Genomic DNA, 55,371 nt, shown 5'->3' on the forward strand with positions numbered 1-55,371 from the left:
AATTTTAGTTAGTGTGATTTCGTTAATTTCACGTGGGGATTCCCTTTCAAGTAATCGCCCGTAGTGTCCTTTTGCCCGGCAGGGATAGGCGGCACACGTCTTTCGTACATCGCGTATTGCATGGTGTCGGCAGAAACATCTACAGAGGTTTCAAACTCGCCTACTTCCACATCGGCAATCAGTACGGAGTTGGAAGTGCCACGCTCCTTTGATTTTGCGGCAGCTTGTCCGTCCGAAACAACCTCTACCAATACATCATCCTTTACAAGCCCGGCAATGGCTTTGGAGAGAGTGACAATGTAATTGTTTCCGTTTCGCTCAATCTTTTCGATTGTGGGAACATCGGCAATGGCTGTAGCGGCTGTGCCGTCTTTCAGCACCAAATCACCAACGGCAAAGCAAGGCTCGTAGAACTCATCTACGTACAGGCTTACTTTCTTGGTGTTTTCCGCATCCACTTCCACCACTTTTGCAGTCTTGATGACTTGCACCGTCCTTTTCACCTCATCCTTGATAGCAAGCGTTCCGGCAGGCACGGTATCGCCAACAGCGAAATGTTGGTTTTCCACGTCCAGATTGAAGCCGCCTTGCACGATAGAGGGCGAACCCGTGAAAATGGGTCGCATCCCGGTAAATGAAGCAGTCTTTCTTTTCATTTCATCTTTTATTTTACGGTTATTGATTCCAGCAAGCTATCAGCAGCTTCATCAATTTGCTTTTCACTTGCCGCCTTAGAACCCCCTGAGTGTTCATCATCAAGCCCATTTGTAATAAGCTCCTGTTTGTAAGCGGAAACGGCATCCTCAATATCTTCATCATCGGAGATTGATTTTGCCAAACGGTCACGGAGATAAGCCGGGATTTTGTGCTTTTCCATAGCCTTAACTACTTCCTTTGCACGGGCTTCCTTGCTTTCTTTGGCTTCGTAGTTAGCAATCTTTTCCTCCATTTCCTTTAACCTCTTTTCAGTCGCTTCGTCCAAAGCCACCTTGCCCTTACGTTTAGATTCTTCTTCCTTACGCTTTCTTTCTTCCTCTTCCTCATCCTCGGTTTGGGTTGGTTTCTTTTTGTTTGCCCATCGGGTTGCTTCACCTTGACTTTCCTTAGCCACTTCCGCAATCAGATTTGCCGTACTTTCTATTGCCTCATCATCGGTAGAATCATCCTCAATGCTGCCACCCATTTTTTCGGTTATCGCTTTAAGGTACTTCTCCGAAAGACCAGTGTCTTTACACAAGCCTTTGACTTTCTCAAAGAGTTTCTTATTCATTGTTGCTTTTGTTATTTAGTAAGTTGAACTTCTACAGAGCAAAGATATGAAATAAAATCATATATGCGTTCCATAAACACACATATTTTACTCGGTAAATTACTTGCCTATTAGCATCTTACGCTTAAAAACAAGACGTAAAAGCGATTTTTCATTTGCTATATTCAATATAACAAATATGTGTTTGATTAACACAACAGGAATAATAATTTTCACTCAGCAAAAATATATCCTCAGAAAAGCACAAAATATATCCTGTTTTGCAGTAAATATATCCATTCGAGCATTCCCACTCATCTTAAATAAAGGAAATCACCACTAAAAGACTATCAAAACCAACTATCACATAGGTATTTTGAAAATATATCCAAAAATATATCCAAACACTTTGTTATATTAAATATATAGCCTATATTTGCAACGTAATTGAATTGATTACGAATAAAGAATATGTAACACCTAACAAATTTCAGATTATGGCAATTAAGCGTATTGATGAAAAGAAAACATTAGAGTATGCGGTAGCTTTTCACTTCCACACTTCGGGAAGCATAAACTTTATGATGGGCAATATCATGTACCAGCATATCAAAACCATTTATGACGAAAGGGCAGACGGCAGAGGGCAAAACACATTAGAGGTAGTTTACAACTACAAAAAAATGAAATATGAAGTGCTGTGCCTCACAGACAGCAAATTAGCTCAAAAAGAAATATCAATACTATAATACATATTGCCATGACACAAAAAGAATTTGAAGAAAGAACCGGGTTGAAGCTAACAGCGGACAACTATACAGAGGTTGAAACTTGCTACATGAATACAGACCTTGATAAAGATGCGTTTTGCAAGTTGTGGATGAAAAACCCGGCAGCTCTGAAAGAAATAGAGCAAAAAACGGTGTTAGTCCGTGAACTTTACGAAGAACGCAAATGTCTTGAAAACTTTCTTATAGAACAAGCCGAAAAGTGGAGTGCATTAGATTTAAGAGAAAAAGCAATAACCATGATTGGCGAGCGTGAATACCTCAGAAGAAAATTAGCAAAAGGATACAACCTTTGGGAATTAGACAAAGAACTATTAGACGAAATTTTAAGAAAGTAATAACCAGTAGGGTAGCAATCCCCTACACAATACAAATAAGATTATGAAACTTTTAGAGATACATAAAAAGGGTATTAATGCCCACAATAAAGAAGTAAGCTATTACGGCTTAGATTACACGACTAAGAAAGTGTTATTTGAAGTCGAAGAACTCAATGAGGCTATTGAGCAAGCCGTTTCTTTTGGCTATCAAAAATGGGCTGAAATAACAATGATGTTCTAAGTTTAACCCGGTAGTCTTTGGGCTACCACAATGCAACACCGAATGAAAAGATATTATTTGCAAGGCAAAGAGATTAGCGAAAAACAAGCTAAAGCCATTGAAGCCCAAAATCAGAAGTACATAAGCAGCAATGATTTTACGCTTTGGGCAAAGTGCCAATTTGTAACAGTAGTAACCAAGTAAATTTCAGAATTATGAATGAATACACTTACATCATTTTCGACCATAACGGCAGACGTTTGGGAAAGATTGAGTTTGGAGTGCGCAACAGCGTACCATCCGCAAAAGAAATAAAAGAAGCCATTAAAGATGGCTTTCCCAACGGGACGACTTATAAATTACTCGTTCCAATAAGCGTGTGTATCAACCAATAAAATTTTAGTATATGGGAATATTGAAAGATGCAATTTTAGCAGCAATACAGCAGGAACACCCGGATGCTCATTGGGTGGGAAACGAAAAGCCCCACATGATAGAATCTACAGCGCAAGCAAAATACAATGACGTTAGACGTGTTGAACGCAATTATACTAAAGGCGTTCACAAGGCAAGAAAGGAGGCTCACAATGGCAATAGTAACAGCACAAGACATTTATAGATGTGATTCATGCAAGGCAGCATCAGACGAATTTGGAAGAAGATGTAAGCATGGTATGCTCTTCCCTCTAATGCTTATAATGGGAAACTTTACTGAGTGTATGAACTATGAGTTTGATACCGAAAAGGTAAAACTTCAACTAAAACGAAAGGAGGCAAAATAAGATGGCAACACTTATAAAGACAGACGGAAGTAAATTGGAAATCCAACCTCAAAACGGGCTGGACTTCCAACTGGATGAACTGCAAAAGTTCGTAGATGGTTACATTGATATTATAAACCTACACAATGGGGATATTCTCGTAATCAATGATAATGGGAAAGACGTTTTAGATTCCAACGAAACAGCCACGGAAATAGCGCATAAACACAATGCTATTTTTGGTTGGGATTATATTTGTGGCGATGTCGTTATGTGTAAAGATGAGGAGGTGCAATAATGGAAATTCATAAATTCCCTTATAACTGGAAGCTGGCAGAAGCCAATTTCACTAAAGACAAAGGCAAAGTGTTTTCTTGTTTTGCGTGTGGTGGCGGTTCAACTATGGGCTACAAGTTGGCAGGGTTTGATGTGATAGGTTGCAATGAAATAGACCCTAAAGTGAATCAGGTGTATGTAACCAACCATGCACCACAGTTCAATTTTTTAGGGGATATAAGAGAATTGAGAGAGAGCTACCGCCCGAACTTTATAACTTGGATATTTTGGACGGTTCACCCCCATGTTCCACTTTCTCCTTATCTGGCAACCGTGAAAAGGATTGGGGCAAAGAAAAGGTGTTCAGAGAGGGGCAAACGGCACAAGTTCTTGATACACTTTTCTTCGACTTCATTGCTTTGGCAAAAGCACTTCAACCAAAGGTTGTGATAGCGGAAAATGTGAAAGGCTTGCTTATGGGTAATGCCATAGATTATGCAAGACGCATTTACAAGGACTTTGAAGATGCTGGGTATTATTGCCAACACTTCTTACTTGATGCTTCTAAAATGGGAGTACCACAAATGCGAAATCGGGTGTTCTTTGTATGTATTAGGCATGATTTGGGCGTGAATTTCTTGAAAGTGTCTGACCTCTTCAATGTTGAGCCACATATTAGCATGGACTTCAACGAGCCGGGGATTTGCTACGGAGAATTTGCGGATTACATGGGCAAGCCATACGGCAAGCGCATGAAAGAAATGTTTGATAATAGAACACATGGGGATATTGATATGTCAAATGCTTATCGGAAGCTGACAGGCAAAAGAGGATTTTTCAATCAATGTTATTTGTATGAGGATAAAATTTGCAACACGCTTACGGCTCATGCAGACAGCACGATTCCTTTTAATAAGCCTGTGTATTTATCAAAATCTGAGGTGTGCAACGCTTCTACTTTCCCGCAAGACTATGATTTTTGCGGTTTTTCACCGCACTACATTTGCGGTATGAGTGTACCGCCTGTTATGATGGCGCAAGTGTCTACACGAGTTTACGAACAATGGCTATCAAATTTATAATTGGAATGAAAACACTAACAGTTGGAGAACTTATACAAAAACTTAAAAAAATGCCTAAAGCAGCCAATGTTTGGATGCTAACAGATAGAAAAGAATCAAATTGGGATGAAGATAATGCGACTTTTAGGCGTGTTCATGGAATAACTTACGTTGAAAAAGAAATCGTATATCCAAACGATGGTTTTACAGATAAAACAGAAATTAATGTTTTACTTGAAATAGAAGAGGATGAGATATGAGAAAGTTACGTGCAATATGGCAGCTTATCAAAGCTGATAAATGGGCTTTATTCACTTATGAAAATGCCCCGGAAGACCCAGTATGGGCAACTTTCCCATTTTTTCGGTGGAACATATCGGAGAAATGCGACTACTTTTTCAGACTGATTAAAGAACGTCTGTATAGTATTGATAATTACAACAGTGCTTTAACTAATGAGCGTAAAATATATGAGGATAACGAACAATGATTGAAAAATGGTACGAGGTATCTTGTGATATATGCGGTTGTAAACTTATTCAATATGCAATGTTTCAGCCAACGCCTACCGAATTACGGAGAAACGGTATAAAAGTTAAAATCTATAATGGCAAGATTCACACTTATTGTGATGAATGTTATGAGAAGATAAGAAAAGGAGGTAAACGATGAACACTACATTAAGAAATGCTTTCAAGAAAGCGGAAGATAAACACCGTGAATCAATTATAGCACTACAAGCTATTGATAAACATCTTGCTTTTTCAGGATTTAGAGGGAACGAGCCTAAAATATCAATGGCGGCAGGGGATGATATTTTACTTGTGTGGCAATGTAAAGAAATGGATAAAGAAACAATCATCGAAATCATGGAATCAAGAGGGTATATAACACCCGATGATTTTGTAGGAGTGTTCGACTAAAGTATAAAGCAATGAGGTACGCACTTAGGAAGCAAGCTAAAATAGCCTCTGTGTATAGTGAGGCTTATTTGAAAGAACACATCATAAGCAGCCTTGATTCTTATTTTGGCAAATGCGATGATGAGCGTATAACGGATGATATTTCACAAGAGGGATATGTAACCAGTACTGGAGAAGATTATCCACTTTTGAAAATAAACGACCTTGCGGATGATAACGCTATGTTGGAGTTCGCCGTTATAGGTTTGGAATGTGATATATTAAAATTGTCTTTTTTAGGACGAATAAAAGGATAAACACAATGAATAAAGAACTGATTAAAAAGGAAGCAGATGAATTTGCTAATAAAGAATACGAGATAAGCGATATTGATAGAGATGCTTTACATAAAGGGTTTTATCATGGTGCGGAATGGCGCATAAATTCGGTATGGCACAATGCGGATAAGAAACCAAAAGACGGAAAGTATCTAACAATAATAAAGGTGAAAGGAGAGCTTATAATTGAAATAGCCCCGTGGAGAAATGGAAAATATCAAGGGACACACCATATTGGAGTGTATTTTGGTCATGCTACGATTGTCAAATATGCCAATATTTACGATTTACTACCATCAGAACAAATCGAATAAGAAAGCATTAACCATACTAAGTACAATAAACTTGGTAAACATTTGTTTTATTAAATATAATATGGTAATTTTGCGTTTATAGAACACATATAGCAATGAAACAGCAAAGAAAGGTCATTCATGTAGAATTGAAAGAGCCATACAAGGGCAAACGTCACTACTATTTTGGCAGCATTACCGCTATATATGAGCTGTTGCCCACCGAAGTAGTAGGATGCTCGAAAGAAACCCTTTGGAATGTTCTAAGGAATGACGAACACAAGGGTAGAAAAGCCATTATACGATATGGCACACTCCATACAAAACAATCAAATAGAGGCATAAGAAAGGAGGCTAACAATGGATGAATGTATTACGAAAGAAATGACAAAATCCCTTTTGAAAGCATTTGAGGGTATAAACGAATCTTTAGAAGATTTTCAAAAGGCTTGTGCATCTACAATAGAATCTACAGAAAAGCATATTGTATCGGCTCTTTTTTTAAGAGAATCTGCAATGCTCATTAAACTGGCAGAATCTTCATTTGTTACACGATGGTACTACAAACATAAGTACCGTGAAGCTAAATATCATAGAATTAAAGCAGAGCGTTTTTTTAATCAAAATTTCAAGTAATATGTTAGGAGCAATTATAGGCGATATTGTAGGCTCACGCTTTGAGTTTAACAATACAGATAACTACAACTTTGAATTATTCACAAAGGATAGCACGTTTACAGACGATACCATTTGTACTATAGCGGTAGCGGATGCAATCAATACGGGCGCAAATTACAAAGATAAGTTTCTCCAATGGTGTAGAGCATACCCCAATCCGAAAGGGGCATACGGCGGCAGCTTTGCCCGCTGGATAGCCTCAGACACCCCACAACCATATAACAGCTTCGGCAATGGCTCTGCAATGCGTGTTTCCCCGGTTGCATGGGCTTATGACAACTTGGATAAGGTTTTGATGGAGGCAGAGAAAACGGCTATAGTAACCCATAATCACCCGGAGGGAATTAAAGGAGCTGTAGCAGTCGCACACGCTATTTATTATCTGAGGACAACCCACAATCAGAAAGCATTTGAGAATATAATGCAATCGTACTATCCGCAATTCATGGTAAACGATTATTATGCCGGAGTATTTGATGAAACGTGTCAAGGCACTGTGCCGCTTTGTTTGAAAATTATTCGTGTAAGCACCTCTTTTGAGGATGCAATCAGACGGGCTATTTCATGGGGTGGAGATAGCGACACGATAGGGGCAATAGTCGGCTCAATGGCAGAAGCCCTTTGGGGTGTCCCCAAAGAAATTTCAGACAAGGCATTTGACTTGTTGCCTACTGATATGCTCAATGTAGTTGGTGATTTTTTCGGAAACTTAAATAGAAAACAATATGTATAAAAACGATTTACAATCATTTTGCCGCTTCTACAAAGGCGAAACGGTATGCCCGTTCAAAGATGGCGATAAGCAAATGTTTTGGCTTTGTGAAAAATGGTGGACTGAGCAAACTATACCTGCCACCGATGCTGGATGTGAACTCATTACCCCAATTCTAAAGGAATACACTGATGCCGGATTATCCAGTTTTGAATTGTACGATGGTGTGCCCATCACATTGAAAGCGGTGCTTTTCAATAGGTACTGCAAATATGCTGAAAGGGTGGATATAGAGGATTTTAGAAAGCTGTATCGGACTACATACATAAAAGATTAAAGTAAAGGCGCACCGTAATTGATGCGCCTTTCTTTTGTTGTCAATACTTGCAATAGAATCCCATTGGAGTAGAAACCATTTCCTTTATCACTTTCGGGCTTTGTTCCAAAACTTCCATATCTATATACCATTTGCCATTTGTGTATTCGGCTTTAGTGATTCTGAATTTAGTGCCACGCTGTAGGATAATTTCATTTTCCCCCGTTGTTGTAGGCTTAGAAGTTCCGTTCCACTTCTTACCCGGACAATAGTCCCCATTGTCATGGCTTGAACCAAATGCAGAAAAAGGCTCTGCGTAGGTCATTTGTGTACCTTTCGGACAATAGATATTCAGACAAACGGGCTTACTTCCAAAGTTCGTATTCCGGCAATTACCACACGACATAAAGGAATCATCCGTACCAACCTTGCCAACAAGCTTAGACGGGTCAGATATATAAGCATCCAAATCAGACAGCCCAAACCGATAGTTTACAAAAGCACTGATTTCGTCACGCTTTACCCAAACATCATCTTTAAGTGTGCTTCGGGCTATATATTGGGTCATATCGGCAATATGCTTTTCAGCTTCGGACAATCTACTACCATAGTAGTGATAATATCCCTTGATAGCACGCAAAGGCTCTGTTATGTAACTACTACCAGCCGTATATTGATACATAGCCGCCTTTTCATTGGTGCTTGCAAGTTTCCACATATCCACGGCATTATCAAAGAAATAATCGTTTGCATCTGAACTATGAATAAACCATTTCGCCTCATCCTTTCTTTCCTGCGTAAAATCGGAATCCTTAAACTTAACCTCCTTTACTTTTGATTTACGCTTGGCAGCGGCTTTTTCAATGCTTTCTTTCCTTGCATTAAGTTCCGCAATGGTTTGTTGTGCCATTGCTTTATCATTGCCATTGATTGCATTTTCAAGCTGTGCAATGAGCGATTGGTAAGGCTTGGACTTGGTAGAGAACTTAGATAGGTCGGCATAGCTATCCTTAATGGCATTCCAATCTATCTTATCTTGAACAATGCCAAGCTGTTTAATATAGGCTTGTTGTGACACCTGCCACGTTGGGTACTTCTGTTGTACATTATGATAGTTACCACCTAAAAAGTCGTATACTTCAAAATTCAGTTTCTTTAATTGTTGTTCCAAAGAAAGGCTATCCCATTGTGCCAGCTTATCAGCAACCGCCTTGTTTACGGCTTTTGCATCGGCTAAAGAGAACTTTTTAGCCACCTCCATAGGGCTATCTATGTAACCCAGTGAATAAATCTCCTTACCTATGGCTTTCAGTTTATGGGCTTCCAACATGATAGCGGACAAATCAGGGTGTTTTAGAGCCTCAGCTAAAGCCGTAGTATCAACGTCTGAAATACCACCCATAACACGGAGCATATTATTACCATAGTGATAGGTCGCTTTCCTCACATTCCACCGTTGCCGGATGGCATTTGCTTCCGCTTCCGTCCGGGCTTCGTGCCGGGCTTTTGCTATCTCTTTTGCTGTCGGTGGATAGATAACCTTTTCATTGTCCCGTAGGAAGTAGGGCAAAGTCCCTTTCTCCGTTGCATCCTTGATGCGTTGCTCATTATCTTGCATCCACCCGGTAAATTGGGATGGCAGCTCTTTTACCTTTTCCTCACATTCCACCGTTGCCGGATTATCCCCGTCCAAAATCTTATCCAGCATTTCGTCCAATTCTTCTTGCTTTGCCAGTACGGGCACTTGATAGCAACGGCAATTCGGGTGCCACCCTTTCCAACGGAATGTTTTAGGGTACACACCTTTCAAATCATCGCAAATGTCAGATACGGGATGATTGTTGGATAGCTTGATTTCAATGCCTACCACAAAGTCGAGTTGCGCCCAACGCTCAAAATCGGCTGTACGATACGCAATGTTGGTTTCAGTCCGTGCAAGCCTTTGGGCGTTACGTGCGGATGAACGGTACACGCCACGCCCGGGATGAAAATGTTTCGGGTTATCATCCACCCATTTGTAGGAGTTGGCTTCTTTGTCCCAAACCCTGCGTTTCCACTTTCTACCATAGATAGGTTGCCCGTTCTCATCTTCCCCTACCTTGATACGGAAACGCCTGTAAAACTTATCGGGGTCTTGTAGATACTTCTTTATCTGAGCCGCCAAACGATTAGCCGGAACACCCTCACCAATCGCCAAATCTAAAGTATTTTCCAGCTCATCACGGAACATACCCGTATATCGCCAAACCTTTTGAGAGAGATTCAAACCACCGTCACCACTCTTACGGGCAAAGAAAGCATCCATAGCCTCTTTGTTGCGCTTGAAGAAACGTGCAAAGTGATTATCTTTTATTGATTGTTCACCGAACACACTTTTAACCAAAGCATCGTTATTCTCGTTAGATGCAAGCCATTCCTTTTCTACACCGCCCCGGATAACTTGGTAAACACGGCTGTACATATCCCTAAGAATGGGCGTAACTTCCTCACTATACCCATAGTCGGCAAAAGAGAAAGGCTTCCCATCCTCCAACTCCGTACCCTTTACCAAGTTAATTATTCGCTCAAATGCTTGTTGGTAGATGATACGGACATTGGCAGCGTAACCCTCCGTTCTATTGAAAAGCTCCGCTTGCATCTTCTTATAGTCTATGTACTTCTTCTTTGCCATGCCACTACTTTAGTTTGAAGTTGGTGCAATAGTCCTTATCTAAAAACTTGCTGTATTTATGGAAAGGGCATTTGCATAAGAACGGTTCGCCTTTCCAGTTCAATTCGTGGAAGTCGAAAGCGTGTTTGCAGTCCCTACAATGGTAGTTCTGCGTTGATGCTTGTTTTTTCTTTGCCATAGTCGCTATCATCTAAGAAACTGTATAACAAATCTTTTTTAGTATTGAAGCAATTACATTCATTATGCTTACAAATTGGGTCTTTATCACCAAAACTTCTATACTCACTTCTTTGCACCTCTACATATATAATTTTGGTATAATACTCCCCCGAAAGGGAACAAGTACCTACAGGTACATCACCTATTACCTCCACTTCAATATTGCTAATTTGGATTTTCTCCGGCTTATTATTGCGCATAATCCAAACCTTATCGCCAACATTGTATTTTGTCTTTATTTCCATTATTCAGCCCCTCCGAAAACGTCCATTTTGTTTAACTCCATTTGTTGCTCCATCCGTTCCGCTTCTTCTTGTTTTAGCCGCTCTATTTCTTGTTTCGCATCTTTTACAAGGTAGGACAATTCTACATAGGTTTCACGGCTCAATGCCCCATCATTGTATTGCTTAGATAAGTCGGCAAGCAATTCGCTCACATCTTCCCCGAAAGGCTCTTGGAACTCATGCCTTAACAGCAAGGCATCATATTCAGCCTTATGCCGATAGTCAAGCACATTACCTAAAATAGCTATCATAAGGTTAGCGTGGCGTTTCATATAATCATCGTGCTTTTCCTTGTGGCGTTCAGCCTTAATAACGGCAAGCAACATCACTTTGCGTATAGCCTTTGCCGAAAGGTTGCCTAATGATTTCATATTGTCAAAATCAATGTTGGGCGTGAAAGACTTTGAAAGAATGTGTTTATCCAATCTTTCAAACTCATTCTTTTTGCTTTCGCTCGCCTCATTCCATGTAAGGTAGCGTACATCACCGCCATTTTTGAGAATAAACAGTTTGGCTTCTTCTTCCGACTTTGGCAAGCTATTGAGGATTTCAGAAGTAGCCACCATTGCCGGGTTAGAAAAGCGGTCATTAGTATCTGCATCGGTGCTTTCCATTATTTCAGAGCGTTCAATCATGGGTTGCACCTCCTTATGTTCGGGCGTTTGCTCAAATATCAGCACGGGAATTTTCCCTATTGGATTATCCTTTATCTCAACCTCCCAACCCATTTTGCCACGTTTGGCACGATATACAGTCTCTTTAGTGTATATATCCACATGGTAAACGGTATTGTTGCCTGCCTCTGTCAGATAGTAACCCCATGCAAAAGCGGTAATCCGTTTGTATTGGTCACGAATGGTATAAATATCATCGTTGTTTTCCCGGCTCAACACATTCAGCAAAAGGGATGGTTTATTATCACTATCCCGGTACACATGGTAAAGAATGGCAGAAATGCCCTCCGCACCAGCCAAACGTTTAGCCTCTCTAACTTTGGCATTGAAATGTATTTCATTCAGCCAATCTTTGTAGTTCTGAAAAGCATAATCCGTACCCGTTGAAAGCTGTTGCCATTTTACGGGTCTGCCATAGAGAAACACCAAAGAAATTTCATTGATGAATTGAGGGTAAGGAATAGGGATTTTCCACCGTTTACTCCAACGTAGAAAGTTGCCTTTCTTATCGTAAACGGCTCTATCCTTACGCTCCATCACTTTGTGAGTGTCAATCTTATACTCACGTAAATTATTGGCGGCTTCTTCCGCATGGGCTTTCATCATGGAAAGAGCACGGGTCACATCCTTAGCCGTCAAAAGGTCGGCAAAGTTTTGTTGGTAGCCAATAGCCGCCTTTACCTCGTTAGAAATAATGTTTAATAATCCCATTTTGCTTTATTGTTTTTAAGCGGTTATACCTAATCTGCGTTCTATATCATCGGGTATATCATACTCGTTATAGTCAAACCATGCTCGCATCAGAAACATATCCCTCCAGTCCGGGGAACAACCAATATCCATCTTGATTTCTTCTTTGGGTTTCAATTTTAGTTTCCCGTCCGAATCAGCTTTCCATGTTTGCAGTTGTTCCAGTTCCCTTATGATTTCTTCCTTATCGGCAGTGCTTATCAAATCCTCATCTATCCCCACTTCCGTAGCGTTTATGTGGTCTGCCAGCTTGTAGCCGCATTGAGTCTGTAGGTTTTGGTAGTTTTCACCATTGAAAGGGGTAGAGTTGTTCACGAATCCCTGAATGTCGCAATTATCCACCACTCCACCGCCTACACCGTCCTCATCAACGATACATTTATGGTTGGGTATTCTATACTTCTTTTGCTTGTTGATTATCCACGTCTGAATGTCGGTAGTCTTAGACACGGGAAAACATTGTAGCTCTATGATATGCCAACCGTCCCAAACGGCAAGACGGGCATAGTCAGCTCCGAAGCGTGCAATATCGCCTGTAATATAGTTTGTACCTGTCTTGATTGAAATCTTATTCCCGAATATCTCACAGATTGCATCATGTGAACAAAGGGCGTTGGGGTTATCGTCATATTCCCAATTACCTTTCAAAAGACGTTCACGCTTTACTTTATCCTTTGTGGTTTTCAAGCCCTCTATATAATCGGGGTCTATGAATGGATTTTCTTGTACAAGGCAAGCAAGGTAGTACATATATTCGGGCAATTCCCCTTTCTTATCCGGCTTGTAGAATGTATCATACATCCAATTCTTTTTAGGGTTGCACGTAATGAATAACTTTCGCCTCAACCCCAGTTCATTGTTAAGGTGTCGCCCGATACGTGTTTTCAATGTATCATAAGCTCCAAAATTCACCTCGCCACCCTCTTCAATCCAGCCGCCTGTATATTCGATTGAGCCGTAACGCTCATACAGAGGGTCGCCCGGCTTATATTGCAAGTCCAGCAAGTCAATGCGTGAACCGTTGAAAAATTCGATATAATTGTATTGCCCGTTATACTTGTACAAGGTATCATCAACCCCATATTGATTGCAAACCTTGTAAAATGTGATAAGTGTAGATTGTGTGATACGCTTTAACTCGGCACGTCCGATAAACCACTTTGAACCGGGATAACAGAGGCACATAAACAGAAGCCACACCGCACCCGTCCATGATTTTGCACCCCCGGCAGCACCTCCGTACAAAAGTTCAACGTGTTCATTGTCGGTAAGTATCTTCAAAGCGTGTTCTTGCTTCTCATGCTTCAAACCATCCTTTACGGTGATGAAGTCGAAACAACCACGCTTGAAAAGCTCAATCTTCACTGCAAGTGCCATCGGCACGTCTGTAACCTTACTTCGTGCCATTGCCTGCCTTTATTTTTTCCAGCAAGGAATTGTATTGTAGCAACTCATCCGTAGTAAGAGCCGACAAATCCATGCTGTTGTTGGTTACTTGTGCGTTTACTTCGCTCTCTATCTGTTGGGTGGGTTTACCGAAAACCCTATCAAACAGACTATCTACCGTATAAGTCCTACCATAGCGAATATCTGCGTTAATGGCAGACACCACATTTAGCACCCACACGGGCGTTTTCTTGTTGGGCGTTCCGTCTTTGTTCTTAACCAACCCCTCCAAAGTTTCGGGCGTACTTTCCATCAAGAAACGGATAACCTTATAGTAGTCCTCTTTGCTCATTTCCGGAGCTACCTTTTTGCCCGTAATATCTTTGATGTATTTATACACGGACGGCTTCCTACCCGAATTTTGGGGTTGGTTATCAGATGAAAATCTATTCCCTATTTTATTTCCTTTCTCAAAAAGTGCCATCCGTTGATTTATCGTTGGTTTATGTGTTCTGCAAACACATTTATGAAGTAAAGAAAATCGGATAGCGTGATACCGTCCGATTCCCTTTACCCGGTTAATTATTCTATGATACTCTCTTGTGCCTTGTACTTATCCCAAAACCAAAGGATGGTATCACCGCCCTTTTCGTCTATCATTTCATCGTAGGCATCCAATTCCTCCAAAAGGGCGTTCGCCTTGTCAATTACCGAAGTGAGATGCTTTTGCTGATAATCATCAGCATTCCAAACCTCGATTTCACCATTTAATTGCTGCTTGATTACCTTAATCTCATCAGCGGTTAATTCTATCTTCTCCATGTTGCATTGAATTAATTTAAGCAAAAATACCTCTATAGTTTGTATTTCTTGCAGATTTCCTTTACTTTCTTGGTATATTTATCACTTTTACCATGTATCGCTTTAGTAACGGTTTCAGCCCAGAACTCCGACACATTGGTTTCCGCATACTTTCCATACCCGGATTTCTTATTGTCTTTCTTCCAAGACTTAAATAATTTATTCACTTCCTTTCCAGCCGCTTTTTGGTTTGCCCCTGTCATATTTGCATTCCATGTAGCGTGTGCCAACTCATGTGTTACGGTATGGGCTACCGCTTTGTTGGTTTTCGTACTCCACCCACTCGCATAGCCTCTCTTGTGTGAAGCTTCCACAGCTTTTTTCGTTTGCATGAAATGCTTTTTATTAAGGTAAACACCCTCCGACTTCCCATTAGCCGTAACGTGTACGCCATAAGTGCCAGCCGATAGTTCTGCCAACTTTACATTCTTTTGCCTTACACCAAGTACGGAATGATAGCGTGAAATAGCTTCTTTGGTTGCCTTATACAGAGCCGGGTCTTTCATGTTTACCAAAGGCTCAGGCTTACCAACAGAGCCTTTATATGTTGCATCACCCGGTTGCAGTCCTCCACGTGTTCCACTTGAATTTCGTCCCATAATACTTTACTTCTTTTTTGCGTTAATAAAATCTGTGACGTACAACAGCCCATGTTCACGGCAGAACTTCTGAATTTCCGTACCCCCACCATAAACGATAAGGTTTGGTTTTTCAAGCCCGCTTATTTCTTGGGCTACTTGCAAATCAGATTTAAGGCTTTCCATCCAACCGTCCAGCCCACGGGTAAAGAAAGCATTATATCCTTTGGGAATACCCATTTTGTTGTACTCAATAAACTTGTGAGAAACATTCAAGTCAGCATAAACCTTGATTCCGCATTCTTGGAAGTAACGAGAAAGCCAACGTTTCTTGTAGATAAGCTGAATGCCCCACGCTACAGGCGTTTGGTCGTGGCAACTACAATTCGGCTCTACCACCGCCTTGCATCCGCTTGTGAGTAAATTTATCGGGTCTTTGAAAAGAGCCTCAAAGCGATAATCGTCCACATAGAAATGATATGTCGCCACATCTTTACGCAAACGGCTGTTAGCACCCCACGGAGATAAAGGCAATTCTACCTTTCCAGCTTGCATATCCAATAAGAGATTGGGAATTTCAAAGACGTTATCGCTTTCATAAAGAACGTCCTTAAACATGGAACGGTAGAAAGATTCCTTTTCGGCTTCTTCCTCGCTTTGTTCCTCATCGTCCATTTCTTCCTCTGCGCTTTGGTCGGCTTCCGTTTCCTCTGCCTCTTTAGCCGCTTTCTTCTTACCCTTTCCGGGCTTCTCATCATCGGATGGAAAATCAAGCCCAATAAAGCCGAAATCTACATCTTTCCAAAACTCATCCATTTGTAAGGCATTGTAAGCCCAATCGCCATTGTTGATATTATCCCTCAGAATAATATCCTTTTCCTCATCCGGGGTCAGTTCCGAATAAAGAATAACGGGCACATCGGCAAGTTTCAGCTTTCTTGCAGCCTTCAAGCGTTGGTTTCCTGCCAATACCACCAGTTTACCGTCACGCTCCATAACCGCCAAAGGTCGGTGTTTCCAAAAGCCGTTTATCTTTATGGAATCCACCAGCCTTTCAAAGTCATTCTTCGTAATGGTACGTGGATTTTCAGGCAACAAAACCAGCTCCGAAACTTTCTTGTATGTAATCTCACTACATTTCATTCTCAACCTCCGTTTCGTCTTTGGTTTCGTCATTCTCCGAAGAATGGGAATCCGGCATTAATTGTTCCTCATCATCTTCTACACAGAAGCCCTTTCTAAAAAGTTCACAGAGCTTCACAAAGCGGTAACGCCTGCGGTACTTCACATATACCAGCTTTGCACCTACGGAATCTTTGCCAATGGCATAGAAAGAACCCCGGTAATCAACGGGCAATGCCACCGCACCATAGATACTAACCGAATCATCGGACACGCTCGTAATGGTTGCGTGCCTATCGTATTTGCCATTGATATAAACGTGTATCTTTTCCCCTTGCTTCAAATGCTCTTTTGGGGCAAACCTCCAAAAGTTCCTACCTATATACTCAGACATGAGCAACAAGGCTAAAAAAAACAGCGTTAATCCGATAAGAATATACATACCCATAGCTTATTTGTTTACTTGGTGAATCATATTGCAAATATACTAAATATGCGTTTATCAAACACATATTTGACCGTAAAAAGAATACTAAAAGCCATAAACCAACATTGCGCCATCACGTCCATGCTCATTTGTCTGTTTTTGCCATCCAGTCAAAGCCCTAAACCGTTCTTGTGTCAGCTTGGTTACATTGCGTTTCGGGGCAACCATTTCATACTCCACGCCCAACTCTTTTAGATAATCATCCCATATAGAGGCATCCCGTTTCACAGAGCCTACACCTTGCAACTTCTTACGTTCCATTTCACGGCTCATACGTTCCGTTCCGAACCACGTTCTTTGCCGGGGGTCTTCCACCCTTACAATCACTTTGTCACCTATACCAGCCTTATACTCATCATACAAGGAACGTACACGCTCCATCGCTTTATGTATAGGCAAAGAGCATACTTGAAGTAGGGAACGCTGCTTGCTATCCCAAACAGCGAACCCAGTATTTACACCCGTATCAATCCCTACATAAATCATTATTCAGCCTCCATTTCTCCGTTGGGAATCTGATACAGAATAACGCCCTTAATCTCGTTTGCTTCGGCTCTATCTCCGAAAATCTGAGCCATCATAAGGTTATTAGGCAGATATTTGTACCTCACCTCTTTAATGAGCGGCAAACCTATCGGGGCTTCACTTATCACGTGCAACGTCCATAGCCCATCATCTTTAGATATGGTTACAAAGGCATTCTTATAGAGGAAAGAACCAACTTTATACACTCCGTAATCATCCACATCGGTAAAATCCGCTTTTGCAGTTTCTTCCAGCTTCTTTATGAAGTCGGGGCGCATACGCTTCTTTTTCTTCTTGAAGTATTCAGGGTAAACCACCATACCTTTGTTCTCTGCGTTGGCTTTCGCCAATTTTGCTTGCAATTCCTCTTTGCTCATAGGTCAAATAAATTTTTATAATACTCAAAATTCTTGTTTTCTATCTTTATATCTTCCGGGTAATGAGTGGCGCATCCGTACCATTCATTGTAGCATTTAGGACAAAACCAGCAATTTAGCACGGCTACATAATAGCCAGTATTAGAAGTACCGTTACATCTATCGCAAATACCAATACCGCCAATTTTAGCCAACTCGTTTCGGCTCAATTCAATCACCTTAAACCTTTTGGGGTTATCTACTATTTTAGCCATATCAGTATATTGTTTCTTGGTAACTTGAAGTAGGAACTTTCCCGGATAGGATAGCGTTGCCACACGTGATAAGCCCGTTATCTTCATCATAAGAGGGGACAAACACAATAACATCGAATCCGTTGCCTTTCAAATCTTCCTCCACGGCTTTATATGGGGTAAACAGCTCATAGCCTCCGCTTGTGTGCAAATCGTTCTCATCACAGCTATTTGTTCGGTGCAATGGGGTAATCTTACACATAAATTTATCGGGGTTGAAAAGCTCTCTCAAACGCTTGCCGTCTATATGCGTATCATCAGCCAAAGCAAAGTTTAAGGCATATTTCCTGCCAACAGGCATAGGCAGCGACTTTCCAATTTCTGATATTTCACCAAGTGAAAGCGAACTACCCGAAAACAGATAATTTCTTTCTTCATCATTCGTTGTATTGATGGAGAATTGAAGTCCGGCATCACCTTTATAAAACTCGTTCTTTATGTAACACCACTTATGTAAGAACTCAACCAGCTTCTTATTTTTCTTTGGCAGCATTGTACTTATAACCGGGTGTACCAAAGAATCGCCTATAAACGGCTCTATGTCTTTCTTTATACTGATTGCATGAAGCAACACATTTGCGTTCCATGTAGGCTCTCCCATACGTGCATAATGTATGTTTAGACGTTTCGTGTGCTTCACTTCCGGGTGTTGCTTGATAGCCGTTAGCACTTCTCCTTTCAAATCATTAAAAGTGGCATTTCTCCCAATACCCACTTTTGGAACATCGCAGAACTTGCAGCCCATAGAGCAACCGTACTGTGTGGAAATGGTAATCACCCATTTTTCAGTAAGAGGCATCGGCTCGCCATTGGGTACACCGTTCAAATCACGGGTAATCCCCAAAAAGTCCGCTTTGATATTAGCGTTCTTACCATAATCTCCAACCGTAAGGAACTCCAACATTCCCTTTTCACCTATAGCGGTATATATTTCGCCCGTAGGCACTACTATCTTCTTTTTAATTTCCATATCTTCAAATCATTAAAATGCAAATACTACTTTTTCACCATTCATAGCCCTTTTTCGCAGGGTGGGGTATCGCTCATAAACTTTGTTAGCCATATCCTCAATATCGAATTTGAAAGCCGGGCAATACCTATATCTGAAAGCCGCATAAAAGCGGTCATTCAGCATTATGTCAATCATCAGCGTTTTCATGCCATCTATTTACCACAACAAGGTAATTTAGTGTTAAACACGTCTTTCAGCCATTGTTTGTACGGGAGAATTGGCTTACCGTATAAAGTCATATTGGCTTTGTAGCTCTCATACATTTGTTTGCGGAAATCCGCAGGTATTTGTTCCTTTTCTTTCCTCAGTTTCATTTTATACCCTCTTTCTTGTATTCTCTCATCGCTTGGCTAAGGCTTTCCGTCTTATCCAGTAGCTTTGCCAGCTTATCCACGTCCACGATAACCTCACCATCCAAATAAGCCCAAACCTTTCTCAGAGCTTCCGCAATGGCTTTTGCTTCTTTAGAATCTTTCAGAGAATTAAGAACCTCCTTATTGGTAGCTGTAGCCCTACCGTTTTCTTTGGCGTTATCCACAGCCGACTTTGCAGCATTTACCTGTTCTTTCTCACTGCCATAATTGGCGGCAATCTCCTTAGCTGCCTTAACCGACAATTCCCCTTTCATAATCCTTTCTTGAATGTACGGGGGCAAATCCAACAAGGAAAGGCATTTGCTTATGAAAGCCGGGCTTTTCTTGAACTTATCCGCTATCTCAACTTGGCTATATCCAAATTCTTCTTTGAAACGTCTGAACATGATAGCGCACTCGTATTCGGTAAATTTCTTACCCTCGTTACGCATCATCTGTTGAATGTACAATTCTTCAGTAGAAGCGTCCTTTCGGGCTTTCATGGCACGAACATAAGGAATATCCGCACCCTCGGATATAGCCAACATGGTAGCCCTATACCTGCGTTCACCATCCACCAATTTGTATTTCTCGTTGCCATCATCATCCTTAAAGGCTATAACCGTCAGAGGATTTAAAACACCCTTTGCCTTTATTTGCTCTTTCAGTTCGTCAAGGTCAAAATCACGTCTTACATTGAAACCGTCCACAACCACGATATTACGGGGGTCAATCAAAAACAGGTCTGTATTTTTTGTTTTATTCGTTTCCATACTACTATCATTTATTGGGCTTATAATGTTTACAATACTTCTTTCTTGCTGTTATGCGCCTACCTAATTTGTAGCAATACATTTGGGTTGTATGAGGATAACACCAATAGTATTTACATTCGCTACAGTGTCTTATTTCATTCATACTTGCAATTGAATTTGCCACAATTACATTTGAAATGAGGAAGTACACCTTTGGGGTCTGTATATTTAGTACCACCCTTAACTATTGTATGAGCCATACAGCAATAAGCACTATAACCGTCCCTTATTTTTTTCAACTTCATAAAAGAGCAATTATTACAAATCTTTTCCATGTCTTAGTATCTAAAAGAGGTAAAATGAATAACAACACCTTCAAAAACATTCTCTTTGTTGTTCCCGAAAAACCATTCTACAAAGTCCTCCACGCTCAAACCATCATTCTTTGCTACTTCATGGATTGAAACTTTCTTGTTGTCTACCCATACTTTGGGTATGGTATCATCGCTTCCATAGGTCATAGTAATATGCTGTAAACCTATCTTCTCATACCGGGCAAATTCCCGTTGCTCTGAGTTGTACGGTCTGCCCGTCCATTCACGCACTGAAAGATATTTTTTACCGGATGCAATATCTTTATATCTCTTATCCCACACGCCATTTTTATTGTAGCGTATAGTATGTATCTTCTTATGCTCTTTTAGTTTGCCCTCAAACTCTGTAGGCTTTCCAGCCAAAGAATGTGTAACCGGGAATACACGGCATAAGGTCACAACCACTTTTTTCTTTTCTGATTTTTGGTGTTGCATAGCTTTATTATTTACTTGGTGTATTACTCGCTGAATAATAAGCAAGCGTTATCACATCCCACATTTCGCTCACAATGGCAAACGAAAATGTCTTATCCGGGTGGGTACTACTTGGCATATCCAGCATTTCTTTTTGTATCGCCTCGTTCCAATAATGGCAATCGGGCGTGTAGTTAGATTGAAAGCTATTAATGCTTGCAATAAGTTCGTTGTAATACGCTTCACCGAAAGCATTAATGAGCTTTGTTTTGTTTCTGAGCGCAAATCTCATTTTCGATAGCTTTTTTGGCTGTAGTGCAGCCGTTCAAACATTTCTTCCATTCTATCAGCAATACGCTCTCCGTACCTGTCGCCAAATTCCTCATCTGCCAAATTGGAAGTGGCTATAGTGAATAGCTGCCTGTCATATCGGGCATAGATTAGTTCAGTAACCGGGGAAAACTCGTTGCCCCAACTTTTCACGCTTGCTGGTTCAGTGCCCACATCATCAATAAACAAAAGTTCTTGATTCTTTAGCTTGTTGAAATAAGTCGGGTCATCGGCTATTGACTTGGCAAGGTTCAGAGCTGATATGCGGTACACACCCTTTCTTTCGGAAGATAAATCACTATTGTATAAGATACCTATAATGTTGCATATCGCCTTTGCAAGCGTGGTTTTACCACTCCCTACCGTACCATACAGAAGCAAGCCGAACTTTCCGTTTCCGCAAAGGAACTTAGCTGCTTTGCCTATCTTTTCCAACGTGGCTTCATCCGAAACATACTTCATGTTTCTGCGCTCAACTTCTGACTGATAACACATCCTTAGCATTTCCGCTATGTCCTTTTCGGGAAACTTCTCAATCTTAAAGCGTGTCCCTAAAAGTCCTCTTTGCGCTTGGTTTGCCAATATCTGTTGCAATCGTTGTACCAGTTTGTTGTCCATATCTATTCATATTTTCGTAATACTTATCTTTTACCCAGCCCCTAATAGTCAGGTAATCGGATTTATACTTCTTACCCTTAGAACCTTTGTAATTGTTGAGAATATCAATCATCGCTTTAGCGGCTTCTTCGCCATATTCGGTACATAATTTTGCGTATTCATCACGTGTCAAAGTAACGTAATCAGCATAATTGTACTTCTTGGCTTTTGCAATCTTCCGCTGTTGTTCATCAGTCAGTGGCGGTGGATTCTCCGGCAAATCATCGGGAAATAGGTCTGCTTGCGCCCCGTGTTGCGTTTCAGCCGTTGGGGAAGGTGTATGTGGCATTTCTATCGGTGGCGTTTCCACAAGCGCATCAACTTTGGCTAATATCCGTTTACCCATAGTTACACCACCTTTTTTCCCAGCCTCAGACCGTTTTACCCGTATTGATTCCATCTTGACCATATCAGCGTTGTACAAAGCCCCATCATTCCTTACAGACAATAATTCAGCGTTAATCAATGATTCTATCAGCTCCTTTGTTCCACTTCCGTAAAGGGCTTCTAATTCATCAACCGTGTACGCACCGCCAATAGGTTTCAGCATAACCCCACGCTCTATACTCACCCACATACAGCAAAGCATATCCAGCCACAAGCCCTTACAAGCAAATGACAACCTCATAGCCGCATTGTTGGATAACCAAGCGGTGGCATCGAAAGGCATAGGCGGTATAATTTTTTTATTAGCCATATTATGAGCTGTTATAAGTGGGGGATTGCTCCCCCACGATATAGTATTTAGATTTCAAGAATAGCAATATCTGGGGCAATGGCACGAATACCGTCCAACACCTCATCAATACACTTATCTCTGTAGTCCTCTGCCAGTTCGTTAGCACCGGGCGAAACAAGTTGCAACAACACATCACCATTAGAAAGATAGTGGTCGAACTCAACTTCAATAGGTGTTTTTGCAGTTCCCTTGAAAATGGAGATGTTAATCGTGAAACTCTTGGGCAAATTACTTTCTACTTGTGAACGGTACACCTCAGCCATAGAGCCGGATGGGTCACGCTGTTTCTGAATTTCAGTCTTGGCGTTAGCCGTAAAGTTCTTTAACACCGAAACGAGCTTCATACAATCCTCTTTTTGCATAAATACGCCACGATTCAAACGCAGGAACTGCCCCAGTTTAGCAGGAATCCAGCCACATTCTCCGTTATTGATACCAAACTTTGAAAAGACTTCCGATAATTCCACCGTACCTACAAAGGTGTTTTTAGTGTAATAATCATCCTCATTCACGGTAAGCGTGATACTCATTTTCTCACGGTTTACCTTAACATTCGCACGCTTTTGGTCGATGGTGTCAATACGCTTTTCCAACCAATCTAACGGAGTTCTGATAACACCTGATACAGAAATACTTTCCGGTTGCTTAATGGGCAATTCGTCCAATGCTTTAGGAGCATTACCAATTCTGTACACTACTTCGATAGGTTTTTCACCCTTGTACTCACCGATGTTTACGGTTAATCCTTTTTCTTGATTTTCCATTTTACTAAAATTTAATGTGTTAATAATCAATCATTCGTGCCCGTTCTATCCGTTCTAATGGCACGGAATACGTTACGTTGTCTTTCTTCTTGCGTCATGGCACGTTGCTCCAGCAAATAACCCTCCGGGGTGTAGAATCCAACCATGCCCTCATCTTCATCTACAAACTTGAAGCAATCACCTTTTACATAATCGCCTCCGGCTTTCAACTCATCACGAACCTTTCCAATTCTCTCATCCAAAGGCTTAATTTTGGACTTGTATTCAGCTCTGATTCCAGCCAACTCATCTTCCAAATCAGCTTTTTGAATTGCTACGTTTGCAAGTTCAGCACGTCTTTCGTTAATCTGTTGCGTGTCAAATTTGCGTGTGTAGCTACGTTCTACAATTTGGTCGCAGCTATCACGTAGAATCTGTTCCCTTTGTTCCACCGGGGTATCGGCTAACATGATGTCTTTCATTTCACTTTATTTTTTAGTTGATAATATGTTTGATAAACACACTTTTATTTCAAACGATTTCCTACGGTAAAGTTGAATTTCAAATATTCAGCCCAAAGTTCAATGAATTGCTGCCCAAAATACTTAGCCTTTTCTTCCGTTTCTTGGCACAAGCGGAACCCAAGGGACGCATTCGCACACGAGGAACGAAAATTCGCATGCAGAAAACCGAAACCCGCAGACGCACCATGACTCGCAGTAGCAGACAAAAGGGCACCTCTTTGTTCGGGATTCATATCCTCAACCTCTTTCTTAGTCCATAAGGCAAACCACGGATACCAATACACTTTGCTTCCCTCTCCATCTGGCTTTGGTTGGAAATTTCTACCCCACAAAGCCCGGCTAATAGTTTCCAACTTCATAAGGGCTATGATATGATTGGGCAAATTATTAGGGTCTTCAAAAATAGGCTCACCAAGTGCCTTACAAGCATCCTCATACGTGCGAATTGTCTTGTAATCGTCCAGTGTAGGTTTTACCATTTCTTCCTTGCAGAACAAAGCCGCCAATATTTTCTTTGCTTCTCCACTTTCCGCTTCACGAAATGCAGCCGCTACTTCTTTCTCTGTAATTTCAAATGTTCTCATCTTTCAATGTTTTTAATTTGTTGATAATCTTTTTTGTTAATCTTATTGCGTTATCCACTCTCGTACTTTGTCCGGGTGGAATATTTGCTATCAAAATGGGCACTAAGCGTATCAGCTCAGATACCACGCTGTTAGGTATTCTTTTCATGGCTTCTCCAATATTTATCCGGGTCGGGAATATCCACATTCAGAAACTCTTTGGCGTACTCCCTCAGTTTTTCGCAATAGGTGGAGAATGTCACCGTGTCCATAGCGGCTGTAGAACACGGGAACTCTATAATCTCCCCCGTGTGCTTATTTACCACTTTGTCAGCCGTCATTTGAGCCTTAAAAAACTCATGCACTTGTTCTACTGAAACGAACTCCCAACCAGCTTCCAAAAGAGCGTCTAAAAGGATAGGGTAAATACACCCGAACAACCACCCGTTTTGGTCTAAAGAACGTGGCTTTCTGACTTTCTTAACCTCTATCCTATAGATACCATCCAAAGCGTTACGCATCCATTCGTATAGAGGCTTCAAATCAAATAACCCGTTTCTCTTTTCTACTTGGAGTTTAGCCATATCCTTATATTCTGTCTAAATCAATCGTTAAACCCAGCTTTGCCGCATAAACCACTTTCCCCGTATGCCTTTCCACTTCCGATATGAAATAAGGCTCATCGCTATTATTCTCGGAAAGGTGTAAAAGCACGATTTCCGAAACATGGGATAAGTCGTTTGCTTCCAAAAACCCCTTGCACGTAGTAAGCTCCATGTGTGAGGTAAGCAGACGTTCACGCTGTGAGGGCAACGTGCGCCCGGTTGTAATCGCCTCGATGAGCTTCTTATCAGAGTAATTGCACTCTATCAGCACATGGTTAAGCCCCTTGAACTGATATTCGCACATACAGCTATCGGTAAGAAATACCATCTTTCCCATATCGGGGTGGTCTATCAGATAGCCGACACATGGCACATCATGGCAAGCAGGAAAAGGAAGTACCTTAAAATTACCCATCTTATAGCCTTTGCCCTCTTTAACCACCAAAGAACGGGAATCCCAAACGCCCTTTGCAGTCCATACCTCCCGTAATGCCAACGTGTGAAATCCACTATCCACCATTGCCTTAATATATTTGGCGTGGTCGTTGTGGGCGTGCGTTACCACACACCCTACAACCTTTCTCAGATTGAAATCCAACGCTTTCTTGACTTCTTGGAAACGGATTCCAGCCTCTATAATCAGAGCTTCATTACCGTTATCCAAAATGTAACAGTTGCCACTACTACTTGAACCAAGAACTATCAGTTTCATACGCTATCAATATCCGGGGTCAATAGTTTCCGCTTGTTGCTCGCTTGACACGCTTTCAAAGCTCACATCTTCCGCATCAATCAACTGTTTGTTTGCGTAATTGTCGGTCAATATTTCACGCTGTGAAGTTTCGTCACCCTCGTAGTCATTGGTGATGGCATTTTGCATTTCTACGGACAAATAGCCGTATTTACTCAGTAAATTACGGATAACGGTTTTTTGTGCCATTCCGTGAAAGTTACCCATCCAACCAACCTTGTTGCTATCGGGAGAAACGGGCAAATTAGCCAAATTCAGCAACTTTTCAACCGTTACATCCTTATCGCTTGTGATGGCTTTACTGTATCGCTTTGCATGGTTTGCCATTTGCTCCACTGTCATGTACAAAGTCTTGCTAAAGCCGTTCATAAGTTCAAAGTAACAGAAATAGCCTATCACCTTATCGCTTTTCCTTTCACCGTCAAAGGCTATTTCCCCGGTCAGTTTGTTTACCTTGCGCAACTCACCATCATACACCACATCCGCATTGATGGTACGGTATTGTCCCGTGCGCATGGCAAGCTGAATATAACCCTTATAGCCCATTTGAAAAGTCGGCTCATACACTTTAATCCAGTTGCCCTTTTCATCCTTTTTGGAGTTTTTGAACGGGATAATGAAAGCATAGCCCAAAGCCTTGTTTATTGGCAAATGTAACGTGGCAGCTTTGAGTGCTTCCATTACCACCTGTTTAGGATTACAGAGTTGCAGATTGCTATCTCCGTTGTATAGGTCAATTACAGAGGCTACGAATGTTGCCGAATTTTTACCAAGCGCATTTTTGAATTGTTCTTGTACGCTTTCGGCATTCATCATGCTTTTAAGAATATCTACAGGCTTTCTTTGAGTAGCTACCTGCCCACCATTTGCAGCCTGTTGTATGGTTGTAGTCGCTTGCTGTGTCATAATCGCAATTATTTAATGGTTAGTTCTTTGTCCGTAGTTACCACCAGCCGGATAATCTGACTGAGTGATGGGATTATTTGATTCACGCTTTCCGCATTATCAACGAAAATCGGTGCAGATACCCCCTTTGCCGTGCAAATGGCATTGATTATATCTATTCCGGCATTGATTTGTCCGGCATTGTTCACGTCAAGGAAAGGTGTACCGTTCACGGTGCATACACACGTCAGTTTTTCGCCTCCGTTCAGTTGTTCGTTCACAAAGGAGAATGATACATATCTGAACATTCCGTTAATGCGTTTCAACAGCTCCGCATCCTTATCCTTTTGGAATTGGAGTGCCGTAAACTCCCATTTTTCAAGGTCTGCCAACTTTTGATTGTTGGCAATGCGCTTTTCTTCCAAAGAAGCGATTTCCTTTTCAGCCCTGCCGATTTGTTCACGGTTTGCCAAACGCTTGTATAAGCCTTGCACGGCTTCATTCAAAGTTCTTTTCTCCGATTGCAGTTCCGACACGTCCACAATCTTTGCATCCACTTTGAGCTGATTTTCAAGTTCGACAATCTCGTTCTTGATGTCAATGCAAGTTCGGTCGGATGCTATCATTGCTTCCACGTTTTGCGCCTCGGGGATAGAAGCCTTTGCTTGTTGAATATCGGCATTGATACGCTCTATCTTTTGTTCCAGCTCCTCGATTTCGGCATTGGTACGGTCTTTAAGCCCTTGCATTTCTTCAAGCCGTTGCTTTTTAGCCATGCCAGCCTCTTTATTCGCTTTCAGACGTGCCGCCTTATTAGCGTTAAAGTTGGCTTGCATTTCACGCTGCTTGGCTTCTATATCCTCAATTTCCAAAGGACGTTTGCAAGTGGGGCAAATAAATTCACCCTCATTATAGGTAAGTTCCTCCTTGCTGATAAATGAAAATTCACCACGCAATGCGGACAATTTGGTATTAAGCTTTTCTATCTCAATATCCATATCCGCAACCGATTGCCTTTTTCTGTCTAAAGAGGCTTTTTCAGTACGCAACGAATATTCCAATTCGTTCAGCTTCAAAGATGCCTCATTGCACCCTTTGTTAGCTTCTGTAGCGATTTCATTCATTCTACTATTGAGTTGTAGGCGTTTTTCACCTATTTGCTTTTGGATAAAAGCCTTACGTTGATATTCCTGCTCATTCAGCTTTGATTTGTCGGCAATTTGTTCCTCTATCTGCTGAATACGGGCATTTTTATCCTCAATCTCACTATCAATGGCTACCCAATCCTCTTCCTCCGGCATAAGTTTACGAGCCGTTTCTATCTGAGAGGGAATAACTGACAATTCATCTTTGCAAGCCTTTTTCTTGGCGGCTACCTCTTTGGCGTATTGGGCGATGCTCCTGCCGGACAACTGAGCCAGCAACTCCAAATATTCGGGCTTGGTCTGCGCTACGTCTTGGTCGGTAAGCGTTCCTACCATATCCAAAAGGATTTCTTTTTGCGCTTCCGGCTTCATTGATGTAAAGTAGAAAGGGTTGGTTATCATTCGGAAAACATCTTCCGGGATGATGGCAGCTACTTCACTATCATACTCCTTTTTGGTAGCCAACTTAACACCGTTCAAATAGAACTCTGTTGCATGATTCTTTAGGCTTTCTTCCGTAGTTCCACGTGGCTTGACCCAGTTTTCCACATAGCAGCGTTGCAGTGTTACCGTCTTGCCATCCACTGATAGTACACCAGTAACGGAGTGTTCAAGGTGCAAAATAGGCTTGCCGTCCGAATCCAACGTTTTAATGTTGAAATTACTATCCGACCGTCCCGTACTGTCTTTTCCAAAAAGAAGCCAAAGGAATGAATCGAACACAGTTGTTTTGCCCGTACCATTTTCTCCAGCAACCAGCGTTTCCGCATCGGAAAAACCGATATTTAGGCTTCTGATTCCCTTAAAATTCACAAGGGATAATGATTTTAATTTGATTGTTCGCATATCACTTATTAATTATAGAGTTGATTTTCTCTGATTTATCCACTGCCATAAGTTCGGCACGTGAATACAATACTTTGGAATGTATAGAGCTACCGCCACGGATAGTAGAAACTCTGCCGTCTTTTTGCCAGCGTTTCACCCGGCACTCTTGAAACAATCTGTATGCTTCACGTTGTGAAATGAGGTCTTTTGCCGGGATAGTCTGTTTTACATAGTTGGCAGCACCCAAAGAAGCCATTTCCATACAGAGATTCTTTAACTCGTATAGTTCCATCTGAATTGCCATAAGTCAGTCCTTTTTGTAGCGGTTCTTAAAATATTCTCTAACACTTACTATCCCATACTCATTGTCGGTATAGAAAACCCATGCCAGCCAAAAACAAGCCATAGCGGTAAAGAAGTGAAATGAGGCATTACAGAACAATGCCCCAGCAAGGGCAATAATGCCAAGAAGTAGCGTAACGCCACATTGGATAAGGTTTGCTAAAGTTTCTCCTTTCATCGGTGTTGCATTTGTTATTTGAAAAGATTGTTAGTCATAGCATACCGCATAAATTCAGCCATTGAATGTACTCCAACCTTTCGGAAACTGTTTTTTCTATGGTTGTTCACGGTATTTAAAGAGATAAACAGCTTTTCGGCTATTTCTGAATCGTTTTTCCCATCATAGAGCATTCGCATAACTTCTATTTGCCTATCGGACAACTTAGAGTTGAATTTAGGAGCGCAAATAACTTTATCATGTTTGCATTCTCCACGTAATGGACAACCTACAAACTCAAAATTAAAGTTCCAATTCTCATCTACATCAATCATGTTGTCATACAGACCGAAGTTGCATTTAATGAATCTACGCACCGCTATGAAATCCCGATACCTCTTGTTGTTTGAATTTTTAGAGTATATATCCATAAGCGCATCGTATGCTTCGGGATAAAACTCCCTCAGTATAGCCAAGAAAGCTTGGATAAAGTCGGTATCAGTTTCTTTCAACTGCCTTTCGGCTTCTCCGATAGGGCGCATAGTAACTTCACCCTCCGGGGTTGTGTAGAACTCTATAGCTTTCATTCTGTAACAGGAAATAAAATATCGGCTGGAACGCCCAGTTTATCACTAATCATCTTTTGTTTGAGGGCATCCGGCTTTTGTACGCCATGAATCCACATTCGTACCGTCTTGGTACTACACATACACAGAGCCGCTATTTCCTCCACAAACTCAGTTTTTGGAGCTTTTACAGCACTCCTTTCAGGCAATCCTTTGTAAATCTGAATAAAAGACTGATAGTCTTTTTGGGTTACTTTTTTCATTTTCTCTAATTTATATGTTCTACAAACACGCTTTTTGGCTATATTTGTAATGTCATTTATTTAATTACGCAACAAATATAGGCTATATATCCGAATATAACAAAACTTTTGGATATATTTTCTATTAAAAATATTCTATTTATATGCAACGATTTGATTTAAAGAGGTTTAGGCTTGATAGAAAACTTACTCAAAAGGAGTTGGCAGAGATATTAATGTGTAAACAAAACTATATTTCAAATATAGAAAACGGAATAAAACCTATTTCAAAAGAGAAATTGGATATATTGCAGTCTGAATTCGGTGATATTTCAAAATATTATTCGGATATATCACCAAAACAAAATACGGTATTAAAAGAAGTCACTCCCGAAGATTTCATGTTTGCTGGTGCTGACGCTTTTTCAAGACAAGTCGTAAAGATGATGAATGACAAGCTGATTGCACCTTATGGAATGTTAGTAGAAAAAGATAAGGAAATAGAACGGTTGAATAGATTGATAGGCAGATTGCAAAACGAAATAGAGGAACTTAAAAAGGGAAGTGCCCAAACGGAGAATCCTGCCGAATGTGCCAATGCCGTATAGTGTTTGGTTTAAAGCAAAGGAAGTATTGATATGGAAAAGTATTATAGAATGGTTATAGACCTCTACAAAGAAGTCCTTTTAATTAACCGGGTAAACCCTGATAGGGTATTAGATGCGCAAAGGGAAATATCCAACGCTATTACTACGGCTATAATAACCAATGAGCCTACAGGTGAATTGGAGTTGCTAAAATCCGATATAGAGAACTTGAAGAGCCATATATCGCAATGAATACCGTCATAAGCAAGCAAATAATGGAAAGGTTCTATAGTGCGCTGGATGCCATTATAGCCATGAAGAAAATAAGAGGAGTAAATACATACTGTAGGCTCAACAACATAGATAGAAGAAATTTTATTGCGCAAAGAAAAGACTTGGAGCGTGGATGGTTTCAATTATCTTGGTTGTATCCTATGGTTAAGGAGTATGGAGTAAGTGCCAAATGGCTGCTTACTGGATTTGGAAGAATGTTTGAAGAACAAAAATAGCCCCATGCAAACATTATTAGTCTGCATGGGGCTATTTCTTACAAATATTCCATATCACAAATTAGCAAGCCATTTCTTGCCAGATTTTGTTCTTAGCCAAATCATAAATGCACCCGTCACAACTATTCCAACGGTAAAGATAGCTCCTAACATTTCCATATCTATTATTTTAAAATTGTATTTCCTACTTTAGCAAGCATTATAGTCCAAACACTCCCTGCTGTCAAAACATACCAGTTTATACCAGCTTCCACATTGGCATATATCGGAGTTATTCCACCAAGAACCAAACCCGCAAATGTGAGTTGCGCCAAGTTAAAAAAGAATCCAGCAAGTTTTTCACGCCTCACTTTATCTTTCTCCTTGACTTCTTTCTTAGCTTCTTGTTGTACGCTCCAATTACCCATATAAACTACTATTTTCTACAAAGGTACAAAATCCCCGCTTATTTGGAAACAAAAACCTATATATTTTTGATACGTCATTATAAATATAACACTGCAAGACTATTTTTATAACAAATAATACACTATATTTGCTGCTGAATTAAAATATCACTAAATAGCATTGGCTATTGTTGTAGGGATTAAGAAAACGACCAAATTTCAGAAACAGCCCTCAGACAATTTGCTAATGCCTGCGCTTTGCGTGGGCATTACTCTTGTATGGGCTGTTAGGTGCTTGGTCGTACCTCTTAATCCTCGGAGTAATCCCACGCTTTCGTGTGTATTACAGTAGCTTGCTAAGTACAACCGTTAAATACACACTTATGAAAACTTTGCTAATGCTTTGCCTGATAGCTTTGATAACAGGAAATTCCTTTGCTCAAAACACGTATAGTGAAATTGGGGCTAAAACTGAATACATAACAGAGGTTAAGGGTTCAAAAGATTATTTGTTTTTAAATGCCCAACAGTGGGCGAGTACTAACACCACAGAGTGGGATTCGTCTATTGACACAAGCGATAAAGAAAGCGGGACAACCATTCTAAAAGTATCTTCATACCTATCTAAAAAAAATGGAGTAAACAGCTACTCTAAAATCAGAGTTAACATGAATGTGAAAATTGATTGTCGGGAAAACAAATACCGCATTATATTCTCAAACTTCACATCAAGTGTACAGCCTGATAGAAATGTCGAAACTGAATATCTTCCCACAAGTTCTTTAGAAAGTATGATTGAAGAGTTAGAGATGATTACCAAATTATCTGAATATGATTTTAAAAAAGAAACTTCATGGGGTTATGATAACATCATAAGCGTACGAGAAAAATACATTAGCCAAAATAAAGAGTACAAAGAAAAGATACTGACATTTGACAGTAATTCAAAAAAGGGGAAAAAAGAAATTAAATACCGGGAGAAGTGGATAAAAGAAAATGAGATTATTATTTCTTATTTAGATTACATCCTAAAAGGATTTGGTGATAAAGTCACTGAAATAAATAGTTCCATCAACAAGGTAATGAATGTAAGTGATGATTTTTGATACATAGAGGCGGTGCAATCAGCATCGCCTTTTTTTGTTCTTCCCCCACACCCCTATTTCATATATTTACTCTTAATTAACTATATAATATTATATATTAGTATATATTATCCCTTATAACTTGCATAAAATTTTGCCTAAGCAAAAATAGGCTTGTAAATCACTGAACTATAACAGCTTACAAATTTTGCTTAGGCAAACGCAAAAAGGCTATATTTTTGCTTAGGCAAAATAACGCTTATAACACACTGTATTTCAATCATTTGCAAATTTTGCTTAGGCAAAACACTATTTTTAGGCTTAAAAACAACTATTTATTTGATTATCAGAATATTATAATTTTTGCTTAGGCAAAATCATTTTGCTTAGGCAATTTGCTTAGGCAAAATTTGCAACTATCTGATTATCAGAGATAATACAGATTTAGAGGATAGATAAACACCTATTAAAATTTTGCCTAAGCAAAAATAGGCTTGTAAATCACTGAACTATAACAGCTTACAAATTTTGCTTAGGCAAAACACGCTTATTTTTGGGTATATACTTCTTTTCTGTTACATCATCCAAAGATAGCTTGACATAATCCAATACCTTACGGTTGGCAGCATCTATGCTGTCCCACGATTTCGCAATATAAATATCCGTCACTCTCATATTTTCGTCCACGTGGTTAAGAGCTGTGTGAACGGTGTATTTATCTACTCCGGCTTCATTGCTTGCAATGGTTGCCCATGTATGGCGGGCTGCGTAAAACTCCAAATCATCTATTCCCAAATCATCACCAATCTTTTTCAAACCCTTGTTAATTGCAGCCGTAAAGCTATCCACGCTTGAATACAGCTTGTAGAAATTAAAGACCCTTTGCCCGGTATGGTCTTTATATTTTTTCATAAGGGCTTTTAGTTCCGGCTCTATCCTCACAGATATTTCCGCTTTGTCGGCTCTCCGATTCTTTGTTTTTGTCCGTTGGTATGTAATTCGTCCTTTCTTCAAATCCGTACAAGTGTACAAATCTACCGCATTCATTCCGATTAGGCAGAAACTCAAAAGAAAGACATCCTTTGCGAGATTGTACCTGTTTGTCCCCGGTTGCATAATCAAAGAATAAGGCAGCTCCGAAAATTTACGAAGTAAATCCGTAGAAATAGCCCTTTTTCTTGTAACTGGAACTTTTGGAATTTCCACCCTCTTAAAAGGAGAATAGGGAATGCGTATCAGCCCGGCATCCTCATCGTTAAACTCTTTCTTTGCTCGGTTGTGTATGGCTCTTAGCTGGGATATATATAGGCTCTGTGCCCTTTCTCCGTGATTGGCTTCGGGTTTGGAACGTGCCGGATTCTCTTTTATCCACTTTATCCAATCATTGATAAACTTAACCGTGATTTCTTTTATGCTCACGCTATCCCTGCCAACAAAGCGTACAAGGTTGTTAATAGCTACTTGGTAAGAAAGCGCATTGCCTGTATGCCCGGTTTCCTTTAAGTGCAATATGTATTGACGGGCATAAGCCACTATATCCAAATCGAAGTGTTCCCCATTGTCGTTAGTGATTGCATCTACCACCTGCTCAACGGTCATGGATTTAAGCCGTTCCCCCATGCGGTCACAAATGGAACGGTATTTCTTTATCATATCATCGGTGGCATCTATGTACTTTTGGTTTTTCAATTTGAAAGTCGTGCGTGTCAAATCATCCTTTGTCACGTAGTAAGTGGTCGGGATGTACTTTTTCCTCTTTTGGTGTATAACCCTTATCTTTATATTATATGTGCCGTCAGCCCTTTTTTGGTGAGCGTACACCTCTGCTTTGAATGTAGCCATAATCTTTGTAGAACTATAGTAGAACTTTTATCCGCAAATATACCTATTTTTTGCTGTAAATGCTGTAAAAAAAGAAGTCCACCCCGTAATGGAATGGACTTGAAAAGTAGCTCCGAGGGGAATCGAACCCCTATCTAAAATTTAGGAAATTCTTGTTCTATCCGTTGAACTACAGAGCCTTATGTAATAATTATCGTTATAACTTCCTTTTCTTATTTACTATAAATCTAAATTTTACTACCTTTGCCATTGTTTGGAAGAACATACGTTTAGGAAACTTCTATTCTATCCGTTGAACTACAAGGCCGCTTCAAATTTGTTTGCAAAGATAACGGTTTCTGTCGATTTAACAAGAATAAAAATGCAGGTTCCTTTCAGAGATTTCAAATAATTGGCGTCAATAGGGCAATAAAGTACGTTTTATTTTGATAATTCGATTAACTTTCCGACCTTTGCGCTCACAAATTGAAAGTAAAAACAGTTTTTAAATTAAATATAGTAATTAAAGTTATGGCAGACGAAATGATGGTTAAAGAATTGGAGGAAGTAGTAGTACGTTTCTCCGGCGACTCCGGCGATGGCATGCAGCTGGCCGGTAACATCTTCTCGAACGTGTCGGCTACGGTAGGAAATGACATCTGTACATTCCCCGATTACCCGGCAGACATCCGCGCCCCGCAAGGTTCGCTGACCGGTGTTTCCGGTTTCCAGGTACACATTGGCGCCGGACAAGTTTACACTCCCGGAGACCGTTGCCACGTATTGGTAGCAATGAACCCTTCCGCACTGAAAACACAAATCAAATTCTGTAAACCGCAAGGACTTATCATCACCGACTCCGACTCATTCGAAGCCAGAGATTTGGAAAAAGCACAATTCAAGACTGACAATCCTTTCGAAGAACTAGGTATCAAGCAGGAAGTACTCGAAGTGCCCATCTCTTCCATGTGCAAAGAAAGCCTGAAAGACTCAGGACTGGACAATAAATCGGTACTTCGCTGCAAAAATATGTTTGCGCTCGGATTGGTTTGCTGGTTGTTCAATCGTAATCTTGCCGCAGCAGAGAAAATGCTGCGCGAAAAATTCGCCAAAAAACCCGAAATAGCAGAAGCTAATATCAAGATATTGAACGATGGTTTCAACTATGGAGCCAATACGCACGCTTCTGTCTCTACTTATAAGATTGAAAGCAAAGCTCCGAAATCAAAAGGGCTTTATACAGATATTAATGGTAACAAGGCAACTGCCTACGGATTGATTGCCGCTGCCGAGAAAGCAGGACTGGAACTCTATTTGGGTTCCTACCCTATCACTCCGGCTACCGATATTCTGCACGAATTAGCCAAACATAAATCATTGGGAGTAAAAACCGTACAGTGCGAAGATGAAATCGCTGGTTGTGCATCCGCTGTCGGTGCCGCTTTTGCCGGTGCTTTGGCAGTGACTACAACTTCCGGTCCGGGTGTTTGCCTGAAGAGTGAGGCGATGAACCTTGCTGTCATCGGCGAGCTTCCATTAGTGATTGTCAATGTACAGCGTGGCGGTCCGTCTACCGGTCTTCCCACTAAATCGGAACAGACCGACTTATTGCAGGCCCTTTACGGACGCAACGGCGAAAGCCCGATGCCTGTAATCGCCGCAACATCACCGACCAACTGTTTCGATGCCGCCTATATGGCATGTAAGATTGCCCTGGAACACATGACTCCGGTTGTATTGCTAACTGATGCTTTCGTAGCTAACGGTTCTGCCGCATGGAAACTTCCTAACTTGGACGAATATCCAGCCATCAATCCTCCGTATGTAACTCCGGACATGGCGAGCAACTGGACTCCTTATCAACGCAATGAAGAAACAGGCGTACGCTATTGGGCTACTCCGGGAACAGAAGGTTTCATGCATCGTATCGGTGGTCTTGAAAAGAGCAACGAAACAGGCGCTATCTCTACCGAACCCGAAAACCACAACAAGATGGTTCACCTTCGCCAAGCCAAAGTGGACAAGATTGCAGACTATATTCCCGAACTCGAAGTGTTGGGCGATGAAGACGCAGATTTGCTGATTGTCGGTTGGGGCGGTACCTACGGACATCTCCGTCTGGCTATGGACTATATGCGCGAACATGGAAAGAAAGTGGCCTTCGCTCACTTCCAATACATCAACCCGCTACCGAAGAACACTGCCGATGTGTTGCGTAAATATAAGAAAATCGTGGTAGCTGAACAGAATCTGGGACAATTTGCAGGTTACTTGCGCATGAAAGTGCCCGGATTGAACATCAGCCAGTTCAACCAAGTGAAAGGACAGCCTTTCGTCACGAGAGAATTGATAGATGCATTCACTAAATTATTGGAGGAATAAAAGATGAGCGATAAAGTATATACCGTACAAGATTATAAAGCAGGTCAGCCTCGCTGGTGTCCGGGATGCGGTGACCACGCTTTCCTGAATTCACTGCACAAAGCCATGGCCGAACTGGGAACAGCTCCGCACGATATTGCCGTCATTTCGGGTATCGGTTGTTCTTCCCGTCTGCCCTATTATGTAAATACATACGGTTTCCACACCATCCACGGACGTGCAGCCGCTATTGCAACAGGAGCTAAAGTAGCTAATCCGAATTTGACTATCTGGCAGATTTCCGGTGACGGTGACGGCCTGGCAATCGGTGGTAACCACTTCATCCATGCATTACGCCGTAATGTCGACCTGAATATGATTCTGTTGAACAACCGTATCTACGGTCTGACAAAAGGACAATATTCACCGACTTCGGAACGTGGACTTGTAACCAAATCTTCTCCTTACGGAACTGTGGAAGACCCCTTCCGTCCCGCTGAACTGGCATTCGGTGCCCGCGGACGCTTCTTTGCACGCTGTATTGCAGTAGATGGTGCCGCCTCGGTAGAAGTATTGAAAGCAGCAGCCAACCATAAAGGCGCTTCTGTTGTAGAAGTTCTGCAAAACTGCGTTATCTTCAACGACGGAACTCACGCCAGTGTTGCCACCAAAGAAGGACGTGCCAAGAATGCTATCTATCTGGAACATGGCAAACCGATGTTGTTTGGCGAAAACAAGGAATTCGGATTGATGCAGGAAGGCTTCGGGCTGAAAGTAGTGAAACTGGGTGAGAACGGTATCACAGAAAAAGATATCCTTATCCACGACGCACACTGCCAAGACAATACGCTTCAACTGAAACTGGCTTTGATGGAAGGTCCCGACTTCCCGATTGCACTCGGCGTAATCCGTGATGTAGACGCTCCGACCTACAACGATGCAGTTACAGAACAAATCGAAGAAATCAAAGGCAAGAAGAAATATCACAATTTCCAGGAGCTGTTGATGACTAATGAGACTTGGGAAGTGAAATAATTCACTGCTCATCAATAATATAAAAGCTGGAGGAAGGATAAAACAATCCCTTTCTCCAGCTTTTTCATTATAAATAACGTAAATTCAATATACTTCGTCCGCATGTTTTCCCCTCCTTCGGGAATAGGAATAGTACAAGTTTATATCGAACTGATGTTAATTATTAGAATAAAAAAACGTTTTCAGCCTTCAGTTCTTTTAAAAAAGTCCCTCTTCATCGGTGTTTTTTGCTGAATTCAACTCCAGTTCTTTTTGCCATATTTACCTCCAATAAAGGCTCTATTGTAACACAACGAAGCCTGCATTTCATTGTAACAGAGCCTCTGTTTTACCCAAATGCAGGCTCTGTTTTATTCAGCCCACGTGGTAAATCTATATACCCCGCTTGCGGGGCATATATATCCAGCGTGGTGGACATATATATCCAGCATAGTGAGTATATATACCCACCACGCTGGATATATATCTCTACCAGTGAGCCTAAAAAGTTGAAAGTGCTGAAAGCACTCCCCCTTGCCTACAGCACCCTCCTCCTGCAAGGGATAATATTTCCGGTTTCAGCCGCTATCACCTTCCAGCAAAGCGTTTTCCTACATCATTTCACTGAGTATAATACTTGTCCCAGTCAATTCTACTACCAAATAGTAAAAGTAAATTTGAAGTATGATTAAAACATTTCATTAAATCAACGAAAGTTTGAAGTATAATTAAAACTTTTCCGTATATTCGCAAGAGTTTAAAGTATAATTAAAACTTTTAGGTCCATGAACTTTCCTCGAATCCTCAAAAAAAGAAAAGGTTATATTGACCGAATAAAACCTTTTATGCAAAAATCAGTAGCCAAGGTGTTAACAGGGCAACGCCGTGTAGGCAAAAGTTTCCTCCTTTACCAACTCATTGAAGAAATTTTAGCAGAAGAACCAGATGCGAATATTATCTATATCAATCTTGAAGATTTTGCATTCAGTTTCCTACAAACAGCAGAAGATTTACACTCGTACATCATTTCTCATAGCAAAGAAAAAGCTAAGAATTATATCTTTATCGATGAAATACAAGATATTCCCGGGTTTGAAAAAGTCATCCGTTCGCTCCTGCTCAATGAAGATAACGACATATACATTACAGGCAGTAACGCCAAGATGCTTTCAGGAGAACTCGCCACTTATTTAAGTGGCAGATATATCGAATTCAAAATATATAGTCTCTCCTATTCTGAATTTCTTGGATTCCACGGATTAACTGAAAGTGAAACGAGTTACGAATTATATAGCCGTTATGGCGGACTTCCCTATTTATTAAATCTCCCTCTCGAAGATGAAACGGTCAATGAATATTTGAAGAGTGTATATTCCACGATTGTATTTCGTGATGTTGTCAGTAGATACAAGTTACGCAATACTTTGTTCCTTGAGAAACTGATTCAATTTTTATCCGAAAACATAGGCAATCTCTTCTCGGCAAAGAATATCAGTGATTATTTAAAATCACAACATACCACCATATCAGTTAACCAAATACAAAGCTATACAGAATATTTAAACAATGCTTTCCTTATCCACCGGGTAGAGCGGTATGATTTGATTGGAAAACGCGTATTTGAGATAGGAGAGAAATATTATTTCGAAAATATGGGAATCCGGAACATTGTCATCGGATATCGCATAACAGACAAAGCTAGAATATTGGAAAATCTAGTGTATAACCACCTTTTATACAAAGGTTACGATATTAAGGTTGGCTATTACGGAGATAAGGAAATAGATTTTATCGGAGAAAAGAATGGAGAAAAACTATATATACAGGTCGCTTTAAAAATAGATAGCGACAAGACAGCAGAAAGGGAATTTGGAAAACTGCTAAAGATACAGGACAACTATCCCAAAATAGTGATAACAGAAGATACATTCAACGGAAATAGTTATGAGGGTATACGCCATTGTCCTATACGCCGGTTCTTAATGGAGTAAACACCAACCGGACGCCCGACTATTAAATTATAAAAGTCTCTTACTTAGATAACGTACAGGATACCATACAGAGAGAAAACCAACTGCTAAAACTGTGATAAAGATGAGTACGACATCCCAAACATGAACGCTGACGGGATAGGCGTCTACAACAAAAGTACCACCACCGCCTCCCAATGAAATTATACCGAATTTCTGTTGGATAAAGCATAGGATTAAGCCTAAAACAATGCCGGAAATAGCGCCAAAAAGAGAAATGAGACGTCCTTCAAAGAGGAATATTCGGGAAATGAGCTTATCACTTGCTCCAAGACTCCTCAAAGTTACTACATCATCCTTCTTATCCAAGATCAACATAGAAAGGGAGCCTATCACATTAAAACAGGCTATCATTAAAATAAAAGTGAGGAACAAATAAGAGATTAGTTTCTCTATCTCCATAATACGGAAAACATCTGCCTGCTGCTGATAACGATCCTGAACAACAAAATCATCACCTAGTATGTTTTCTATTTTAGATTGTACCGATGAAGTATTTACATTAGGCTTCAATTTCAATTCCATCGCAGAGACTTCTGTGGTATAATCCATAAGCTGACGAAGAAAATCAAGAGAAGTCAGAATATATCTTCCATCATATTCTTGCTGATTCACCACAAATACGACACCCGGAGAATATAGATAATCATGGTTAAAAGAAGCACCGGGATTTGCCATGTTCACTTTAGCATTTCGCTTGGGAAGATATACCTGAAGAGGATCGACAAATCCCAAACCAGTCCCCAAGGTTGCAACCAATTCCACTCCCATGACGCCATAATTCACGATCGAATCATGAAGAACGAATTCTCCCGCACCATAAAGTATGCTGTCTATAGCCGTCAGTTCTTCAAAATCATCCTCCACTCCTTTTAGTACAACCATAGCCTGACGGTCCTTGTATTGCACCATTGCATTCTCTTCGAGCGTCTCTGTAAACACCTCCACTTCAGGAAGCGCACAAACAGCACGAATCCGTTCATCTTGTGCATCAAAAACCTTTCCTTCACGGACCGTAATCTTCAATTGCGGATCAAAAGCCGTAAAAAAGCTAGCCACCATATCCTGAAATCCATTAAAAACAGAAAGAGTGCAAACCAAAGCAAGCGTAGCAAGAGCCACCCCACATACGGAAATGCCGGATATGATATTAATGGCATTATGCTTTTTTTCTGAAAAAAGATAACGCCTGGCTATATAAAAAGGGAAGTTCACCTCTGCAATGAGTTATTTCACTTCAGCAATGAATCTATCTTCTCAATATAATCCAATGAATCATCCACGAAAAATTTCAATTCAGGAATGATACGCAGCTGGTGACGTACACGAGTCCCAAGCTCATAACGAATGGATTTCATATTCTCATTGATATTTTTCACCATCTCTAGTGCTTTCTCTGAAGGGAAAACACTGAGGTAAACACGGGCAATACTCATATCAGGACTGATGCGAACTGCGCTAACAGAGACCAATGTACCCGGCATGGACTTTGTTTGAAGCAGGAATATCTCACTTAGCTCTTTCTGCAACAGGCGAGATATCTTATTCTGTCTGGTTGTTTCCATAAAGTTATTTACTGTTTTACGATTTACTACTTACTATTTTCTTCCTTATAATCGTTAATCCGTCACGCAAAGGAAGTATTACTTTCTCCACTCGCACATCTTGTGCTATCAAATCATTAAATGCCTTAATACCAATTGTTTGAGAATCAGTATTGCGAGGTTGTTCAAGTACATGTCCGTCCCACAAAGTATTATCAGCAATGATATATCCTCCTTCGGAAAGATGCGCCAATGTCATCTCGTAATACTCAATGTACTTGCGTTTATCACCATCAATAAAAGCCATATCAAAAGTAACACCTAAACGCGGAACAAGTTCTAAAGCATCACCTATATAAAAACGAATTTTATCGGCAAACGGTGATTTCTCCAACCATGGACGAGTAAAATCCTCCTGTTCATCATTGATCTCAAACGTATGCAACAGTCCACCTTCCGCCAGACCTTCCGCCAGACAAAGGGCGGAGTAGCCGCTATACGTCCCAATTTCCAAGATCTGACGAGGCTGAATCATTTCTACAAACATCTTCAGCAACCGTCCTTGCAAATGCCCGGAAGCCATACGAGGACGAAGGAGCTTTACATGGGTATCCCGATAGAGCGATTTCAGGTAATCGCTCTCGGGATCAATATGCTGCAAAATATATTCGTCTATCGATTCGGTTTCCTGCATAAAACTTATCTCTTTAAAAATTAAAGATAACGGTTGTTGTTAGGCAATACAGTCTCCTCTGCATGCTTCAAAGCATCTTCCACCACATTAATTTCGAGGAATGAGGTCCTTGTTCCTGCTTTACCACTACTTAAATAACCGACCATATCAGAAGGCTGCAAACGACCTTCTTTTAACAAACGGCGTAACGCAGCAAAATAATATTCCTGTCCGTTAGCCAATTCCGGCATATAAAGAGCTTCCACACCATAAGACAAAGCCAAATGACGCATCGTCTTTTCTTTATAGCAGATAGCCAACACCGGATACTTTCCACGGAAAGCAGCCAGATTACGAGCAGTGCGTCCGCTATAACTATCAGTAATAATAGCACGTATTTTTAGCTTAGAAGTAGCTTTTACTGCTTGTTTAGCCAGGAATGCCGTCACATCATTACTGTTCTCATCCAATGGAATACGGATGTCATTATCAGCAAGTTTATCTTTCTCCGCTTGTGCCGCAATCTTGGTCATTGTTTTCACCGCATCTACCGGATACTTACCATAAGCAGTTTCCCCGCTCAACATCAAAGCATCTGTACGATAGTAGATTGCATTGGCAATATCAGTCACTTCCGCACGAGTCGGGCGAGGATTGTTTATCATTGTATGGAGCATCTGAGTAGCAACGATCACCGGCTTCTTTGCCAGAATACACTTGCGAATCAATACACGCTGGATTCCCGGGATACGTTCCTGAGGTACTTCAATACCCAGGTCTCCACGGGCAACCATTACACCATCTGCCACTTCCAGGATTTCATCGATATTATCCACCCCTTCTTGATTCTCAATCTTAGCAATAATCTTAATATCACTATTATGAGCATCCAGAATTTCACGTATGTCAAGTACATCCTGACGGTTGCGCACGAAAGAGTGAGCGATAAAATCAATATCCTTTTCGATAGCATAAAGAATATTGTTACGGTCTTTTTCCGTTAATGAAGGAAGATTGATGCGAACACCCGGGACATTTACGCTTTTACGGCTTCCCAAAGTAGCCTCATTCTTAACCTCACACAGCAAATAACCATCCGTCTTATCAATAACTTCCAGTTCCAGATCACCATCATCAATCAGAATCGTACCCCCGATATTCAGGTCAGACACAAAGTTCGGATATGAAACAGCAATACATTCACGGGTTGTTTCCAGATCCGGATTACCTACAATCTTTACTTTCTCTCCTATTTTATATGGAATTGGCTCTGCATTAGCCGTCGTACGAACTTCCGGACCTTTTGTATCCATCAAAATCGCAATACGGTTGGACACAGCACGTACATTTGCAATCAAAGCTTCAAAACCTTCACGGCTAGCGTGCGCTGTATTCATACGCACTACATTCATTCCAGCTTCAAACAACTGTTTTATAAAATCCACATCACAACGTCTATCCGAGATGGAAGCCACAATCTTAGTCTGTTTCAATAACATAGTCTTTCTACCTATTATATATTATTACCTTATTTATTATCTATCCAATAAAGCTTCCAAAGCCAAACGGTACGAATTTAGCCCAAAGCCACAAATCACTCCTTTACAAGCACAAGCAATCATCGACACATGCCGGAAAGGCTCGCGACTATGCACATTGGAAATATGCACCTCAATCACCGGAGATGTCACAGAACGAATAGCATCCTGCAAAGCTATGGAAGTATGTGTATACGCACCTGCATTCAAGATGATACCATCCATATCAAATCCCACCTGCTGTATGCAGTCTATCATCTCCCCCTCAATGTTCGATTGAAAATAGCCGATCTCCACGTCAACGTATCTTTTACGAAGATCACCCAAATAATCTTCAAATGTAACGCTTCCGTAAATGGAAGGTTCACGCTTACCCAACAGATTAATATTCGGGCCATTAATAATTTGTATCTTCATCGCGCAATCCTGTTTTTTTATACCTTTGTATCTGAAAGAATGTGCAAAGGTAGAAAAAAGAAATGGAAATCAACGAAAAAAAGCATAAGAAGGAACAACAAGAGCTGATAATCAGGAAGTATCAGCAGTATCTTAAACTGGAAAAGTCCTTATCTCTTAATACGCTGGATGCCTATCTTACGGATCTGGACAAACTGATGAGCTTTCTGACACTGGAAGGGATTAACGTATTGGACGTATGTCTGTCCGATCTTCAACGTTTTGCAGCCGGATTACATGACATCGGTATTCATGCCCGTTCGCAAGCCCGCATTTTGTCAGGAATCAAATCATTTTTCCGGTTCCTCATCCTCGAAAACTATCTGGAAGCAGATCCCAGTGAACTATTAGAAGGTCCTAAAATAGGCTTCAAACTTCCCGAGGTACTGACTGTGGAGGAAATTGACCGGATTATCTCCACCGTCGACCGCAGCAAAGCTGAAGGACAGCGCAACAGGGCTATTCTGGAAACACTATACAGTTGCGGACTTCGGGTATCAGAACTTGTCACCCTCAAACTATCCGACCTCTATTTTGACGAAGGCTTTATCAAAGTAGAAGGAAAAGGAAGCAAACAACGACTCGTGCCTATTTCCCCCCGGGCTATTAATGAAATAAAGCTTTATATCACAGACCGTAATCAGATTGAAGTGAAAAAAGGGCATGAAGATTTCGTTTTCGTCAGTCATCGGAGAGGCAAAGGACTTTCCCGGATTATGATCTTTCATTTGATAAAAGAATTAGCACAAAAAGCGGGCATTACCAAAAACATCAGTCCGCACACTTTCCGGCACTCCTTTGCCACTCATTTACTGGAAGGTGGAGCCAACTTGAGAGCCATTCAATGTATGCTCGGACATGAATCCATTGCGACAACGGAAATCTATACCCACATCGACCGCAATATGCTTCGTAGTGAGATTATCGAGCATCACCCGCGAAATATCAAGTATAGGAAAGAAAAAGAGAAGTTATTTCATTAAATTATGATAAAATCAGCCCCCTATCTGCATAAGTATATTAAGAATTAATATCTTTGCGTTACTTTTTCTGTGTGAGCAGAAGGAGGTTGGCAAATAGATGATATTTCAATTACAAACATTTAATTTATACCTAAAATGACTAAGAAGTTGTACTTGCCTTTACTCATGGCAATGGTTGTTGCATTATTCTCTTCTTGCAGCAAAAAAATGGGTGAATTGTCAGCCGATTACTTCACTGTTACTCCGCAAGTGCTGGAGGCAGTAGGTGGTAAAGTTCCTGCAACCATCAATGGCAAATTTCCTGAAAAGTATTTCAACAAAAAAGCGGTTGTAGAAGTTACTCCGGTTTTGAAATGGAATGGCGGCGAAGCTAAAGGCCAACCAGCTACTTTCCAAGGCGAAAAAGTGGAAGGTAACGACCAGACTATCTCTTACAAGATGGGCGGTAGCTACACAATGAAAACTTCTTTTGACTATGTTCCTGAAATGGCTAAATCAGAATTGTATCTGGAATTCAAAGCTACTATCGGAAAGAAAGTGGTGACTATTCCTGCTGTGAAAATAGCTGATGGTGTAATTTCTACTTCTGAATTAGTAAACAATACATTAGGTAACGCTAACCCTGCATTAGGCGAAGACGCTTTCCAACGTATCATCAAAGAAAAACACGATGCCAACATCATGTTCTTGATCCAACAAGCCAACATTCGTTCAAGCGAATTGAAGACTGCTAAAGAATTCAACAAAGAAGTAGCTAACATTAACGAAGCTGCTAACAAGAAGATCAGCAACATCGAAGTTTCTGCATACGCTTCTCCTGATGGTGGTGTAAGCTTGAATACTACTCTTGCAGAAAACCGTGAAGGCAACACAACTAAAATGTTGAGCAAAGACCTGAAGAAAGCAAAAATTGATGCTCCGATCGATGCTAAATATACTGCACAAGACTGGGAAGGTTTCCAAGAACTGGTTTCTAAATCTAACATCCAAGACAAAGAGTTGATTCTCCGCGTTATTGCAATGTACCAAGATCCTGCTCAAAGAGAAAGCGAAATCAAGAACATCTCTGCTGTATACAAAGAATTGGCTAACACAATCCTTCCTCAATTGCGTCGTTCTCGTCTGACTTTGAATTATGAAATTATCGGTAAGTCTGACGAAGAAATCGCCAAGTTGGCTTCTTCTAATCCTTCTGAACTGAACGTAGAAGAATTGCTGTATGCTGCTACACTGACTAACGATCCTGCTAAACAAGAAGCTATCTACACTCAAGCTACCAAACAGTTCCCGAACGATTATCGTGGTTACAACAACTTAGGTAAATTAGCTTACCAAGCTGGTAACATTGACAAAGCAGCATCTTACTTCCAGAAAGCTGCCAGCGTTAATGCTACTCCTGAAGTTAACATGAACTTAGGTTTGATCTCTTTGATGAAGGGTGACAAAACTGCTGCAGAAGCATACTTCGGTAAAGCTGCCGGCACAAAAGAACTTGGCGAATCTATGGGTAACCTGTACATCGCTCAAGGTCAATATGAAAGAGCAGTAAACTCATTCGGTGACTCTAAGACTAACAGTGCTGCTTTGGCTCAAATCCTTGCTAAGGACTACAATAAAGCTAAAAACACGCTGGCTAACGTAGAAAGACCTGATGCTTACACTGACTACCTGATGGCCGTATTAGGTGCTAGAACTAATAATTCTTCTATGGTAACAAGCAGCTTGAAGAGCGCAGTTGCTAAAGAATCTTCATTAGCTAAGAAAGCAGCTACTGATTTGGAATTTGCTAAATTCTTCACAAATGCAGATTTCATGAACATCGTTAAATAAGAGGATTACTACTCTATTTTAAATATATAAGAATTGCCTGTTATTATAAATGACGGGCAATTCTTTTTTTTTATCTGTAAAAACCGTACTTTCGCAGAAAAGAAACCAAAAACAATGAAAAAGAGTAGCATTTTAATCCTCATAATCATTTGTCTATGCAGTTGTGGCAAATCTTCAAAGAAGGTTAGCATAACCGGGGAGATCAAAGGTCTGGGCACAGATACGCTTTATCTGTATGGAATGGACGAATCATTCGACCGGATAGATACCATTTTCGCGAAGAACGATAAATTCTCTTATACAGCTTCAATAGATACCATTACTTCTGCCTTTTTACTTATTCGCAATCAGACAGAATATCCAATCTTCCTTGATAAAGAAAATCAGATCAAAATAAAAGGAGATATCAATCACCCGGAATATCTGGATATCAATGGCAATATATATAATGAAGAGTTTACAACCTTTCAGAAAGAACTAACTAGTCTGCCTACCCCGTCCGAGAAAGATTTAGAGCAAAAAGCAGAGGAATTCATCATGAAGCATCATTCTTCTTTTGTCAGCCTCTACTTGTTGGATAAATATTTTGTTCAGAAAGATTCGCCCGATTTCAACAAAATAAAGAAACTAATTGAAGTCATGACAGGAATATTGCAAGATAAGCTGTATATTGAACAGCTCAACGAAGCTATCTCGCTGTCAGAAAAAACAGAGACAGGCAAATATGCTCCCTTCTTCAGTCTAACTAATATAAAAGGAAAGAAAATTACCCGGTCATCAGAAGATTTCAAGAAAAAGAACCTGTTAATCAACTTCTGGGCTTCATGGGGAGATAGCATTACCAATCACCGGAGTAATGCCGAATTAAAAGAGATCTATCAGAAATATAAGAAGAATAAACATATAGCTATGCTCGGCATCTCCCTTGATATAGATAAACAAGAATGGCAGGATGCCATAAAACGTGATACGCTAAATTGGGAGCAAGTCTGTGATTTTGGCGGGCTAAATTCCGAAGTAGCCAAACAATACGCCATCAAGCAAGTTCCCAGCAACATTCTTCTATCAGCAGATGGCAAGATTCTTGCGAGAAACCTCAAAGAAGAACAATTGAAGAAGAAAATTGAGGAAGTAGTCACTGCTGCTGAAGAAAAGGAAAAACAAGAAAATAAAAAGAAAAAATAATCAAACGTGTTAATTAAAGTATTTGGAGCGGCTGTTCAAGGGATTGATGCAACACTCATCACAATCGAAGTCAACAGCTCGCGCGGCTGTATGTTTTATCTCGTTGGTCTTCCGGATTCTGCGGTCAAAGAAAGCCATCAACGTATTATCTCCGCATTGCTGGTGAATGGTTATAAAATGCCCACTAGCAATATAGTGGTCAACATGGCACCAGCAGACATCCGTAAAGAGGGTTCAGCCTACGACTTGCCTCTCGCCATCGGATTGTTAGGAGCTAACGAAACAATCTCTTCCGAGAAGTTTTCCCGCTATTTGTTAATGGGCGAACTAAGCCTGGACGGGAGTATACAGCCTATCAAAGGTGCGCTTCCCATTGCTATCAAAGCGCGCGAAGATGGTTTCGAAGGACTAATCATCCCCCAACAAAACGCACGGGAAGCTGCCGTCGTCAATCAATTAAAAGTCTACGGAGTCAGTAATATCAAGGAGGTCGTCGAGTTCTTCAATAATGAACGCGAATTAGAGCCGACTGTTGTTAATACACGGGAAGAATTCTATCAACAACAGACGGACTGTGACTTGGATTTTGCAGACGTTAAAGGGCAAGAGAGCGTAAAAAGAGCACTAGAAGTTGCAGCAGCCGGAGGACATAATTTAATAATGGTAGGTGCTCCGGGTAGCGGTAAATCGATGATGGCCAAACGCCTTCCTTCCATTCTTCCTCCTCTTTCACTGGGTGAAAGCTTGGAAACCACCAAGATACATTCAGTTGCCGGACAACTAAGACGCGGATCCTCATTAATTTCCCAACGCCCATTCCGCGACCCGCACCACACAATTTCCCAAGTGGCAATGGTTGGTGGAGGTAGTTTTCCACAACCCGGAGAAATCAGTCTGGCACATAACGGAGTACTATTTTTAGACGAATTGCCGGAATTCAACCGAGGAGTGCTGGAAGTGTTGCGTCAACCATTGGAAGACCGCCAGATCACTATTTCCCGTATCAAAAGTACGATCAGCTATCCAGCCAATCTGATGCTGATTGCATCCATGAACCCATGCCCCTGTGGATATTACAACCATCCGACAAAAGCATGCGTATGCAGCCCCGGACAGGTCCAAAAATACTTGAATAAGATATCCGGTCCATTATTAGATCGCATCGACATCCAGATAGAGATTGTTCCTGTACCCTTTGATAAGATTTCCGATCAAAGGCAGGGGGAACCGAGCAATATCATCAGGCAACGAGTGATAAAAGCCCGTCAAATACAGGAAAAACGGTACACTGAATATCCCGGAATTTATTGCAATGCACAAATGAACAGCAAATTGCTTGCAATGTATGCTCAACCGGATGACAAAGGGCTCGCATTACTGAAAAACGCCATGGAACGACTCAATTTGTCTGCCCGAGCCTACGACCGGATTTTAAAGGTTGCCCGTACAATCGCCGATTTGGAAGGAGCAGAACAAATACTTCCCAATCATTTGGCAGAAGCTATCAGTTATCGGAATCTAGACAGAGAGAACTGGGCAGGATAATAACAATGAATAGAATACAAACAGATGAGAATTATTTCATCATCAGCACTATCTTTTTTCATATATTTGTTTTACATTTGTAACAAATAAATAAATTCTAAATATGAGAAAATCGATCATAGCAATTTTAATGACAGTTTGTTTGAGTATAATGACTTATGCTCAAACTCCCCGAGACAGAGCCACGGAATTAAAGGAACAAGCACAAAGCAGTCTCAATCAAAAAGATTACATCAAAGCACGCTACTTATTCAAAAAGGCATACGAAGCATTTGCAACTCGCGAGAACTATCCACAGGCAATAGAATGCGGCATTCAGGCTAATGCTTTATACGTCAGAGAGAACTTTTACAAAGAAGGGTTCGAGCTTTGCCGTGATATGGACCAACTTATATGGGCCGGAGAACAAAATCAGAAGAAAGTCTTTTATGACCTCCGCTTCCTCGTGAACAAGGAACGGTTGCAGATGTACACGGCACTGAAAAATCCAGCTCAGGCAAAAACACAGCTTAATAAACTGGAAGAAACCGCTAACCTTGCCAAGAATGACTCACTGACAGAGGTTTTACTGTATACAAAAGCCAACTATTACTATACATTTAACCAAAACACACAAGGTGATGCCTGTTTCCGCAAGCTGATTAATCAATATAAGGAAAAGAAAGACTATGCCAAAGTGAATGATTGCTACAAGAACCTTATCAGAATTGCCCGCAAAGCCAATAATGCCCCTTTAATGGAACGCACCTATGAAAGCTACAACGTATGGACAGATTCTGTGAAAGCGCTGACAGCTCAAGACGAACTGAATGTACTGAAAAGGAAATATGACGAAAGCCAACTGACCATTCAAGAAAAAGACGACACGCTATCAGCCAAACAATACATCATTATAGGTCTGTGTGTTCTTGTAGCCATCCTCGTTGCCGGACTGGCAATACTGGCTGCCATACTACTGAAATTTATCGCCGGTAACCGCAAATTAAAGAAAAGTGTGAAGATTGCCAATGAGCATAACGAACTAAAAACCCAATTTATACAGAACATATCTGCACAGATGGAGCCGACTTTGAATACATTGGCTACTTCTGCGAATGAGCTTTTACAGAAAGCCCCGCAAGAAGCGAGCCAAATGCAGAGCCAGGTCGCTGCTCTAAAGAAATTCAGCGATGATATCCAGGAACTGTCTTCATTAGAGAATTCATTAACCGAACTCTATGAACTGGGTGAAATCAACGTAGGTACTTTCTGCGAAAATGTAATGGACAAGGTGAAGGAGCATATAAAAATAGATGTTACTCCTTCAGTCAACGCCCCCAAACTTCAGGTAAAGACAAACAAGGAGCAACTGGAACGTATCCTTCTCTACTTACTGAGAAATGCAGCCTTCTACACCGAACAAGGACGTATCAGCCTTGAGTTCAAGAAACGTGGTGCACACACTCATCAGTTTATCGTAACGGATACGGGAATCGGTATTCCGGCAGAGCAACAGGAAAATATTTTCAAGCCTTTCACGGAAGTGAAAGACCTCACTACAGGAGATGGATTAGGCTTACCAATCTGCTCACTTATCGCTGCAAAAATGAATGGTAGCCTGACGCTAGATACTGGCTATACCAAAGGAACCCGTTTCATATTGGAACTTCACGTGTAAATTTTGCATAAAGGGATTGCCTGAAAAGTTCTAAAAACGAAAACTCACCCACGCTACAACTATCTGTAACGTGGGTGAATTTGCAAAAAGAGACTTTTTAGACACCCTCTTATTGAGGAATTTAAACAGGTTCTAACCAAATTACTATTCCAACAAAGCAATCGTACACCAAAGATAAGGAGCCTGTCCGTGATAATCGCCCGTATTACGCCGACGGTCATAATAATACTGCATATCATCCTTTTTGTTAGTACCGACACATACCTCACGCACCTTTCCATCCGGATTGATATAAGTAAGCATCGACAGCCATGCTTTCCGAGCAAATTCACCGTATTCTTTCATCGACAACCAACCGTATTTCACACCTGTAATAAATGCATACGCAAACATGGCCGATCCCGAGGTTTCTATCCAACAATCCGATTTATCAATCAACTGTCTCCACATACCTTCTTCAGTCTGATACCTCTTTAAACTTGCCATCATAGTTTGAAAACCTTGCAGGATACGAAGATAGTACGGACTTGATTCCGACAAATGACGAAGTATTTCGACCATCCCCGCAGCTACCCATCCGTTGCCACGTCCCCAAAAGTAAGGGGCATCCGATGCATGATAGAAAAGACCGTTCGAACGTTGCAGTTTATCCAAATACATCTCCATTTCTTTTGCCGCCCGTTCCACATACTTCATATCGCCAGTTACTTTATAGGCATGCATCTGTATAATGGGAATCATATACATATCGTCAATCCATAAACGAGTTTGCCAGCTATACCCCTTCTCTGCCCATGACTTCGCACTTGCACTTGCATTTTCCGGTACTTCCCATTGGGTATCTGCATAAGGCATACCCATTTCACGATATCGTTCGTCTTTAGTGATCAGATACAAGGTCAGAGGAAGACTACCGAACATATTCCGGTCCACATGATCCATCCCAGGCAACAAATCCTTATCTGTCGTGAAAAAAGGTTCAAATCCTGTTATCAAAGGCAACAGCAACTCATCATCTTTTACTGCATCTGCGTATTTCAACGCACCATTCCAAGTAAAGGTTTCGGCATAACTAAGTGTTTTTCCACTATGTTTGCCTTTCGCAAAAAGGTTTCCCAAACGCTTGCCTATCTCTTTAGGAGTGCTTCCCACCGGAAAATCCATAAGCAACGGAGAGTCAATCGTACGTTTGGTCTGTAACGTCCATTCCAAAAGTTCTACCCCCTTGCCGCCTTGATTGCGATGAATAGTCAATTTATAATATTGATACGCCTCTTCATTGACTAATGCCAGCAACTTTTTCTCTGATTTTCCAAATGTCTGCCGAACCCTATTATCCAGCTCTGTCCATTTTTCATTATTATTCGAACCATAAAGAGACCAGGCAACAGGTGCATTCCCTTCTTTATCTCCGGTTGCCATAATCGAATAATAACGTACCGTAACGGGGTCTTTCCCCTTCCAAATAATAGAAACAGCAGTATTGGGAGTGTAAAAAGACGTTGTCCAGTCTCCGTCAACCAAATTGCTAATATCTTTTCCTTCAGGGGAATCATCATACTCAGGAGAGATAGTACCCTCTGTCGGCATATTATAATTATCTGCCTTCAACTGATACACATAGGTGTATTTTTCTTTTTCGTCATTTCCTGCACCCTCCTGGGTCGGTGGTACAGTTTCTTCATCACTGGAGCAGCTATACAACATACCACCTGATGTCAATATCAGGAATATGCAATACAGTGCTTTCGCTATATCATGCAGCCAACGATCGTTTTTCATTTTATACATCTTATTTTTCATTATTTTCCTTCTAGTTCCAGTACAGCCAAACGAGCCAACATCTCGACAAAAGCTCCTTCGTGCAGGACTTGCCAAGAAGAATTGGTTTTACCGATAAAATAATTATTACTCAGCAGATTAGTTGTTTGGTTCCGGCATTCTGACATCCAAGCTTGCAACATACTCTTCTCGAATGCAGTGACATAATCCCTTCTTCCATCAATCTTATACAGTTCAAGGAAACCACGAAACAATATAGAATAAAACCAGACATGATCTCCATTTATACGGTAGAACCTTTCTCCCAGTTCTTTTGAGTCATACAAGGTGAACCACTTACTGTGGGCTGAACGGGCAATCCGCTGCGCTTCATTCAGATATTGTTGTTCTCCTGTTATCTTGTACAATAAACAAGCTGCCTGCATTGGCTGACCGGAATTGTAACTATACTTACTTTTACCTATAGTCATCGAAGGAGTAATATTATCATAGAAAAGGTGATCACTCGGATCTTGCATGTATTGTATCAACCATGCATAAAATTCTTTAGCTTTATCCAGATACTTCTGTTCTTTGGTTATCTGATATAATTTACATCCCAGTACTGCTGCCGGTGCGGTAGAACATGTATGTTTATTACTGTATGCCGGTATCTCCCTCCAAAGAATACCACCGCCACATGAACTGGTATTTCCCACCATCAAATAATCCCAAACCATTTTCGCCTTCTCCAGAAAACGATTTTCCTTTGTCTGTTCATACAGTTCCGCCATATCCAGACCGATCCAGACATTATCGTCATAATATCTTTCATTTCCGTTTTGCGGATAAACAGCGTAAGCGCTGCGCTTGTTGTCAGTTGTGATGAAACGGTTAATACTGTTAAACATACGATCAGTCAAATCTGCATATTTTTTTTCATAAGCAGATACCCCAACAGAAGCTCCACGCAAAGCTACATAGCCAGAAAACCCCGCTCCTTGGTCCCAGACTACGGCATCTCCATCCCAATAAGGTCCGGTAGCAAGCGGATATTTTGTATTCCAACAGTCACGTGCAGACTTTCCGAAGCAAAGATTCATCAACGAAGTCATCAGGATGTCAGCCCTTTCCAAGAAACGGGTTCTCACCACTTCTTCTTCACGGAGCGGTGTAGCAGTGACCGCCGACTTCTCCGAGCGTCTCCCATAATTATCAACAGCAACGGCAGTCACAATATATGTTCCTGGTTCAGAAACAACAATTAACAGTGAACCAACCCTTTCTGTAGTAATGCGTATGTTCTTTTTTACTGTGTTCTCAGGTTTATCTCCCTCTAACAAATAAGAGATCTCTACAGAGATAGCTCCGACAGGATTAGTCCAGCTTACTTTCAATTCATTCGCTCTCTCCGTTTTCTCCGCCACAAGATTGGTAACTGGAGGTACTGTTTTTTGCCCCTGTCCATCCTGCTTTCCATCATCTATTTCATCCGTAATAGGCGAGTCGCCTCCACCACATGCTCCTAATAATGCAGATAGGAGAAAGAAACAGATGCCTAACAGTATATTAAATCGGATATTTTTCATGATATTTCCAGTTTATAGGGTTACTTTATTCTCACAGGTTCAATCGTTTCTCCTGTGATACTAATTACTCCTTTATCGGAGATATTGAAGTTACTGATATAAGAAGTACGAGGTCCTACACTAGTCTCACTCGCATGAGCATGAAAAATATATTTATAACTTCCATCGGCACAGACAAACGGTGCTCCATGTCCTGTGCCAACTAGTCCTACAGACTTAGCCGCCTCTTTGTCTCTTCGGAGAATCGGATTTCCGCTATATTTAGTCCAAGGTCCCTTGGGCGAAGTTGCCGTAGCATAGCCCACCGCATAATCCTTACTCTCATAGTGATTGGCCGAGTAAATCAGATAATAAGTATCTCCTTTCTTCAACAACGAAGGTCCTTCGGTTACTTTTGCTTGTTTTTTCTCCCACTCATCGGTGACACTTATACATTTAGTCAGTGTTTCCTTTTTTATGCTAGTCAAGTCATCATTCATCTCCGCCACCCAAATCACATTACCGTCAGTAAATCGTACATAATAAAGATAGGGAGTCCCATCGTCATCAATAAATAACGAGGTGTCAATTCCTTTCTCATCTGCCACAATAGGCTTCTTTTCCCTCTGTACAAAGGGACCTTCCGGACTTGTTGAAATAGCCGCACATATATGTTCATCTACAGAATAAAACATATAAAACAGATTTTTCG

General features: G+C 40.9%; 71 protein-coding genes, 1 tRNA gene and 1 pseudogene (1 of these 73 running past the window's edge). 29 read left to right on the top strand and 44 right to left on the bottom strand.

Going from position 1 to position 55,371, the window contains the following annotated elements; translation table 11 throughout:
• Nucleotides 1-8 precede the first annotated feature (8 nt).
• Together A4V03_RS17495 and A4V03_RS17500 are read right to left on the bottom strand one after the other, a co-directional pair.
• A complete protein-coding gene (locus A4V03_RS17495) occupies nt 9-656 on the bottom strand; it encodes a hypothetical protein (protein WP_065539754.1) in 648 nt (215 codons plus the stop codon).
• A gap of 8 nt (nt 657-664) precedes the next feature.
• The gene (locus A4V03_RS17500) at nt 665-1,270 is read right to left on the bottom strand and encodes a hypothetical protein (RefSeq protein WP_005655418.1); all 606 of its coding nucleotides are present in this window, start codon (nt 1,268-1,270) and stop codon (nt 665-667) included.
• Nucleotides 1,271-1,746: 476 nt separating this feature from the next.
• Here A4V03_RS17500 and A4V03_RS17505 point away from each other — a divergent pair, with 476 nt between their 5' ends.
• From A4V03_RS17505 to A4V03_RS17595, 17 genes and pseudogenes are all read left to right on the top strand, one after another.
• Nucleotides 1,747-1,998, top strand: coding sequence for a hypothetical protein (locus tag A4V03_RS17505; protein WP_065540489.1), 252 nt, complete (start codon nt 1,747-1,749; stop codon nt 1,996-1,998).
• A gap of 11 nt (nt 1,999-2,009) precedes the next feature.
• Complete coding sequence (locus tag A4V03_RS17510; RefSeq protein ID WP_065539755.1) at nt 2,010-2,375, top strand: hypothetical protein; 366 nt, start codon at nt 2,010-2,012, stop codon at nt 2,373-2,375.
• Between the two features lie 43 nt (nt 2,376-2,418).
• The gene (locus tag A4V03_RS17515; protein ID WP_024986355.1) at nt 2,419-2,598 is read left to right on the top strand and encodes a hypothetical protein; all 180 of its coding nucleotides are present in this window, start codon (nt 2,419-2,421) and stop codon (nt 2,596-2,598) included.
• A gap of 42 nt (nt 2,599-2,640) precedes the next feature.
• Entirely contained in the window at nt 2,641-2,781 is a 141-nt protein-coding gene (locus A4V03_RS21080) for a hypothetical protein (protein ID WP_162223847.1), read from the top strand.
• An 11-nt stretch (nt 2,782-2,792) separates the two neighbouring features.
• Entirely contained in the window at nt 2,793-2,972 is a 180-nt protein-coding gene (locus tag A4V03_RS17520) for a hypothetical protein (protein WP_024986356.1), read from the top strand.
• Between the two features lie 11 nt (nt 2,973-2,983).
• The gene (locus A4V03_RS17525) at nt 2,984-3,196 is read left to right on the top strand and encodes a hypothetical protein (RefSeq protein ID WP_008642513.1); all 213 of its coding nucleotides are present in this window, start codon (nt 2,984-2,986) and stop codon (nt 3,194-3,196) included.
• 164 nt (nt 3,197-3,360) lie between these two features.
• Nucleotides 3,361-3,636, top strand: a complete 276-nt coding sequence (locus A4V03_RS17535) for a DUF3846 domain-containing protein (protein ID WP_024986357.1) — start codon at nt 3,361-3,363, stop codon at nt 3,634-3,636.
• A pseudogene (locus A4V03_RS17545) lies at nt 3,636-4,696 on the top strand (DNA cytosine methyltransferase). Before A4V03_RS17535 ends, A4V03_RS17545 begins: the two are co-directional and overlap by 1 nt.
• A gap of 5 nt (nt 4,697-4,701) precedes the next feature.
• Complete coding sequence (locus A4V03_RS17550; protein WP_128824230.1) at nt 4,702-4,935, top strand: hypothetical protein; 234 nt, start codon at nt 4,702-4,704, stop codon at nt 4,933-4,935.
• Nucleotides 4,932-5,165: a hypothetical protein gene (locus A4V03_RS17555; RefSeq protein WP_024986359.1), complete on the top strand. Its 234-nt coding sequence runs from the start codon at nt 4,932-4,934 to the stop codon at nt 5,163-5,165. Before A4V03_RS17550 ends, A4V03_RS17555 begins: the two co-directional genes overlap by 4 nt.
• Before the next feature lie 178 nt (nt 5,166-5,343).
• On the top strand, nt 5,344-5,598 hold the full coding sequence (locus A4V03_RS17565; protein WP_024986361.1) for a hypothetical protein: 255 nt from the start codon (nt 5,344-5,346) through the stop codon (nt 5,596-5,598).
• A gap of 11 nt (nt 5,599-5,609) precedes the next feature.
• Entirely contained in the window at nt 5,610-5,894 is a 285-nt protein-coding gene (locus tag A4V03_RS17570) for a hypothetical protein (RefSeq protein ID WP_024986362.1), read from the top strand.
• A 5-nt stretch (nt 5,895-5,899) separates the two neighbouring features.
• The gene (locus tag A4V03_RS17575; protein ID WP_024986363.1) at nt 5,900-6,229 is read left to right on the top strand and encodes a hypothetical protein; all 330 of its coding nucleotides are present in this window, start codon (nt 5,900-5,902) and stop codon (nt 6,227-6,229) included.
• Between the two features lie 95 nt (nt 6,230-6,324).
• Entirely contained in the window at nt 6,325-6,576 is a 252-nt protein-coding gene (locus A4V03_RS17580; protein WP_024986364.1) for a hypothetical protein, read from the top strand.
• Nucleotides 6,569-6,844: a hypothetical protein gene (locus A4V03_RS17585; RefSeq protein WP_024986365.1), complete on the top strand. Its 276-nt coding sequence runs from the start codon at nt 6,569-6,571 to the stop codon at nt 6,842-6,844. The genes A4V03_RS17580 and A4V03_RS17585 overlap by 8 nt, the downstream gene beginning before the upstream one ends.
• A 1-nt stretch (nt 6,845) precedes the next feature.
• Nucleotides 6,846-7,619 (top strand): ADP-ribosylglycohydrolase family protein, encoded by a 774-nt coding sequence (locus tag A4V03_RS17590; protein WP_024986366.1) that lies wholly within the window; start codon nt 6,846-6,848, stop codon nt 7,617-7,619.
• A complete protein-coding gene (locus A4V03_RS17595) occupies nt 7,612-7,935 on the top strand; it encodes a hypothetical protein (RefSeq protein ID WP_024986367.1) in 324 nt (107 codons plus the stop codon). The genes A4V03_RS17590 and A4V03_RS17595 overlap by 8 nt, the downstream gene beginning before the upstream one ends.
• Before the next feature lie 40 nt (nt 7,936-7,975).
• Here the strand turns inward: A4V03_RS17595 and A4V03_RS17600 are convergent, their stop codons facing one another.
• The 31 genes from A4V03_RS17600 to A4V03_RS17740 all read right to left on the bottom strand — a co-directional run bounded on the left by A4V03_RS17600 (nt 7,976) and on the right by A4V03_RS17740 (nt 30,147).
• The gene (locus A4V03_RS17600) at nt 7,976-10,585 is read right to left on the bottom strand and encodes an ADP-ribosyltransferase (RefSeq protein WP_065539757.1); all 2,610 of its coding nucleotides are present in this window, start codon (nt 10,583-10,585) and stop codon (nt 7,976-7,978) included.
• A 134-nt stretch (nt 10,586-10,719) separates the two neighbouring features.
• Complete coding sequence (locus A4V03_RS17605) at nt 10,720-11,049, bottom strand: hypothetical protein (RefSeq protein WP_024986368.1); 330 nt, start codon at nt 11,047-11,049, stop codon at nt 10,720-10,722.
• Entirely contained in the window at nt 11,049-12,473 is a 1,425-nt protein-coding gene (locus tag A4V03_RS17610; protein WP_005655441.1) for a phage portal protein, read from the bottom strand. Before A4V03_RS17610 ends, A4V03_RS17605 begins: the two co-directional genes overlap by 1 nt.
• Nucleotides 12,474-12,488: 15 nt before the next feature.
• Nucleotides 12,489-13,919, bottom strand: coding sequence for a phage terminase large subunit (locus tag A4V03_RS17615; RefSeq protein WP_008642503.1), 1,431 nt, complete (start codon nt 13,917-13,919; stop codon nt 12,489-12,491).
• Nucleotides 13,906-14,382 carry a hypothetical protein gene (locus A4V03_RS17620; protein ID WP_008642501.1) on the bottom strand — a complete coding sequence of 159 codons (477 nt, stop codon included), beginning with the start codon at nt 14,380-14,382 and terminating at the stop codon, nt 13,906-13,908. The genes A4V03_RS17615 and A4V03_RS17620 overlap by 14 nt, the downstream gene beginning before the upstream one ends.
• Nucleotides 14,383-14,480: 98 nt before the next feature.
• A complete protein-coding gene (locus tag A4V03_RS17625; RefSeq protein WP_005655447.1) occupies nt 14,481-14,720 on the bottom strand; it encodes a hypothetical protein in 240 nt (79 codons plus the stop codon).
• A 32-nt stretch (nt 14,721-14,752) separates the two neighbouring features.
• On the bottom strand, nt 14,753-15,358 hold the full coding sequence (locus A4V03_RS17630) for a hypothetical protein (protein WP_005655448.1): 606 nt from the start codon (nt 15,356-15,358) through the stop codon (nt 14,753-14,755).
• Between the two features lie 6 nt (nt 15,359-15,364).
• Nucleotides 15,365-16,480, bottom strand: coding sequence for a DUF4417 domain-containing protein (locus tag A4V03_RS17635; RefSeq protein WP_032530958.1), 1,116 nt, complete (start codon nt 16,478-16,480; stop codon nt 15,365-15,367).
• Nucleotides 16,470-16,907, bottom strand: coding sequence for a hypothetical protein (locus A4V03_RS17640; protein WP_065539758.1), 438 nt, complete (start codon nt 16,905-16,907; stop codon nt 16,470-16,472). The genes A4V03_RS17635 and A4V03_RS17640 overlap by 11 nt, the downstream gene beginning before the upstream one ends.
• An 84-nt stretch (nt 16,908-16,991) precedes the next feature.
• Nucleotides 16,992-17,432 carry a hypothetical protein gene (locus A4V03_RS17645; protein WP_065539759.1) on the bottom strand — a complete coding sequence of 147 codons (441 nt, stop codon included), beginning with the start codon at nt 17,430-17,432 and terminating at the stop codon, nt 16,992-16,994.
• Nucleotides 17,432-17,848 carry a hypothetical protein gene (locus tag A4V03_RS17650; RefSeq protein WP_065539760.1) on the bottom strand — a complete coding sequence of 139 codons (417 nt, stop codon included), beginning with the start codon at nt 17,846-17,848 and terminating at the stop codon, nt 17,432-17,434. The genes A4V03_RS17645 and A4V03_RS17650 overlap by 1 nt, the downstream gene beginning before the upstream one ends.
• Nucleotides 17,845-18,102, bottom strand: coding sequence for a demethylase (locus A4V03_RS17655; protein ID WP_065539761.1), 258 nt, complete (start codon nt 18,100-18,102; stop codon nt 17,845-17,847). Before A4V03_RS17655 ends, A4V03_RS17650 begins: the two co-directional genes overlap by 4 nt.
• A gap of 1 nt (nt 18,103) precedes the next feature.
• On the bottom strand, nt 18,104-19,111 hold the full coding sequence (locus A4V03_RS17660) for a Fe-S-oxidoreductase (protein ID WP_065539762.1): 1,008 nt from the start codon (nt 19,109-19,111) through the stop codon (nt 18,104-18,106).
• Between the two features lie 12 nt (nt 19,112-19,123).
• Nucleotides 19,124-19,300: a hypothetical protein gene (locus A4V03_RS21085; RefSeq protein WP_167371346.1), complete on the bottom strand. Its 177-nt coding sequence runs from the start codon at nt 19,298-19,300 to the stop codon at nt 19,124-19,126.
• A gap of 5 nt (nt 19,301-19,305) precedes the next feature.
• Nucleotides 19,306-19,467: a hypothetical protein gene (locus tag A4V03_RS21090; protein WP_165450631.1), complete on the bottom strand. Its 162-nt coding sequence runs from the start codon at nt 19,465-19,467 to the stop codon at nt 19,306-19,308.
• Nucleotides 19,464-20,279: a ParB/RepB/Spo0J family partition protein gene (locus A4V03_RS17665; RefSeq protein ID WP_065539763.1), complete on the bottom strand. Its 816-nt coding sequence runs from the start codon at nt 20,277-20,279 to the stop codon at nt 19,464-19,466. Before A4V03_RS17665 ends, A4V03_RS21090 begins: the two co-directional genes overlap by 4 nt.
• Nucleotides 20,280-20,599: 320 nt before the next feature.
• Nucleotides 20,600-21,070 (bottom strand): hypothetical protein, encoded by a 471-nt coding sequence (locus tag A4V03_RS17670; protein ID WP_065539764.1) that lies wholly within the window; start codon nt 21,068-21,070, stop codon nt 20,600-20,602.
• Between the two features lie 7 nt (nt 21,071-21,077).
• Entirely contained in the window at nt 21,078-21,341 is a 264-nt protein-coding gene (locus tag A4V03_RS17675; protein ID WP_007219318.1) for a hypothetical protein, read from the bottom strand.
• A complete protein-coding gene (locus tag A4V03_RS17680) occupies nt 21,338-21,997 on the bottom strand; it encodes an AAA family ATPase (protein WP_226812473.1) in 660 nt (219 codons plus the stop codon). Before A4V03_RS17680 ends, A4V03_RS17675 begins: the two co-directional genes overlap by 4 nt.
• A complete protein-coding gene (locus A4V03_RS17685; RefSeq protein ID WP_236588603.1) occupies nt 21,918-22,706 on the bottom strand; it encodes a hypothetical protein in 789 nt (262 codons plus the stop codon). The genes A4V03_RS17680 and A4V03_RS17685 overlap by 80 nt, the downstream gene beginning before the upstream one ends.
• Nucleotides 22,707-22,780: 74 nt before the next feature.
• On the bottom strand, nt 22,781-23,539 hold the full coding sequence (locus A4V03_RS17690) for a hypothetical protein (RefSeq protein WP_065539766.1): 759 nt from the start codon (nt 23,537-23,539) through the stop codon (nt 22,781-22,783).
• A gap of 26 nt (nt 23,540-23,565) precedes the next feature.
• Nucleotides 23,566-24,000, bottom strand: a complete 435-nt coding sequence (locus tag A4V03_RS17695; RefSeq protein WP_007219315.1) for a hypothetical protein — start codon at nt 23,998-24,000, stop codon at nt 23,566-23,568.
• Nucleotides 24,001-24,044: 44 nt separating this feature from the next.
• Nucleotides 24,045-24,626 carry a hypothetical protein gene (locus A4V03_RS17700; RefSeq protein ID WP_065539767.1) on the bottom strand — a complete coding sequence of 194 codons (582 nt, stop codon included), beginning with the start codon at nt 24,624-24,626 and terminating at the stop codon, nt 24,045-24,047.
• Between the two features lie 131 nt (nt 24,627-24,757).
• Nucleotides 24,758-25,189: a NinB/YbcN family protein gene (locus A4V03_RS17705; protein WP_065539768.1), complete on the bottom strand. Its 432-nt coding sequence runs from the start codon at nt 25,187-25,189 to the stop codon at nt 24,758-24,760.
• A gap of 4 nt (nt 25,190-25,193) precedes the next feature.
• A complete protein-coding gene (locus A4V03_RS17710) occupies nt 25,194-25,922 on the bottom strand; it encodes an MBL fold metallo-hydrolase (RefSeq protein ID WP_065539769.1) in 729 nt (242 codons plus the stop codon).
• Nucleotides 25,923-25,928: 6 nt separating this feature from the next.
• Nucleotides 25,929-26,867, bottom strand: a complete 939-nt coding sequence (locus tag A4V03_RS17715; protein ID WP_008642484.1) for a recombinase RecT — start codon at nt 26,865-26,867, stop codon at nt 25,929-25,931.
• Nucleotides 26,868-26,875: 8 nt separating this feature from the next.
• Nucleotides 26,876-28,837, bottom strand: a complete 1,962-nt coding sequence (locus A4V03_RS17720) for an AAA family ATPase (protein ID WP_065539770.1) — start codon at nt 28,835-28,837, stop codon at nt 26,876-26,878.
• Nucleotide 28,838: 1 nt separating this feature from the next.
• A complete protein-coding gene (locus A4V03_RS17725) occupies nt 28,839-29,123 on the bottom strand; it encodes a hypothetical protein (protein WP_005655479.1) in 285 nt (94 codons plus the stop codon).
• Nucleotides 29,124-29,126: 3 nt separating this feature from the next.
• The gene (locus A4V03_RS17730; protein ID WP_008642482.1) at nt 29,127-29,339 is read right to left on the bottom strand and encodes a hypothetical protein; all 213 of its coding nucleotides are present in this window, start codon (nt 29,337-29,339) and stop codon (nt 29,127-29,129) included.
• 14 nt (nt 29,340-29,353) lie between these two features.
• Nucleotides 29,354-29,905, bottom strand: a complete 552-nt coding sequence (locus A4V03_RS17735) for a helix-turn-helix domain-containing protein (RefSeq protein ID WP_005655483.1) — start codon at nt 29,903-29,905, stop codon at nt 29,354-29,356.
• Nucleotides 29,902-30,147 (bottom strand): hypothetical protein, encoded by a 246-nt coding sequence (locus A4V03_RS17740; RefSeq protein ID WP_005655486.1) that lies wholly within the window; start codon nt 30,145-30,147, stop codon nt 29,902-29,904. The genes A4V03_RS17735 and A4V03_RS17740 overlap by 4 nt, the downstream gene beginning before the upstream one ends.
• Nucleotides 30,148-30,290: 143 nt before the next feature.
• Here A4V03_RS17740 and A4V03_RS17745 point away from each other — a divergent pair, with 143 nt between their 5' ends.
• The 3 genes from A4V03_RS17745 (at nt 30,291) to A4V03_RS17755 (ending at nt 31,222) form a co-directional block, all read left to right on the top strand.
• Nucleotides 30,291-30,734, top strand: coding sequence for a helix-turn-helix domain-containing protein (locus A4V03_RS17745; RefSeq protein WP_032592280.1), 444 nt, complete (start codon nt 30,291-30,293; stop codon nt 30,732-30,734).
• A 30-nt stretch (nt 30,735-30,764) separates the two neighbouring features.
• On the top strand, nt 30,765-30,965 hold the full coding sequence (locus A4V03_RS17750) for a hypothetical protein (RefSeq protein ID WP_032592282.1): 201 nt from the start codon (nt 30,765-30,767) through the stop codon (nt 30,963-30,965).
• Between the two features lie 62 nt (nt 30,966-31,027).
• Nucleotides 31,028-31,222 carry a hypothetical protein gene (locus A4V03_RS17755; RefSeq protein WP_225982644.1) on the top strand — a complete coding sequence of 65 codons (195 nt, stop codon included), beginning with the start codon at nt 31,028-31,030 and terminating at the stop codon, nt 31,220-31,222.
• Nucleotides 31,223-31,386: 164 nt separating this feature from the next.
• Here A4V03_RS17755 and A4V03_RS17760 read toward each other — a convergent pair whose 3' ends face one another.
• A complete protein-coding gene (locus A4V03_RS17760; protein WP_005655492.1) occupies nt 31,387-31,629 on the bottom strand; it encodes a hypothetical protein in 243 nt (80 codons plus the stop codon).
• 362 nt (nt 31,630-31,991) lie between these two features.
• Here A4V03_RS17760 and A4V03_RS17765 point away from each other — a divergent pair, with 362 nt between their 5' ends.
• Complete coding sequence (locus A4V03_RS17765) at nt 31,992-32,714, top strand: DUF4468 domain-containing protein (RefSeq protein ID WP_005655493.1); 723 nt, start codon at nt 31,992-31,994, stop codon at nt 32,712-32,714.
• Between the two features lie 498 nt (nt 32,715-33,212).
• Here A4V03_RS17765 and A4V03_RS17770 read toward each other — a convergent pair whose 3' ends face one another.
• Both A4V03_RS17770 and A4V03_RS17775 read right to left on the bottom strand, forming a co-directional pair.
• On the bottom strand, nt 33,213-34,535 hold the full coding sequence (locus A4V03_RS17770; protein ID WP_005655495.1) for a phage integrase SAM-like domain-containing protein: 1,323 nt from the start codon (nt 34,533-34,535) through the stop codon (nt 33,213-33,215).
• A gap of 107 nt (nt 34,536-34,642) precedes the next feature.
• Nucleotides 34,643-34,714 (bottom strand) — tRNA-Arg (locus tag A4V03_RS17775).
• Between the two features lie 331 nt (nt 34,715-35,045).
• Here A4V03_RS17775 and A4V03_RS17780 point away from each other — a divergent pair.
• From A4V03_RS17780 to A4V03_RS17790, 3 genes are all read left to right on the top strand, one after another.
• Nucleotides 35,046-36,896, top strand: coding sequence for a 2-oxoacid:acceptor oxidoreductase subunit alpha (locus A4V03_RS17780; RefSeq protein ID WP_065540490.1), 1,851 nt, complete (start codon nt 35,046-35,048; stop codon nt 36,894-36,896).
• Nucleotides 36,897-36,899: 3 nt separating this feature from the next.
• Nucleotides 36,900-37,910, top strand: a complete 1,011-nt coding sequence (locus tag A4V03_RS17785; protein ID WP_065539771.1) for a 2-oxoacid:ferredoxin oxidoreductase subunit beta — start codon at nt 36,900-36,902, stop codon at nt 37,908-37,910.
• 764 nt (nt 37,911-38,674) lie between these two features.
• Nucleotides 38,675-39,880 (top strand): ATP-binding protein, encoded by a 1,206-nt coding sequence (locus A4V03_RS17790; protein WP_065539772.1) that lies wholly within the window; start codon nt 38,675-38,677, stop codon nt 39,878-39,880.
• Nucleotides 39,881-39,907: 27 nt separating this feature from the next.
• On the opposite strand, the gene A4V03_RS17795 is transcribed toward A4V03_RS17790, so the two are convergent.
• The 5 genes from A4V03_RS17795 to aroQ are packed head-to-tail and all read right to left on the bottom strand — an operon-like array spanning nt 39,908 to nt 44,091.
• Nucleotides 39,908-41,134 carry an FtsX-like permease family protein gene (locus tag A4V03_RS17795; RefSeq protein ID WP_065539773.1) on the bottom strand — a complete coding sequence of 409 codons (1,227 nt, stop codon included), beginning with the start codon at nt 41,132-41,134 and terminating at the stop codon, nt 39,908-39,910.
• Nucleotides 41,135-41,151: 17 nt separating this feature from the next.
• Nucleotides 41,152-41,484, bottom strand: a complete 333-nt coding sequence (rbfA, locus tag A4V03_RS17800) for a 30S ribosome-binding factor RbfA (protein ID WP_065539774.1) — start codon at nt 41,482-41,484, stop codon at nt 41,152-41,154.
• Between the two features lie 16 nt (nt 41,485-41,500).
• Complete coding sequence (locus tag A4V03_RS17805; RefSeq protein WP_065539775.1) at nt 41,501-42,157, bottom strand: O-methyltransferase; 657 nt, start codon at nt 42,155-42,157, stop codon at nt 41,501-41,503.
• A gap of 20 nt (nt 42,158-42,177) precedes the next feature.
• Nucleotides 42,178-43,635: a pyruvate kinase gene (gene pyk / locus A4V03_RS17810; RefSeq protein ID WP_065539776.1), complete on the bottom strand. Its 1,458-nt coding sequence runs from the start codon at nt 43,633-43,635 to the stop codon at nt 42,178-42,180.
• Nucleotides 43,636-43,671: 36 nt separating this feature from the next.
• Nucleotides 43,672-44,091, bottom strand: coding sequence for a type II 3-dehydroquinate dehydratase (gene aroQ, locus A4V03_RS17815; protein ID WP_065539777.1), 420 nt, complete (start codon nt 44,089-44,091; stop codon nt 43,672-43,674).
• A gap of 62 nt (nt 44,092-44,153) precedes the next feature.
• Here aroQ and xerD point away from each other — a divergent pair, with 62 nt between their 5' ends.
• From xerD to A4V03_RS17840, 5 genes are all read left to right on the top strand, one after another.
• Entirely contained in the window at nt 44,154-45,113 is a 960-nt protein-coding gene (gene xerD, locus A4V03_RS17820; RefSeq protein WP_065539778.1) for a site-specific tyrosine recombinase XerD, read from the top strand.
• Between the two features lie 135 nt (nt 45,114-45,248).
• The gene (locus A4V03_RS17825; protein ID WP_065539779.1) at nt 45,249-46,943 is read left to right on the top strand and encodes a tetratricopeptide repeat protein; all 1,695 of its coding nucleotides are present in this window, start codon (nt 45,249-45,251) and stop codon (nt 46,941-46,943) included.
• A 114-nt stretch (nt 46,944-47,057) separates the two neighbouring features.
• Nucleotides 47,058-48,128, top strand: a complete 1,071-nt coding sequence (locus A4V03_RS17830) for a TlpA disulfide reductase family protein (RefSeq protein WP_065539780.1) — start codon at nt 47,058-47,060, stop codon at nt 48,126-48,128.
• 6 nt (nt 48,129-48,134) lie between these two features.
• Entirely contained in the window at nt 48,135-49,673 is a 1,539-nt protein-coding gene (locus tag A4V03_RS17835; protein ID WP_065539781.1) for a YifB family Mg chelatase-like AAA ATPase, read from the top strand.
• A gap of 130 nt (nt 49,674-49,803) precedes the next feature.
• On the top strand, nt 49,804-51,330 hold the full coding sequence (locus tag A4V03_RS17840; protein ID WP_369882196.1) for a sensor histidine kinase: 1,527 nt from the start codon (nt 49,804-49,806) through the stop codon (nt 51,328-51,330).
• A gap of 144 nt (nt 51,331-51,474) precedes the next feature.
• Here the strand turns inward: A4V03_RS17840 and A4V03_RS17845 are convergent, their stop codons facing one another.
• The 3 genes from A4V03_RS17845 to A4V03_RS17855 form a co-directional block, all read right to left on the bottom strand.
• Entirely contained in the window at nt 51,475-52,542 is a 1,068-nt protein-coding gene (locus A4V03_RS17845; RefSeq protein ID WP_065540491.1) for a glycoside hydrolase family 88/105 protein, read from the bottom strand.
• 590 nt (nt 52,543-53,132) lie between these two features.
• Nucleotides 53,133-54,680, bottom strand: a complete 1,548-nt coding sequence (locus A4V03_RS17850; RefSeq protein ID WP_065539783.1) for a glycoside hydrolase family 76 protein — start codon at nt 54,678-54,680, stop codon at nt 53,133-53,135.
• Between the two features lie 20 nt (nt 54,681-54,700).
• A protein-coding gene (locus A4V03_RS17855; protein ID WP_286144803.1) for a glycoside hydrolase family 43 protein crosses the window boundary here: on the bottom strand, nt 54,701-55,371 show its 3' portion. It continues 253 nt past the right edge of the window; 671 of the gene's 924 nt are visible here — the last part of the coding sequence; the start codon falls outside the window, past its right edge — the gene reads right to left on this strand; it ends in the stop codon at nt 54,701-54,703.

It is taken from the genome of Bacteroides caecimuris (genome assembly GCF_001688725.2).
GTDB classification, from domain to species: Bacteria; Bacteroidota; Bacteroidia; order Bacteroidales; family Bacteroidaceae; genus Bacteroides; species Bacteroides caecimuris.

Excerpts from the sequence above, each read along its gene's own strand:
- A4V03_RS17685 (WP_236588603.1), bottom strand. The coding sequence starts at position 22,706 with ATGCCTTTCGATGCCACCGCTTGGTTATCCAACAATGCGGCTATGAGG.
- A4V03_RS17790 (WP_065539772.1), top strand. The coding sequence starts at position 38,675 with ATGAACTTTCCTCGAATCCTCAAAAAAAGAAAAGGTTATATTGACCGA.
- A4V03_RS17695 (WP_007219315.1), bottom strand. The coding sequence starts at position 24,000 with ATGAAAGACATCATGTTAGCCGATACCCCGGTGGAACAAAGGGAACAG.
- A4V03_RS17590 (WP_024986366.1), top strand. The coding sequence starts at position 6,846 with ATGTTAGGAGCAATTATAGGCGATATTGTAGGCTCACGCTTTGAGTTT.
- A4V03_RS17495 (WP_065539754.1), bottom strand. The coding sequence starts at position 656 with ATGAAAAGAAAGACTGCTTCATTTACCGGGATGCGACCCATTTTCACG.
- A4V03_RS17655 (WP_065539761.1), bottom strand. The coding sequence starts at position 18,102 with ATGGCTAAAATAGTAGATAACCCCAAAAGGTTTAAGGTGATTGAATTG.
- A4V03_RS17705 (WP_065539768.1), bottom strand. The coding sequence starts at position 25,189 with ATGGCTAAACTCCAAGTAGAAAAGAGAAACGGGTTATTTGATTTGAAG.
- A4V03_RS17605 (WP_024986368.1), bottom strand. The coding sequence starts at position 11,049 with ATGGAAATAAAGACAAAATACAATGTTGGCGATAAGGTTTGGATTATG.
- A4V03_RS17770 (WP_005655495.1), bottom strand. The coding sequence starts at position 34,535 with ATGGCTACATTCAAAGCAGAGGTGTACGCTCACCAAAAAAGGGCTGAC.
- A4V03_RS17730 (WP_008642482.1), bottom strand. The coding sequence starts at position 29,339 with ATGAAAGGAGAAACTTTAGCAAACCTTATCCAATGTGGCGTTACGCTA.
- A4V03_RS17785 (WP_065539771.1), top strand. The coding sequence starts at position 36,900 with ATGAGCGATAAAGTATATACCGTACAAGATTATAAAGCAGGTCAGCCT.
- A4V03_RS17510 (WP_065539755.1), top strand. The coding sequence starts at position 2,010 with ATGACACAAAAAGAATTTGAAGAAAGAACCGGGTTGAAGCTAACAGCG.
- A4V03_RS17745 (WP_032592280.1), top strand. The coding sequence starts at position 30,291 with ATGCAACGATTTGATTTAAAGAGGTTTAGGCTTGATAGAAAACTTACT.
- A4V03_RS17760 (WP_005655492.1), bottom strand. The coding sequence starts at position 31,629 with ATGGGTAATTGGAGCGTACAACAAGAAGCTAAGAAAGAAGTCAAGGAG.
- A4V03_RS17635 (WP_032530958.1), bottom strand. The coding sequence starts at position 16,480 with ATGAAATGTAGTGAGATTACATACAAGAAAGTTTCGGAGCTGGTTTTG.
- A4V03_RS17805 (WP_065539775.1), bottom strand. The coding sequence starts at position 42,157 with ATGCAGGAAACCGAATCGATAGACGAATATATTTTGCAGCATATTGAT.
- A4V03_RS21080 (WP_162223847.1), top strand. The coding sequence starts at position 2,641 with ATGAAAAGATATTATTTGCAAGGCAAAGAGATTAGCGAAAAACAAGCT.
- A4V03_RS17660 (WP_065539762.1), bottom strand. The coding sequence starts at position 19,111 with ATGGAAATTAAAAAGAAGATAGTAGTGCCTACGGGCGAAATATATACC.
- A4V03_RS17500 (WP_005655418.1), bottom strand. The coding sequence starts at position 1,270 with ATGAATAAGAAACTCTTTGAGAAAGTCAAAGGCTTGTGTAAAGACACT.
- A4V03_RS17850 (WP_065539783.1), bottom strand. The coding sequence starts at position 54,680 with ATGAAAAATATCCGATTTAATATACTGTTAGGCATCTGTTTCTTTCTC.
- A4V03_RS17720 (WP_065539770.1), bottom strand. The coding sequence starts at position 28,837 with ATGCGAACAATCAAATTAAAATCATTATCCCTTGTGAATTTTAAGGGA.
- A4V03_RS17520 (WP_024986356.1), top strand. The coding sequence starts at position 2,793 with ATGAATGAATACACTTACATCATTTTCGACCATAACGGCAGACGTTTG.
- A4V03_RS17550 (WP_128824230.1), top strand. The coding sequence starts at position 4,702 with ATGAAAACACTAACAGTTGGAGAACTTATACAAAAACTTAAAAAAATG.
- A4V03_RS17575 (WP_024986363.1), top strand. The coding sequence starts at position 5,900 with ATGAATAAAGAACTGATTAAAAAGGAAGCAGATGAATTTGCTAATAAA.
- A4V03_RS17750 (WP_032592282.1), top strand. The coding sequence starts at position 30,765 with ATGGAAAAGTATTATAGAATGGTTATAGACCTCTACAAAGAAGTCCTT.
- A4V03_RS17570 (WP_024986362.1), top strand. The coding sequence starts at position 5,610 with ATGAGGTACGCACTTAGGAAGCAAGCTAAAATAGCCTCTGTGTATAGT.
- A4V03_RS17595 (WP_024986367.1), top strand. The coding sequence starts at position 7,612 with ATGTATAAAAACGATTTACAATCATTTTGCCGCTTCTACAAAGGCGAA.
- A4V03_RS17650 (WP_065539760.1), bottom strand. The coding sequence starts at position 17,848 with ATGAGCAAAGAGGAATTGCAAGCAAAATTGGCGAAAGCCAACGCAGAG.
- A4V03_RS17680 (WP_226812473.1), bottom strand. The coding sequence starts at position 21,997 with ATGGACAACAAACTGGTACAACGATTGCAACAGATATTGGCAAACCAA.
- A4V03_RS17840 (WP_369882196.1), top strand. The coding sequence starts at position 49,804 with ATGACAGTTTGTTTGAGTATAATGACTTATGCTCAAACTCCCCGAGAC.
- A4V03_RS17630 (WP_005655448.1), bottom strand. The coding sequence starts at position 15,358 with ATGGGACGAAATTCAAGTGGAACACGTGGAGGACTGCAACCGGGTGAT.
- A4V03_RS21090 (WP_165450631.1), bottom strand. The coding sequence starts at position 19,467 with ATGAAACTGAGGAAAGAAAAGGAACAAATACCTGCGGATTTCCGCAAA.
- A4V03_RS17675 (WP_007219318.1), bottom strand. The coding sequence starts at position 21,341 with ATGAGATTTGCGCTCAGAAACAAAACAAAGCTCATTAATGCTTTCGGT.
- A4V03_RS21085 (WP_167371346.1), bottom strand. The coding sequence starts at position 19,300 with ATGAAAACGCTGATGATTGACATAATGCTGAATGACCGCTTTTATGCG.
- A4V03_RS17640 (WP_065539758.1), bottom strand. The coding sequence starts at position 16,907 with ATGGGTATGTATATTCTTATCGGATTAACGCTGTTTTTTTTAGCCTTG.
- A4V03_RS17670 (WP_065539764.1), bottom strand. The coding sequence starts at position 21,070 with ATGCAACACCAAAAATCAGAAAAGAAAAAAGTGGTTGTGACCTTATGC.
- A4V03_RS17725 (WP_005655479.1), bottom strand. The coding sequence starts at position 29,123 with ATGGCAATTCAGATGGAACTATACGAGTTAAAGAATCTCTGTATGGAA.
- A4V03_RS17525 (WP_008642513.1), top strand. The coding sequence starts at position 2,984 with ATGGGAATATTGAAAGATGCAATTTTAGCAGCAATACAGCAGGAACAC.
- A4V03_RS17765 (WP_005655493.1), top strand. The coding sequence starts at position 31,992 with ATGAAAACTTTGCTAATGCTTTGCCTGATAGCTTTGATAACAGGAAAT.
- A4V03_RS17620 (WP_008642501.1), bottom strand. The coding sequence starts at position 14,382 with ATGGCACTTTTTGAGAAAGGAAATAAAATAGGGAATAGATTTTCATCT.
- A4V03_RS17535 (WP_024986357.1), top strand. The coding sequence starts at position 3,361 with ATGGCAACACTTATAAAGACAGACGGAAGTAAATTGGAAATCCAACCT.
- A4V03_RS17645 (WP_065539759.1), bottom strand. The coding sequence starts at position 17,432 with ATGATTTATGTAGGGATTGATACGGGTGTAAATACTGGGTTCGCTGTT.
- A4V03_RS17780 (WP_065540490.1), top strand. The coding sequence starts at position 35,046 with ATGGCAGACGAAATGATGGTTAAAGAATTGGAGGAAGTAGTAGTACGT.
- A4V03_RS17700 (WP_065539767.1), bottom strand. The coding sequence starts at position 24,626 with ATGAGAACATTTGAAATTACAGAGAAAGAAGTAGCGGCTGCATTTCGT.
- A4V03_RS17830 (WP_065539780.1), top strand. The coding sequence starts at position 47,058 with ATGAAAAAGAGTAGCATTTTAATCCTCATAATCATTTGTCTATGCAGT.
- xerD (WP_065539778.1), top strand. The coding sequence starts at position 44,154 with ATGGAAATCAACGAAAAAAAGCATAAGAAGGAACAACAAGAGCTGATA.
- pyk (WP_065539776.1), bottom strand. The coding sequence starts at position 43,635 with ATGTTATTGAAACAGACTAAGATTGTGGCTTCCATCTCGGATAGACGT.
- A4V03_RS17600 (WP_065539757.1), bottom strand. The coding sequence starts at position 10,585 with ATGGCAAAGAAGAAGTACATAGACTATAAGAAGATGCAAGCGGAGCTT.
- A4V03_RS17690 (WP_065539766.1), bottom strand. The coding sequence starts at position 23,539 with ATGGAAAATCAAGAAAAAGGATTAACCGTAAACATCGGTGAGTACAAG.
- rbfA (WP_065539774.1), bottom strand. The coding sequence starts at position 41,484 with ATGGAAACAACCAGACAGAATAAGATATCTCGCCTGTTGCAGAAAGAG.
- A4V03_RS17825 (WP_065539779.1), top strand. The coding sequence starts at position 45,249 with ATGACTAAGAAGTTGTACTTGCCTTTACTCATGGCAATGGTTGTTGCA.
- A4V03_RS17615 (WP_008642503.1), bottom strand. The coding sequence starts at position 13,919 with ATGGCACGAAGTAAGGTTACAGACGTGCCGATGGCACTTGCAGTGAAG.
- A4V03_RS17555 (WP_024986359.1), top strand. The coding sequence starts at position 4,932 with ATGAGAAAGTTACGTGCAATATGGCAGCTTATCAAAGCTGATAAATGG.
- A4V03_RS17755 (WP_225982644.1), top strand. The coding sequence starts at position 31,028 with ATGAAGAAAATAAGAGGAGTAAATACATACTGTAGGCTCAACAACATA.
- A4V03_RS17585 (WP_024986365.1), top strand. The coding sequence starts at position 6,569 with ATGGATGAATGTATTACGAAAGAAATGACAAAATCCCTTTTGAAAGCA.
- A4V03_RS17735 (WP_005655483.1), bottom strand. The coding sequence starts at position 29,905 with ATGAAAGCTATAGAGTTCTACACAACCCCGGAGGGTGAAGTTACTATG.
- A4V03_RS17610 (WP_005655441.1), bottom strand. The coding sequence starts at position 12,473 with ATGGGATTATTAAACATTATTTCTAACGAGGTAAAGGCGGCTATTGGC.
- A4V03_RS17580 (WP_024986364.1), top strand. The coding sequence starts at position 6,325 with ATGAAACAGCAAAGAAAGGTCATTCATGTAGAATTGAAAGAGCCATAC.
- A4V03_RS17565 (WP_024986361.1), top strand. The coding sequence starts at position 5,344 with ATGAACACTACATTAAGAAATGCTTTCAAGAAAGCGGAAGATAAACAC.
- A4V03_RS17625 (WP_005655447.1), bottom strand. The coding sequence starts at position 14,720 with ATGGAGAAGATAGAATTAACCGCTGATGAGATTAAGGTAATCAAGCAG.
- A4V03_RS17505 (WP_065540489.1), top strand. The coding sequence starts at position 1,747 with ATGGCAATTAAGCGTATTGATGAAAAGAAAACATTAGAGTATGCGGTA.
- A4V03_RS17665 (WP_065539763.1), bottom strand. The coding sequence starts at position 20,279 with ATGGAAACGAATAAAACAAAAAATACAGACCTGTTTTTGATTGACCCC.
- A4V03_RS17715 (WP_008642484.1), bottom strand. The coding sequence starts at position 26,867 with ATGACACAGCAAGCGACTACAACCATACAACAGGCTGCAAATGGTGGG.
- A4V03_RS17515 (WP_024986355.1), top strand. The coding sequence starts at position 2,419 with ATGAAACTTTTAGAGATACATAAAAAGGGTATTAATGCCCACAATAAA.
- aroQ (WP_065539777.1), bottom strand. The coding sequence starts at position 44,091 with ATGAAGATACAAATTATTAATGGCCCGAATATTAATCTGTTGGGTAAG.
- A4V03_RS17740 (WP_005655486.1), bottom strand. The coding sequence starts at position 30,147 with ATGAAAAAAGTAACCCAAAAAGACTATCAGTCTTTTATTCAGATTTAC.
- A4V03_RS17710 (WP_065539769.1), bottom strand. The coding sequence starts at position 25,922 with ATGAAACTGATAGTTCTTGGTTCAAGTAGTAGTGGCAACTGTTACATT.